Source organism: Paenibacillus sp. YIM B09110 (genome assembly GCF_037167145.1).
In the GTDB taxonomy this organism is placed as follows: Bacteria; Bacillota; Bacilli; order Paenibacillales; family Paenibacillaceae; genus Pristimantibacillus.
Genome location: NZ_JBANSP010000020.1, coordinates 1 through 57,671, shown reverse-complemented (window position 1 = coordinate 57,671; position 57,671 = coordinate 1). Strand labels below are relative to the sequence as shown.

Below are 57,671 nucleotides of genomic sequence, written 5' to 3'. Positions count from 1 at the left end.
GCTGGCATTGCTAATGGCGATAGCGGCGAGATTGTCGAATAAATTTCTGTCATTGTGATGTACTAACCCTTTGAATGGATTTCTTACAATCTAAAGGCTAAGTAAGAGACGATTACAGAGTTTGCTTGGATTTTATGCAGTCAAATGGACTGTGGAAGGCTGCTTAAGGCTAAAATGCTGGATTTGACAGTATGTTTTCCAATCAAACGTCACTTAATAGGCGATTTGGCTTCATTAGCCTGTATGTAATACAGGCAAAACATAATACAAGTAAGAGATGTTGCTGTAGCAGCCGTACCTTACCTATGCTATAAGAAAAGAAGCTGCTTTCCGCACGAGCGGAGAACAGCTTCTTTTCTTATGAACAGTATTTAGTAGCTTTAGTGGCCCATCATCATCGTTACATCTGGTTTATCACTTGGATTCTCGCCCGCTTGCAGCTTCGGCTTGCGAAGCAGGATGGAGAATAGAATGCCAAGAATGCCGATGCAGCCTAAGACGAGGAATGTATCCGCATAAGCGGAGTAGAATACATCCGGTCCCGGATTCGAAGCCAAATGATGCTCAGCGCGGCTCGCAAGCAGTGTGGAAAGTCCGGCCACAGCGAATGAAGTCATAACTTGTTGAGCAGCAGCCGTCAGCGACGTAACGCGGCTGACAAGCTCCTTCGGAGCGGATTGGATGATATGCGTATTAAGCGGCATCATCGACAAGCCCATACCAGCACCGATCAAAGCAAGCGGAATCATCAGTGTGATAAGAGTCGTGTCAGCCGATAATTGCGTGAGTAGAAATGTTGCGACCGTTATGAGAATCAAGCCGGAAAAAACGACTGGTCGTGCGCCGAGTTTGTCGTAGAGCTTACCGCCGATTGGCATGAATAAGCCCGCTGCGAGCGCCTGTGGAAGCAGAATAAGGCCGGTCGTGAAGGCGGAATATTCTTTGACCACTTGCAGATAGACCGGAATAAGGAAGATCGTACCGAATAAAGCAATCTGTACAATCCATTGAAGCACAACTCCACGTGTGAAGTTGCTTGATTTGAATACCCTCAGCTCAAGCAGCGGTTCGCTGCGTCTAAGCTCTACGGTAATGAAAATAATAAGTGCAATGACGCCTACGATAATGCCGATAAGCGCCTCAGGCGAGGTCCAGCCGTTGCCAGCGCCGCCTTCTCCTCCGCCAGCCGAGCTAACGCCGTATGCAAGAGAGGCGAAGGCGAGCGGCGCGAAGATCATGCCTAAGTAGTCAAGTGCCGGAACTTTCTGACGTTCAATGCGAGGCAATGTACGAAGTCCGATAATGACAGCGATGATACCGATCGGCAGATTAATCAGGAAGATCCAATGCCATGTAGCATAATCAACGAGCCAGCCTGCAACGACCGGACCAAGAGCAGGAGCGAGCAGCATCGGGATACCGATCATACCCATAACAGCGCCTTGCTTGCCCGGAGGGCTAAGTCTGTAAGTAAAGGCCATTGCGATTGGTGCTACCATACCGCCGCCGAGACCTTGAATAATGCGGAACACGATAAGCTGCTCTGCCGTTGTAGCAAGTGCGCATAAAGCGGAACCGAGCGTGAACATGATGATTGACAGCAGGAAAATCTGTTTCGCGCCGAAGCGGTCAGACAGCCAGCCTGCCAGTGGGATAACGGCTGATTGGGCAAGCGCGTATCCGGTAATGGTCCATTGAACGAGCGTCATGGAGCTTTGGAAGTCGTCCATAAGCCCTTTCAGAGCAACGTTCATTGCCGTGCCGTCCAATATAACCATGAACATGCCGACAATAATTGCGAGCAGGGGAGCGATAATACTCTTCATCGAGAATTCAGCGCTATCCTGCTGCGGCTTGATTGAAGCAGAAGCCATTATTATTTCCTCCTATCCTTCTATTGCGTTATGCCGCTTCTCCATGCGTTGACCTGCAACCATGTACAGGATACAATGAGAACGACTACTGCATTTATATAGCGGACAATTGTCCGCACTATAGAATCATAATGAGGATAGTATTAATTGTCAATCCTTTAACGGTAAAATAATTGAAGGAGAAATGTGCAATGACGGCAGCAGACAGCGGCAGAACAAAACAAGAGTTGAGCGCAGCAATTCTGCAGACAGCCAATCACTTGTTTAACGTGCACGGAGTTGAATGCGTCAGCATGCATCAAATCGCCAAATCAGCAGGAATCGGACAAGGCACGCTTTATCGGCGTTATGCCAACAAGGGCGACTTGTGCATGGATGTGATGAAGGACAGCTTCGAGCGTTTCAGCGAAGATATTGAACAACAATTGAAAGCAATGGCAGATCGTACCGTGCAGGATCGAATATATACTGTCGTGTGCAACGTTATTCAGTTCCTGGAAACGAAATCACGGTTTCTTGGCGTTATGCACGCTTCTCAATTAAACGACGTGCAAAAAACCGATTTTTTCGAGTCGCCGCCCTATCATTTTATCCATGGCGCTATTTGCAGCCTCCTGAAGGAAGCAGCCGAGGGTGAACTCGCGTATTCCATTGATCCAAGTTATGTGGCGCATTCCTACATATCGGTAATGTCGCCGCACACTCACATGCATCTGCGAACGAGATGCGGATATTCGCTGGACGAAGTGCAAGAGCAATTTCGACTTACGCATATAGCTCCATTGTTCAAATAGAGCTTCTTAGCGCTATAATCCATCGGCAAGGCATGGATATATGTACCGCAAACTGGTATAATACTGAATTGGACTATATGTGCCGGAAACCATTTATGCATCTATAAGGAAGTGAGAAGGCCTTGGCTGCCGATCGTACTCAAGAGGACAAGAACAAGAGTAATGTCCAAACGAAGGACTACTCCAAGTATTTTGATTTCAGTGATGCGAAATTGATCGATCAAGATGATAGCGGGGCTACTTACCGGATCAAAGGTAGAATCATAAACATAAATTCGGCGCCAAGCCACAAGGACGAGAAGAAGCGCGGCAAAGAGGACATCGAGGTTCATTACGATTTCTCCATTCCTGAAGAGCTGCAGACGCTTGGCTTAGGCAAGCATTATTTGATTCAGACGTACGGTTGCCAAATGAACGAACATGACACCGAGGTTATGAAGGGCATGTTCGAGCAAATGGGTTACACGGCAACGGAGGATCGACAGCTGGCTGATGTCATACTGCTCAATACTTGTGCGATCCGCGAAAATGCGGAGGATAAAGTGTTCGGCGAGCTAGGACACTTGAAGACGTTGAAGCTGGAGAAGCCTGATCTGCTGCTCGGCGTATGCGGATGCATGTCGCAGGAGGAGTCGGTCGTCGGTCGAATTTTGCAAAAGCATGCGTTTGTCGATATGATATTCGGAACGCATAATATCCATCGATTGCCGCATTTGCTGCAAAACGCATATTTCAGTAAAGAAATGGTCGTCGAGGTATGGTCCAAAGAAGGCGACATTATAGAGAATATGCCGAAGAAGCGGGAAGGCATGCGCGCTTGGGTTAATATTATGTACGGCTGCGACAAGTTCTGTACGTATTGCATTGTTCCTTACACGCGCGGCAAGGAACGCAGCAGAAGGCCAGAGGATGTTATTGCCGAGATGCGCGAGCTTGCTAGGCAAGGCTTCAAGGAGATTACGCTGCTTGGCCAAAATGTGAATGCATACGGCAAAGACTTCGAAGACATCAACTATCGCTTTGGCGATCTGATGCAGGATATGTCCAAGATTGACATTCCGCGTATTCGGTTCATGACAAGCCATCCTCGCGACTTCGACGATCATCTGATCGAGGTGCTTGCGGGGCGCGGCAACCTAGTCGAGCATATCCATTTGCCTGTTCAGTCTGGCAGTACGGAGACGTTGAAGCGAATGAGCCGCAAGTACACGCGTGAGGCTTACTTGGAGCTGGTCGCCAAGATTAAGCGGGCGATACCGGACGTTTCACTGACGACCGATATTATAGTCGGATTCCCAGGCGAGACGGACGAGCAGTTCGATGATACATTATCGCTAGTGGAAGAGGTAGGCTTCGACTCCGCTTACACATTCCTTTATTCACCGCGTGAAGGGACACCTGCCGCCGTGATGGAGGACAATGTTCCTCTTGCCGTCAAAAAGGAGCGATTGCAGCGGCTGAATGCGCTTCTCGGAGCGATATTCCGAGAGAAGAACGAGCAGCTTCTCGGACAGATCGTAGAAGTGCTGGTCGAAGGCGAGAGCAAAAATAATGCAAACGTTCTATCAGGACGCACCCGCACGAATAAGCTCGTTCACTTGGAAGGACCGAAGGAATGGATCGGACAGTTCATTCACGCGAAAGTAACGGATGCGCAAACCTGGTATATTAAGGCTGAAGCGCTTGAAACACATACACAAGAAGCAGTTAGTTAATGACGATACAGGAGAGATGTTAAATGGCAAACCAACAGACAGCGGCAAACAAAACGGATCAGCACGGTCACGATCATCATCATGAGCACGGCGAGTTCTGCAGCAATCATGAGATTCCGTCGTTCAATACTCGCGACCTCATCGTGAAAGAAGATATTATGGCCAAAGCGAAAGAACTCGCAAGCGTCATCTACGGCTCGGAGGAAGTGCAGCATTACCGTCGCGCCGAGAAGCAAATTAATAATAATGAGCGCGTTCAAGTGCTCATTAATCAGATCAAGAAGAAGCAGAAGGAAGTTGTCGCGTTCGAGACGACGTTCAAAAACGCCGATATGGTAAAGAAGATCGAAGCCGAAATGGAGACGTTGCAGGACGAACTGGACGGCATTCCAATCGTAACCGAGTTCCAACAAAGCCAAACGGACATCAACTACTTGCTGCAGCTCGTCGTATCGATTATCCGCGATACCGTTTCGGAGAAAATCAATGTAGAGGATGCTTCACCGTCTGAAGATCCAGAGGAATGCATGTAAGACTAGTTGTGAATCTGTGAAACCCTCGCGTAATTGCGTTGGGTTTCTTTTTCGTTTAGCGACTAGCCGTTTTGGGCAGGGTTGAATATCGAAAAATAGGGGCGTATACTGGGAGGTATCAGATCGGGAAGGGAGAGATGGGATATGACGGTTGGTAAAATGCTGCGTAATGTTTTTTTTGGTCTTATATTTGGTGTGTTAGCAATTGGACTTATGCCTTTATTGCTCGTTTTCAATTGGGCGGAAATGCTCAATCTAGCCGAAATCGAAACCTCGCCGCTCCTTATGCTTTTGGGTCGTTTTATCGGGCCAGCCAAGCGTAGCGTCGATTCAGACGATCTTAAGCAACGATCCGATCAATAACCGATTTCGTTTTGTCTGTTCATTATTTCATACATGACCCGGAGAAGCAGCCTTAAGGAAGGCTCTTCTGCCGGATCTTTTTTTATGCATTCATTACATTAAGAAGTTCGAATGATCAATTCTCGTATGGACTTGAACTTCAAAATCGGCCGATCCGTAACGATGCTCCATCCAGTCGGCTTTCATTGCTTTCCACTGCTTCGGATGACTGCGGTGAATTCGTTCGCCGATGCCCAATAAGTCGACTTTTTGTTTCTGTGTGTATTGAATGAATTTCTGGATGTCTTGCTCGATAATGGTATTAAGCTGGCCTTCCCACACATGGATCGTATCCGGCGTGATATCCATTCCTTTGCAGGTTAGATTGGTGATGGTCAAATCGGCATTAATCGTTATCGTTATGCGTGATTCCAAACTTGTATTAATGTAAACGTTCGTTTTTGCTTTGCTCAATATATTTTCTAACGTGACATGCCCGCCGTCATCGCATGAAATGCTTTCGATTGTGCCTTCCATCAGATTGCTAGCTCGAAGATAGGCTTTCGTTAAGGACGGCGACAGCTTGCCAGATAATCGATCGCCATGAAACGCATACATGCCGGATGCTTTCAAAATAGATTTATCTTCATTAGCTGCCTGATTAACCGGATAAAGTAAAGGAATCGCTAAATCCTTGAATTCGTTCATATAATCCCGATAAACCATTAGAAGCGTTGTTTTCGAAGTCTGACCGGTAGACTTGCCGCCTTCGACCAGCCCCTGAAATACTTGCGAATTAATAGTCGCGCTTGGCGAGGACATTTGCAAAATTTCGAATGCGTTCCCTTCCGTAATAAACAACAAGGCCGTATTGCGGAATTGGCGCAAGCGGCGAATGGCTTCAACCTGGGGCATAATGCCTTGCTCGGCGACCGCCTTGCTAAACAAAATGCTGGATGCATGTCCCCATAGAAGCATCCGGTCCGATTTATTTCTCATTTGGCGTGCTGCTTCGAACAGGCTTTCCCCTTCTTGCGACAAATAGAATTTATCATTTTGCATGCCTTTTGGCTGTTGTCCGCTAGGCGTTATTTTCGAAATTTCGGCGGTCAGCTTTATGTTATGTTTGTCCCCCTTGTCAATCGCGACGGAATGCACGATATGGATTTCGTTCAGCTCCGCGCTACCCACGCAGCCGGTAGTTGACAGAGTGATCGCGACAAGAATAATGAACGCGCAGACTCTGCTCATTTTTTTGCTCCGTTTCGATAACGAAGACGACGTAAGGGGTGAAATAGGGAAGGACGTTTATTGTTGAACGTACTCGGTCTTCGGATCGCGATATCTCCGAGCAATTCGAAATCGAAAGGAGCCGCCGGCGACAAGTAAGGCACGCCGAACGAGCGCAAAGAAGACAAATACGTCATGAGCATAATAACCCCGGCTACGATGCCGACATAACCCATTAATGAAGCCAGCAGCGTGATCCCGAATTGAATCATACGGATGACATAGTTGATTGCAGTGGACGGAAGCGTGAACGTGGCAATGCCGGTAAGCGCAGCGACAATAACCATAATAGGGGACACGATACCCGCTTGCACAGCGGCTTGGCCAAGGATTAAAGCGCCGACGATGCTGACAGCTTGGCCTACCTGCTTAGGCATCCGAACGCCTGCTTCGCGCATGATTTCGAAGGCGATCATCATTGAGAAACTCTCGACAACGGCAGGAAAAGGAACCGGTTCCTTCGCGGAGGCGATGCTCTGGAGAAGCGGCGTCGGCACAAGCTCATGGTGAAACGTTACAGTAGCAACATAAAAACCAGGCAGCAGCATGCCAATGACTGCACACAGCAGCCGCATGATGCGGATGCTTGAACCGATGTAGTAATTCCATGCATAATCTTCGCTTACCTGGAACGCTTGCAGGAAAACAAACGGCATCATCATCACAAAAGGAGAACCCTGCACAACAATCGCGATCCGCCCTTCAAGCAAGCCTCCGACGACTCTATCCGGTCTTTCGGTTGACTCAATCAACGGCAGCAATGTTCCTTGATTATCGACGATCCACTCTTCGATTGTATTGTCTCCCGGGACGAGGTCTCCCGGAATCTCATCCAGCCGCCGATGTACCTCCTTCAGCAGCGAAGGGTTCGTCACGCCTCCTATGGATACGACGGCCAAACCTAATTTCGTAATGATCCCGGTAGAGCGGTATTCGACCATCAGATCGGGAGAAGGGCAATGATAGCGAATTAAGGCGAGGTTGTTGCGAAATGATTCGGTAAAGCCGCTGCGCGACCCTTTGACGGAAGCTTCACTAACGGGCTCTTCCACATTGCGCAGTTGTACATCAAGCGTGTCATAGGCAATGCCGATCTGTTGGTTGTGAAACAAGAGCACGGTCCTCCCCAGAGCCAATTCCGTTGCTGCCTCCGCAATTTTATGCAGCTTCCCTTTGCTTGACAACATCCGTTGCAGCGATGAAGAGGTGCGGTCGCATATGGACAGCTCAAGTTCACGAAGCTTCGTTTCGTCGGCAAGCCCCCTCAAATAACAGACGGTAATGTCCTCTTGTTCTTCTTTGGCGGCTAGAAAGTCAATAATAATCAAGTCTTCCGTATGACGCATTCTCTCCGTCAGCCTTTTTTTGTTTAAATCAGGGGACGAAGACAACAATTGATCATCCGCTTCCATATGTTTTATCCTCCGATGACGTTTGGTGTTTAATTGCCGCGCCGACGAGCAGCAGTACAGGGAGCACGAGCTGGAAAAGAACAAAATACCATGCTTGCTTGTCGTAAAAGTTGCTCATTTCGATCAAGCCCCACACTTTGTACTTCGAGCTGATAACGATACCTATCGCCATCGGTATAATGAACAGCTTTGGGTTGCTGAGTCTGAAGCATTCGGTCAACGCTTGTATGGATGACCAAAAATAAACGGTTATTTTCACGAACGAACTCATGACCCAAATGGCGATCAAAATGGCGTCAAGTCGTTCAATATTCCGGAACAATTGAATGTTCTGAATCAGGCTGATGATGGGATATGTAAAGCTGCTCGTCGCCTTCCCCCCGAATACAACGCTGCAGCCAACGACTGCCATCAAGAGAAAGATTCCGGATATGACGACTCCGGCTACCGTGTAGGGAACGGTCTTTTTTGAACGTTTCACGTGATTCAAAACCATGGATATAAACATAAGATCGCCAAACCAAGAGACGACGACGATTGTACCTTTCAGCGGCCCGGTAAACCCGTTCTCCAGCACGGGGAGCAAATATTCAAAGTGGTATTCTTTGATCAACAGCAAATAAATGATTAGAAAGGTTATAATCGTGATCAAAAAAATCATAAACGCGACTCGCGAAATGACCTCCAACCCATGAAAGACGGCATAGGCACACATGATTATTCCAATGAGGAGATACCAATTTTGCGGAATCATCGGGTTCAAGGCAATGACGAAAAACTGGGCGAACTCTCGAAGCACCCAAGACGACACATCCATAAAGTAAAGGATGAAAATGACCGCCAATAGTCCGCCTCCCCAACGTCCGAGCAGATGTTTGCAAATGGCTATTAGGTTTTTGTCCGGGTACAACTTATTCAATTGCAGGAAAACCAGCAGGTTCAATGCTCCGCCCAAAATGCCGATGAGGACTAAAAACCATGCATCCCGACCCGCGTAATGCGATAAGGAAGACGGCGCATAAAGGCTGGAAGTGCCTACGGTCGAAATGACGATTAATGCCATTAATTGTTGATTCGATATCATTATGCGACGCATCATAGTTAATAATTTCCTCTCTTTAATAAACTAAGTCTGTCCTTGAAGCCGTAAATTATTCGGATGCCGATCGGCACTAAAGGGGCATAATGGAAAGACGAAGGAGGGAACTTGAATGAAAGGATATTGGATAGCGATGATTCTCACCGCTGTTTGGTTTATTGCGCTGCTCCACTATTTGCCCGGCAATGAAAAGTACATAAGCGAAGCCAGATTTCCATGGACCTTCGCCTATATTGACGCGCTTACTTTTATCCCTCCGATGGTTTTGTTAGTAGTGGCAGACGTTCTACACCGGCGAAAACAGAAACAAAATCATGTAGGTTCGAGTGAGAATAGGGATTGAAACAACCGCATCTTGAAGATAGCGGTTGTTTTTTGCGTTCTAAGTGTAACTTTTTGGGAGCAGATACGTGTATAGGATGTCAGCGGTGGAAGGGAGGCGGCGAAACCGAACAATCAACTGGACGAACTTTACAAGCAATATATGCAAGATGTTCATCGTTACTTGTTATATCTCACAGGCGACCATTACGCGGCGGAGGACTTGCTGCAAGAGACGTTCTACCGCGCTTACCTATATCTAGAAAGCTACGATGGTGAAAAGGTGAAGCCCTGGCTGCTGCGAGTTGCTCACAACGCTTTCGTTGATTACAAGCGTAAGGAAAGGCGAAGCAAGCCATTTGCATCTATCTTCTTCCGGAACATACGTGCGCCGGCAAAACACTCGCCGGAGTCTGTTCTGCTGAGAATCGAAGAGCTTGGCGAGCTTGGTCTAGCCGTCGCAAGCTTACCAGAGAATCAGAGACAAGCGGTGCTGCTCTATGATTACCAAGGATTGAGCTATCAGGAAGCAGCGGACATTATGGATATAGGATTAGCTTATTTCAAAGTGCTGCTCTTCAGAGCGAGGCAGCAGCTTCGCAAGCTGCGCGAGAGGGGAGAAGACGATGAGCGATGATTTTAAACAGCAATTGAAAGCGTATAGACAAGGGAAATTGAGCCAGGAGGAGCGGGAAGAGCTTGAAGCGGAGTTAACGAAGTTGGAGCTTTATCAATCGCATCTAGATGAGCTGCTCGAAGAGGAACAGCCGGATACGATAAGAGAAGCAGGTTCGGTGCAGTTAAATCCGAAACGGGCGACAGAACTTATGCGTCGAGGCAAATGGCGTGCAAGGTCTTGGAGCATTGGCGGCGTAATCGGGATAGTGCTTGCAGCTATGATCGTTAATTCGATTCTGACTTCGATTTATTACGGTTTAGGGAAACCGGAAAAGCGTAACTTGTATGCCGATGTTATTGAATCGGCGATTGCAGTGACGAGTCCTAATATGAGCATAAGTCTAAACAGCAATCCCTCTTCTGTGCTAGGCATTAAGTATTTTGGCGACTTGGTGAAGCAAGTAGGCGACGAGCGTGTCTACATGGGAGATCTGAGTACAACAATGCTTCTTGGATGGCCGAGATTAATTGATCAAAACGATAACAAAAATTCGTCAAACCATTATACCCCCTTTTATTTGCCAGACGAAAGTAATGAAGGCTATGGTACTCCCGGCTCTTCAAAGCTAAGTTCGTTGCCGGAGGGAACGGTCGCGGAGGTGTATGTTTCTTTTGATCGGATGTACTCGACGGATGAAGCGTTAAAGTTGTTTGAGGGTAAGAATATGGAACCTGTGTGGCTAGCTGTGTATACAGGTGAAGCGGGGGAGGAAGGAACTGCTGCGGTGAGTCATCCCGTTGGTTTCCCAACGATGCCTATGTGGCATGAAGAAGACGGCTACACGACGGTGTATGGAGAGAGAAAAGTGTTATGGTGGACAGTAGGCAGCGGATCGACAACCTCTTATCCTGGTGTAGAAACATACGGAAGCGGTAATGTTCGGAATGAAAATTTCGTTAATACGCTTCGTTTGCTGAGCAATCATAAGACGATTACGAATTATTATACGCACTTCTTTGATGCAGATCAGGCGCTTGATTATGTCGAAGAGAATGGGGTTGCCATTTATGGAGTGGTCGTCACTGGCCCGACGAAGGAGCTGCTCAAGTTGAAGGATGCGCCATTCGTGCGCTATTTGCACGTTGGGGAAGCAAGATTATGGAATTGGGATGAGCGGCAGTAACGTGTTAGCCAATGCATGGTCTTTAATAAGAAAAAGCTGTCTGATCATTTTAAGATCCAATTGGATCTTAAAATGAGCGGACAGCTTGTTTTTTTGGAGCTTGTGATGCCATTTCGTTAAGGCGATACCGTCTTCGTATAAGTATCCCGGGTTGAACCGGTTGACGAGCGAATATAGGCAATGTAAGGTGTTAAGGAGATGGCAAGCACGGCACCCAATGCGGACTTAAGGGCGTCACCGATAATGAACGGGTAGAAACCGCCTGCCATCGCTTTCGCAAAGTTCCAATTGAGCACATGCATAAGCCAAGGAATACCCGGCAAATAGGTTAGCAGCGAGCTGAACAATTCAAATGCAATGAATAAGGCAATGAACAATACGATTTTGTTGCGCTTGAATGTTTCATTGCTTAGCGCCCACCTAACGGCGAGACTGATAAGCAGCGCGCAAAATGGAAATGCAATGATAAAGCCGCCGGTGTGGCCAAGCAAATACGAGATGCCGCCCTTGCCATTAAATAACGGTAAACCGATGGCGGTTAACAAGATGACCGTGGTGATGCTTAAAAAGGCGTTGCGCGGTGTAAGGAACAGTCCGGCTAGCAATACGCCAAGCGTTTGAAGCGTAATCGGAACGGGCGAGAAGCTGAGCCTTATCGATAACGAATTCATAACAATGAATAACGCGGCGAATAAAGCGGTAAATACAAGCGCTCTAATATTATTGGTTTGGACAGGCATAACTTCGGATCGACTCCTTTATGTAGTTGCTTTTATATTGTTAACCAATTATATTTAAAGCACGGTTAACAATTCGGATTGTAGCACAATGATTTGGTTTGGGGAAGAGGTTGGGTGAAAAAAAGTGAATTTAATTTCTGAAGTAGAGTTGTCGGACGTTACAGTTCGTCCGATCGCATTTGTTGAAAGGCAACAACCAATAGAGCCGATATTGAAACAGGTTGATTTACATATACGTTCAGGCGAGTGGATTACATTAGTTGGGCGTAACGGAAGCGGAAAGAGCACGCTTGCCAAGGTCATCGCCGGGGGAAGAGTCGATGGGCTGTCAGGAAACGTTAAGCGGGCTGATCCTAAGAGCCGATTAGTGCCGATCGTCATGCAGCAGCCCGAAGCGGCAATGGTAGGCGCTACGCCATGGGAAGACGTTGTTCTCATGCTGGAGCAGAATGAGGCCGAGGAGCAAGATATAGCGGCTTTAGCCGAACAGGCACTTCAAGCCGTAGGCTTAGGCGATAGGTTGCATCAGCCGATCAGCACCTTGTCGGGCGGACAGAAACAGCTCGTTGCGATTGCGGGCTGTCTCGCTGTCTATTCGCCGCTGCTTGTGCTGGATGAAGCTACTTCGATGCTAGATCCTGAAGCGGCCGCATTCGTATTAGAGCAAGCGAGAGCGATCCATGGCAATGGGACAACCGTCATTTGGATTACGCAGAAGCTTGACGAGCTGGATGAAGGTGATCGTATCATTTCGATGCAGGACGGCCGTATCGCGTTTGATGGAAGTGCATCGAATTGGTATAGAAGAGAAGACGGGCATGAAGGAGAGAGCATATGCGAGCGGCTTGGCTTCGATGCGCCCTATACGGTTCAGCTAGCATGGGAGATGGAGAAGCTTGGACTATCGCTTGATCCATTCCCGATCGTGCCGGCAATGCTTGCGAAGGCGGTGAGCGGATATGGGAGCTGACTGGCATCTTAATGATGTATCGGTCGTTACAGATGTGCCGGAGAGCAAGACGCTGTTGAAACAAGTTAATTTACGGATTGAAGCGGGTAAAATTACGCTGCTCGTCGGACGAAACGGAGCGGGAAAGTCGACGCTGCTGGAGACGCTGGCGGGACTGCGAGAGGCGCGTAGCGGTGAAATTAAGCTTGGTGACGAGCCTTTATGGATCAAGAAGGGGCGTCGAAGGAAATTAAACGCCTCGGTATCGCTGCGTTTCGGCCTGTCGATGCAGCATTCGGAGTCGCAGTGGTTTCTGTCCACGGTGCGCGGCGAGCTGCTCTATACAATGAAGCCGTACAAGGTATCGGCGGAAGAATCGGAGCGAAGGATCGAGCGGGCGATGGCGTCAGCGGGTCTTGACGCAGAGCTGTTAACGCGCGATCCTTGGACGCTCAGCGGCGGACAGCAGCGACGTCTGTCGCTCGCCTGCTTGCTGGCGTGCGAGCCGGAATGGCTGCTGCTGGACGAGCCGACGGCGGGTCTTGACGCCGTCGGCATCCGCAGCCTGTGCGCGGTGCTGGAAGCGCACAGGGCAGCGGGGCGCGGAGCGGTCGTGGTGACACACGACCTCGATGCGCTGCTGCCGCTCGCGGATGCGGTTGCCGAAGTCGCCCACGGCAACGTCCGCGAAGCGGCTCCCGCTGCGGCGGCGCATGCGCACGCCGCAGCTGCGCCGGAGGCGCTGCGCGCGCTAGCCGCGCTGCGCGAGGCGGCGGCTCTGCCGCCGCAAGAGCCTGCGGCGCCCGCGCGGAGCGGCGGGGCGCCATGGCCGTCGCCGAGCGAAGCAGCCGCGGCGGCTGCAGAGCAGCTGGCACGCCGCATAGGCGGGCGCGCCCTTCAATCGGCAGCGGCGGCACCTGCGCCGCAAGCCGCCAGCTCCGCCGCTGCCGCGGCCACAGCCGCGGACGCCCCTAAGGGGCGAGCGCCGCGCGCGGATACATTCGATCCGCGCGCGCTCGTCGCGGCGTATCTGCTGCTCGCCGCGAGCCTGCTCGCCCAACAAAGCTTGGCCGCACTTGCGCTTGCGGCCTGCGTGACGGCGCTGCTGCTCATTCCATTCCGGCAGCTGATCTACCGCTGGGCGGGCGTTATTCGCGCTTATGCGTACTTTATCGTCATTATCGGCGTCATAAGCGGCATCCAATTCCGCCCGCTTGCCTTTTTATGGAGCAGTTCGGAGCCGACCGTGCTTAGACTATGCCAATTGCTCGTCGTAATGATGCTTGGCATGCCGATGCTGCAATTAGTAACGCCGCTGCGTCTGCAACGATCCATTCAGCAGACGTTCGGATGGATGTCGCGCCTGCGTATCCCGATCCATTCCTTCGCATTGCTCGTTACGTTGATTTTCAGATTCATACCGCTGCTGGCAGGGGAGTGGGAAAGGTTTGCGAAGCTCGCTCATGCGAGAGGGAAGGCGGTAACGCCGCTGCGCAGCGTTCCGATTAAAATGCTTTACTCCGTCATCATTCCATACATTCGATCGATCGTACGACTAGCGGAGCAGATGGCCGATGCATTAGAAGCACGCGGCTTTGGTCTTGTTAAAAAGAAGCCGACGTACGGATTTCGGCTGCGATTCGCCAAGCCCGATTACGGGCTGCTTGCCGCAGCGCTTGCCGCTAGCGCTATACAACTAATAATCGCCGCCTCCTTATAGGAGAGCGGCGATTTTGTTGATCCATTGTCCATCTTGATCGGCAAGCAATGTCTGCCAGCCATGCTGCTCCGCCTGCCTAAGATTAGCGGGATGATCGTCTACGAATAGAATGGGGACGTCCGGCCCCAGCAGTCCATGAACATGGACGAAGATGTTGTCGCTTGGCTTCTTCATGCCGACATCGCTTGAGACCGTAACCGTGGAGAAGTGATGGCGAACAGGCTCAAGAATCGGGTTCACCCACTCCGCAACATGATTGCTTAGGATGTGGAGGTCGGCCTTATCGCTCCAAACTGCAATCTTATCCATAGCAGGAAGCGCAGTCAGGCTTTCCGCCAAATACTGTTTGGCCTCTTCGGTATCAATGGAAGGGAGCTGCTTCTGCAGCCACTCCCAGAAATCCGTCTCTGCAAGCTGCCCCGTCCATAGCCGCTTCGATATTTGCTGTTTGTAAACTGCATATAAACGGTCAACCGCCAGCTCGGAGGCTTCGGCGAGCATATGCCAAAACGTTGGCGATAGATTCGTAGCCAGCACGCCGCCAATATCGAGCACTAGCTGTGTTCGCTTCTCGCTAACCGCATCTGTCATAAGCTGATACCCCCAGAAGACGAAGGCTTTGCTTTACGTGCGCTTGCGCGTTCCATTGATGACCAAAGCCATACGAGCAGAGCTGCCGCAGCGCCCAACATCGCTCCGAATACGAAGCCGCTGTCGAGTCCCCAGCTCTCGTTAAGCCATCCGGCAAGGAACGGTCCGGAGAACATGCCGATCGCATACAGCGCTTGATACAAGCCCATTGCCGTTGCGCGCCCAGGCAGCTCGACATCCCGTATAGATAGAGCGAGCAGCAGCGGCAGATGAAGCCCTTGGGCAAAGCCGTTAAACGCTTGCGTAATGACGAGCATCTCATACGATTGGAAAAAGGCCATCGAAGCGGTGCATAACGAGCTAACGGTGAAGCCAAGCCCAATTGTTCCCCAATAGCCGAATCGTTTAACGAACCAGGAAGCCGTCAGCGAAGAAGCTATCGCATGAGGAAGCATGAAGGCGAAGACGAGCAGCGTCAGCAGCGAGCCGTTCGCGCCGAGCTGTTCTGCCTTAAGCGGCGTAAAGCCGAACATCGTGATGAACAGCACGCCATGCGCCAAAATCGAAAGTACCGATACCTGAAGGAGCAGCTTCGTGCGTATGACATTTTTGACCATAGCGAACGACATCGCAGGTCGGCTGTCTGCAGCAAGCTTTGGTTCCTTAAGCGAGAACGCAAGCGCAAGACCAATTGCGGATAATATGGCGCCTGTAATGAAAGGGGCATTGTCGCCAAGGCCATCGTTCAACCAGCCGCTCAGTACCATGCCGAGCATCTGTCCGGATACGATCATGACGCTTATATTGCCCATCGCGCGGCCTGTCTGGCCTGCTCCGAAATAGCTTGCGTATAAGACGGTGAAAGCAACCCAGGTCGAAGCGCAGACTCCTGCCATCATGCGGCCCGCAAGCGGCCATGCCCATATTCCTGGAACAATGAAGAGCAGACAGCTGATGCAGGAGGTAATCATGCCGAGCAAGACGAATGGTTTGCGCTTGCCCCACTTGTCTGACATAATTCCCAGCGGGAAGCGGCCAAGCATCTGGACGAAGCCATAGCTGCCAAGTACGATGCCGATCATTTGGAGCGACAGCCCGCGTCCGCTTAAGTAAGGGGTAAGAATGGGCACGTAGGTGTACATAGATGTCCAATACAGAATGGTGACAATGGTAAACAACAGTTTTTGTGAGCGATCATTTGCTGACATAGGGCTATAAAAACTCCTTTCCCTAACACTTTAGCGCATGAACCTCGAAATTGTCACTTGCTATTTTGGAAGGGATCGTGGAAACTTTATCCATGGATAAGCGTATAAATCTTAGTGATAAATGATAAAGAGGTGAGCGTCAATTGAACGAGGAAACAACGAAGAAGAGCAAATGGAAGAAGGAATTAAGGGATTGGCTCATGTCTCTTGCAATTGCTATTATTGTTGCGATGTTATTCCAAAATTACGTTTATGCCCAATCTCAAGTTCATAACGTCTCGATGCAAAATACGCTTGTAGCCGGACAACGATTAATCGAGGATAAATGGTCCTATCGCTTCCATAACCCTGAGCGCGGCGATATTGTCATTATTAACGGACCGGAGAGCGAGCTTCGACTCGTGAAGCGGGTCATTGGTTTACCGGGTGATGTCATTGACATTCGTGATGGAGAAGTATACATAAACGGCGAGAGGCTTTACGAGGACTATACGAAAGGGAAGACGTTCGCAGGCATGTACGAGGTTCCGTTCACTGTCGAGCCTGGTTTTTTATTCGTTATGGGCGACAATCGCGAGCATAGCATGGACAGCCGTGAGCTGGGCCCGATTAAGTTATCTAGTATTGAAGGCAAAGCGGTATTCCGTATATGGCCTATTAACAAATTCGGCGGATTGTATGACCGCTAGAAGCGGAGATTAAGCAATGCCTTTCACCTTGTCACATCCTTTATACGCAGCACCGCTCCGCAAGCTTATGCCTTCGCTAAGTCTAACAGGACTCGTGCTCGGAAGTATGGCACCCGACATGGAATATTTTGTGGCCATGCAGCCTTATCGTTCGATTGGCCATTCCTTTATCGGTTTCCTGACCCTTGGACTTCCTCTATGCTTAGCGATTGCATGTGCTTATCATTGGATTATTGCGCCCAGGCTGCATTTGTTCATGCCGTCGATCGGCGGGATTGATAACTTTGTCCATCAGCAATTGTTGCCAAGGCGACTGGCACATCGGGCTGATTGGACTTTTTTTGATGCGTTAGCCATTCTTGTTTGGTTGTTATCTGCCGGGATCGGATTTATGTCGCATGTGTTTGTCGACAACTTTACGCATAGCGGCGGTTGGTTCGTGCTGCGGATGCCGGCGCTTCAAATGATGATTGCAGGGGAATATGCACATCACTGGCTGCAGCATTCGCTATCCGCGCTTGGGCTAGCCGTGCCGTTCTTCGTTCTATGGCAGCGCTGGCGCAAATGGCACAAAACGATATTCTTCAATCGGTCAGCAACTCCGCGGCCAAACCTTCCATTCCTTATAGGTTTGCCGTGGAAAAAAACGCTGTTGCTTGCTGCATTCGCTGCGCCTTTTCTGATGGGGAAGCTGCTGATAACGGATCAATGGTTATCCATTAGCATATGGGCCGTTGCGCCAATAACGAGTTTCCTTATAAGCTTATATTTCGTTTCGATTTTACTTGGGACAGGCTATCGGTGGAGGAAGGCTGCGGCGATATGTTTGCCTTCGATAGTCATTCTTGTCTACACCCTGCTCGATTGGAATGCGGAACGGCCGCTTTCTGGATGGATCGTGTTCATTTGGCTGCTTTCTGCCTCCATTATGGCTGGGTCGAAATTATGCTTCCAAAACAGCGTTAATATTCGTCATTAAACATTAATTGCATTAACTATAAATCACATAAATAATGAAATCCTGCTACGCTAAACGTAATAATTTTGTAAGAAATGGTTACTAGTTCGTTTAGAAATAGCCCTTATGATAAAAGATAGATTGACGCGTTAATAAATCTAATAAAGCAGTGTGAATAAGCAATAGGCAGGGCGTGTATCGATTGTCCATTCGAGTGAAGCTGTATATGTCGTACCTGGCAATGACCATTGTTCCGTTTATTCTAATGATCGCTTTCATGATGTTCGTATTTTATGCGGGAGGCATGCAGGACATCAGGCAATACATCGAGATCGAAAAGTCTGAGAAGATGAGCCAAATGCTCATCTACGGCGAGCTCTCTTATGTGATCGAGAACGATGCGGACAAGCTGAACCAGGAGAACTACCTGAGCGATCTGCAGGCGAGGTTAGGCGAGCAATGGGCGGGACTTCTCATTGCCAAGGATGGGAAGGTTATGTCGGTTCCTGCTTTCCTGCTCGAGCTGTCGCCGGAACAAGATTGGCAAGCATTATTCGATAATCCTCCCGATAAAGCGTCTCTTGGCTTATTCCGGTTCGAGACTGACGTATTCGGCTTCCAGTATCCGGACGGTAGCGAAGGAGAGATCCTGCTGCTTCGCCGTTATGATGTCGTTCCGCTCTTCTGGCGACCAGTAGGCGCAGCGATCGGCCTTGCGTTCGTCGCCCTGACCGGCTTGCTGCTGACGTACTTTGTGTCGCGAAGTATTATTAGGCCGATACATCAGCTTAAGACGGCAGCGCTGCAGATCAAAGACGGAGACTTGTCGCAGCGTCTTGTGAAGACGGGCAAAGGAGAGATCGGACAGCTGAGCACCGCTTTCGAAGCGATGCGAATACGTCTGAAGCAATCGATTGATCAAAGCTTACAGTACGAGGAGAATCGGAAGCAGCTGCTGTCTCATATCTCGCATGATCTGAAGACGCCGATCTCGGCGATCAAAGGTTATGTCGAAGGGATAATGGACGGTATAGCCAATACAGACGAGAAGCGGGAGCGGTACATGCAGACGATCTACCGCAAAGCAAGCGATATGGATCAACTGATCGACGAGCTGTTCCTGTTCTCCAAGCTGGACCTGCAGACGGTTGCTTTCGATTTCAAGGTGCTGGATATTAAGCGATATTTGGAGCATTTCCTCGAAGAGCAGCGTTTTGATTTAGAAAAGTCTGGCGTTAAGCTCACATACTCCGCGTTAGCCAAGCAATCGATTATGATAGCGGCTGATCCCGATAAGCTTAGCCGGGTGCTCACGAATATTTTGAACAATTGCGTGAAGTATATGGGGCAAGAGGGAGAAGACGGCGAGAAGAGAATCGAAGTGACCATTCAACAAGAAGAACGGTATGCGGTTATCGAGCTGGAGGACTCCGGTCCGGGAATAGATGAGGAGGATCTTCCTTATATATTCGATCGATTCTACCGTGCCGAACAGTCGCGCAATTCGGAGACGGGCGGCAGCGGTCTCGGGCTTGCCATAGTCAAACAAATAATTGAAGGGCATGGCGGCGTCGTATGGGCTGAAAATGCGATAAATGGCGGAGCTCGCTTCATCCTGAAGCTGCCGCTTGCGACAACGCCTAAAGCGGTGACTGAACATGAAGAACATACTGATCATTGAAGACGAGAAAGCTATTGCCGAGCTGGAACGCGATTACTTAGAGAGTTACGGCTACAGCGTACAGATTGAAGGCCGAGGAGACATCGGCTTGGAGAAGGCGCTGGTCGGAGAGTTCGATCTCATTATACTGGATGTTATGTTGCCGAAGCTGGACGGTTTCGAAATATGCAGACAGATCAGGCAATCACATAATATTCCCATCCTTATGGTCACTTCAAAGAAAGAAGATATCGATAAGATTAGAGGCTTGGGACTAGGAGCGGACGATTATATGACCAAGCCCTTTAGTCCGAGCGAGCTTGTAGCAAGAGTCAAAGCCCATCTTGCAAGGTACGAACGATTGACTGGTGAACGCTCGGGCGGCGAACGAGGCGAGCAAATTCGAATACGCGGTCTGATGATTGATAAGCCTTCCAGAAGAGTGACGATTCACGATAACGAATCGAGCCTGACATCGAAGGAATACGAGCTGCTGCTGCTGCTCGCTTCGCATCCGAACCGCGTATTCGAGAAGGAAGAGCTGTTCGAAAGAATTTGGGGGCTTGATTCGAACGGCGACGCAGCTACGGTTACGGTACACATTCGGAGGCTGCGCGAAAAAATTGAGCATGACCCGTCGAATCCGCAATATATCGAGACGATATGGGGCGTCGGTTATCGCTTTAAAGTGTAAATAGACAAAAAAGACTGAGGAGTGAGACGTTTTGAAGAGCATTATACGATTTTCTTTGAACAACAAGTTTGCTTTATGGATCTTGACCGCGCTAGTTATGTTCGCCGGCCTATATTCCGCATTGAACATGAAGATGGAGACGATGCCGGATATTACGATACCGATCGTAAGTGTTACAACGGTCCTACCCGGTGCAGCTCCAGAAGAAATTATGGACAAGATTACGAAGCCAATCGAGCAACGGACGAGAAACTTGAATGGAGTCGACGTCGTTAGCTCGACCTCCTATGAGAATGCGTCATCCGTTATTATTCAATACACGTTTGATACGGATATGGAGAAAGCGGAGTCGGAAGTGAAAAGTCTGCTTTCGGACTTGAACTTGCCTGAAGGTACGCAAGATCCGCAAGTATCCAGACTAAGCTTTAACGCATTCCCAGTCGTATCGCTTAGCTTGTCGGATGATAATCTGACGCTTGAACAATTGACGAAACTGGTTCAAACGAGCATTTTGCCTGAGCTGCAAGGTATCGAAGGTGTAGCCAGCACACAAATGTCCGGTCAAAACGTCTTGGAAGGCGTGCTTGCCTTCAAGCCGGAAGCACTAGCCCAATATGGTCTAACCGAAGATATGGTTAAAGGTATGATTCAGGGTTCGGCTATTAAAGCGCCGCTTGGCATATTTGAGTTCGGCGATTCGGAGAAAGCAGTAGTCGTTGACGGCAATATTGTAACGGAGGATGATCTAAAGAACCTTATCCTCATGCCTAACGTGAAGCTCAGCGATGTAGCAGACTTGAAAGTCGAAGGCAAAGCTGAATCGGTCTCTCGTACGAATGGCCAAGACGCGATCGGCATTAACATTGTGAAGGCAGCCGATTCGAATACGGTCGATGTCGTGAATAATGTGAAAGACGCAATCAAGGAGATGGAGAAGGATAATAACGGTCTTTCCATCGTAATCACCCTTGACCAAGGGAAACCGATTGAAGATTCCGTCGAAACGATGATTAGTAAGGCGCTTATTGGCGCAATCTTCGCTGTCATTATTATTCTGATCTTCCTGCGCGATATTCGCTCAACGATTATTGCTGTCGTGTCGATACCGCTGTCGATCTTGATTGCTTTGCTCATCTTGAGCCAAATGGATGTTACGCTTAACATTATGACGCTTGGCGCAATGACGGTCGCGATTGGCCGGGTTATTGACGATTCGATTGTCGTTATCGAGAACGTCTATAGAAGAATGTCATTGAAAGGCGAGAAGCTTAAAGGCAAAGAGCTGATTCTAGATGCGACGAAGGAAATGTTCGTTCCCATCTTGTCCTCCACGCTTGTTACGATTGCGGTATTCCTGCCGCTCGCTCTCGTATCCGGTGTGATCGGTGAACTCTTCATGCCGTTCGCGCTTTCCATCGTATTCGCACTGCTTGCATCCTTGCTTGTAGCGATTACAGTTGTTCCAATGCTGGCGCATATGATGTTCCGCAACGGCATTAAGCCAGGCAAAGAACATCATGAAAAACCGAGCCGCTTGGCAGAATGGTACAAAAAAATTCTAAGCATTTCCTTGAACCACAAAGCTATTACATCGGTTATTGCCATTGTTATGCTCGTAGGCAGCTTGTTCCTCGTACCTGTAATCGGCGTCAGCTTTATTGCCGGCGACGAGCAGAAGACTGCCATGATCACTTATAATCCAGCACCGGGCGAGACGCTTGAGCAAGTGACAGCGATGGCCCTTGAAGCGGAGAAGCTGTTGCTCGCTCGTGAGGAGCAAGGTCTCGAGATCGTTCAATATGCGGTAGGCGGATCCAATCCAATGAATCCTGGCGCATCGAAGCAAGCGTTGTTCAACTTGGCTTACAACGAAGATACGAAGGGATTCGTAGAAGAGAAAGAGAAGCTCGTACCGCTCTTGCAAGAGCTAGGCGGCAAAGGTGAATGGAAGCAACAGGACTTCGCCTCAGGCGGTCTTGGCGGCTCCGGATTGTCCTTGCAAGTGTACGGTCCAGACATGGAAACGATCACTCCAGTTGTTGAACAGTTGACGGCGAAGATGAAAGAAAACTCGGAATTGAAAAAAATCGACTCCAGCTTATCTGAAACTTACGAGCAATATCGGATCGTTGCCGATCAATCGAAGCTAAGCCAATATGGCTTAACTGCTGGTCAGATTGCGATGGCGCTAAGCCCTGCACGTCAGGCGCCAGTTGTTACGACGATTGAGAAAGACGGAGAAGCGGTAAACGTATATGTCAAGGTCGAACAGAAAAATTACAAAGTGAAAGCTGACCTTGAGAATGTAATGTTGAAATCGCCAATGGGTACGGAAGTTGCCCTGAAGGATGTCGTTACGATCGAAGAAGGCGTATCGCCAAATACGATTACAAGCCTCGACGACCGTATTTATGCGGAAGTTTCTGCAGAAGCGACAGGCTCGGATATTGCTGCAGCTTCGACAGAATTGCAGACGATAATTGATGAAATGGAGCTGCCTGCCGGAGTTAACGTTGAGATGGGCGGCGTAACGGAGCAAATCACCGAGTCGTTCACACAGCTCGGAATAGCGATTGTTGCAGCGATTGCTGTTGTTTATCTCATACTTGTCATTACGTTCGGCGGTGCATTAACGCCATTCGCAATCTTGTTCTCATTGCCGTTCACCATTATCGGCGCGCTTGTTGGCTTGTTCTTGGCCGGCGAAACATTGAGTGTTACATCACTAATCGGCGCATTGATGCTGATCGGTATCGTCGTCACGAACGCGATCGTACTCATCGACCGCGTTATCCATAAGCAGAAAGAAGGCTTGTCCGTCCGCGAAGCGTTGCTTGAAGCAGCGGGAACGAGACTTCGTCCGATTCTGATGACGGCAATTGCTACAATCGGCGCTTTGCTGCCGCTCGCGCTCGGATTCGAATCCGGCGGCATGATTTCCAAAGGCATGGCGGTTACAGTAATCGGCGGCTTGACTAGTTCAACGCTGCTCACGCTGATCTTCGTACCGATGGTATACGAATTGGTGAACCGTAAGAAGAAAAAACAAGTTCAAGCGTAATGGAAAGACATCGCTTGTAGCATGATCGACAAAAAAAGCTGATCCTAGCCTTTGCGGCTGTCGGATCAGCTTTTTTTGTTTGTATATGACGGCTAGGAAACCGTTAATTTTCCTACCATATCCGCGTGTCCGGAGCCGCATTGAATGGAGCAGTGGAAGTCGTAAGAGCCCGCTTTGTCGACCGTAAAGGTAGCGCTCTCGCCGTTTTTCAAGTTAACGTTGAAATCCGGAATTTCCAAGCCATGGTTGCCGGTGTCGTTCTTGAGCGTAATCGTTACTTTATCGCCTGCGTTCAACTTGACGTCCGGCGGGTCAAATTCAAAGTTGGTTGCGTTAACGGTAATCGCTTTTGCTTCGCCGCCGGCATTTCCTGCGGGAGGCGTTGTGCTGCCGTTATTATTGTTGGCGTTGTTGTTGCCGCAGCCGCTTAATGCCATTACCGCGGCTAATGCAGTGACCGTGAATGTCAATGCGAGCTTCTTCTTCATGCTGTAATCCTCCTCGAATGGTGCTGATGCTTTGGCTGATTAGCCAATTCTGTCTCCCATTAACGTTCCCAACGATACCTGCTTTTAAACGTGAAACCTCTATTAATAAGGGACTTATCATGCAACAATTTTCATAGCGCACTCGTTCGATATTACAACAAGCTGTATGGAATCCGAATCGATAAGGGGGAAGTTGTATAATGATTGAAGCATCGATGCTTCACCGCCCGATTAAGCGATCGAAGGCTAGATTATTAGCCGGAAAATGGTGGTTCACAATCAAACGATATGCGACTTGGATGTCGCCAAAGGTGAAAATGGCAAGAATTCGCTCTGAAAGCGATCTTGTCTACAATATCTTTTCTCATCGGACGCCATTATTCCGACAGCTTAAGGAAGTTGATCGATGGCTGCATACCAATAAGGCGATTAACTTAAAGCTGGCTGCGAACAAGCTCGACGGTTTAACGCTTAAGCCGGGTGAGACGTTTTCCTATTGGCGGACGATCGGCAAGCCTACACGGAGCAAAGGGTATGTGGAGGGGATGGTACTGTTTTATGGCGGTTTTAAGACAGGTGTTGGTGGCGGACTATGTCAAATGTCAAATTTGATTTACTGGATGACGCTGCATACGCCGCTGACCGTAACGGAGAGGCACCGTCACAGCTACGACGTTTTTCCCGATGTCAATCGTACACAGCCGTTCGGGAGCGGAGCAACATGCGCGTATAATTATCTAGATCTGCAAATTAAAAATACGACTGAAGCAATGTACCAATTACGGGTATGGGTAAGCGAAAACGAGCTTTTTGGCGAGTGGCGATCTGATTTGCCACATTATAATCGATACGAAGTATACGAAAAAGAACATATCATGGCATCGCAGCCATGGGGCGGTTATATTCGAAGCAATGTCATTCATCGCAAAATATATAATCGTGAGCAACAGTTGCTTAATGATGAATATATCTCATCCAACAACGCCTTAATGATGTATGCGCCGCTGCTGGATCAGCCGGTCCGTTAACGTATAGAATATGGACGGAGAGGTGAACCTATTTCTATTGTTATGGATTTTAGACAAAGGAAATAGGAAGGTGTTGTCGTACATATGCTCCGTCATATCGTTATGAAGGCGGTATTCGTACTCTTAAGCTTTACCAATTCGGATGTTATGTCCGGAGATGAAGCATCAGCGCTACATGCGGAACCCAGCTATGCGAAGTGGGGAAAGCTAGCCATGGAGGAGACCGCCAAGGCGTATCATGACGCTTCTATCATCGATTACAAATATGAAGGCAGGCACGCGATGGGCCGAGGCGAAGCCGAGGAAAGTTTCCTGCTATGGCTTAAGCAAGGCGGCCGAGAATTCGGCGTCCGCGTAACGATAAGGGTGGAAGCTGCCGCTGATAAGCTTAGAGGTGTCAGTTTGGTGGAAGTAAAGTAAAATAATTGAAACAGAATCGAACGTTTGAACGTATTAGCGATTAACAGACGACATTGCCGCAGGCGTCTATTACAAGGAAGACGAGAGGAGCAGCTTAATGTTAATCACAACAACACCGACCATAGAAGGACGTCCGATATTGGATTATACAGGTGTAGTGACCGGAGAGGCGATTATGGGAGCCAACGTCGTACGCGACTTCTTCGCATCGATAACCGATATTGTCGGCGGCCGTTCAGGGGCCTATGAGAGCAAGCTGAAGGAGGCGCGTGATGTTGCCTTCGAAGAGATGAAGATGCAAGCCTCGAGGATTGGCGCGAATGCGATTGTTGGTATCGACATCGATTATGAGGTCATTCGGGACGGCATGCTGATGGTAGCGGTCAGCGGAACGGCTGTTCGAATCTAATTGGATCAGTCATTTCATTCGTCATATAATTACAAAGAAAGCGACAATGCTGCGACCCTCGTAGAGTAGTTGTTGCTTTCTTTTTTGTGTGTTTTAGGACAGTACTTAGCCGTCTTTAGCAGAATCTATCATTTGCAACTAAATGATTCGCTTATTCGTTATGATAGAGATGTGCTGCTTAAGATGAGGGGCTTATACAAAGAGAGGAGTCAGAATGTGAACCTATTGAACAAAAGATTGATGCGATTCACGATGTTTGTTGTCGTATGCGGCTTGCTTGCCGCAATGGCTTTGCAGACAGGAAGTACAGCAATTGCTGCGCCTCAGACTGAGGGAATAGCGATTCAGACAAGTGTTGGTTATCAAGGAACGGTGAATCAAAACGAATGGTATCCGGTACGATTCAAGTTGATCAACCAGACGGGAGAGGACGTAAAGGGCGAGCTCGTCCTGACCGCGGTATCGTCGATGAGCAATACGTCTGTTGACTATGTAGCGTCAGCTGAACTTCCTATGAATACGGAGGTAGAGCTGACGATACCCGTTCCGGGTGATTCGCTTTCGAAAAATACGAGCAAAATTCGGTTTTTCAATAACTCAATAAAAGATGGTAAAACCATTCCGATAATCGGTAACGATTACATAGAAACAAGAGTAAGTTCAAGCTATACGATCGGTGTCATTTCGCGTGATCCCGATACGCTTAATTTCATGCCTTCGCTCAATCAGCGCGGCTACGATATTACCGTCATTCCGATCGTGGAGGACGAGTTGCCGCGGGAAGGTATTTTGCTAGAGACCTTAAATACGATCGTTATTAATGATATGGCAACAAGCAATTGGAAGCCGGAACAAGTGAACGCTATTAAAGACTGGGTCATTCAAGGCGGCACACTCGTATTGTCCGGCGGTGCCGGCTACAGCAAAACATCGCAAGCGTTCCAGGAGATTGCACCGGTTACTGCCGGCGGTACAACCGAACTAACGAGTACAACAGCGTTAACCTCGTATAGCGGAACAGCACTCGAGAACGCCGATTCGATTACGGTTTCTACGGGACAATTAAACGAGGCGCAGTCACTGCTTGAAGAGAACGGCACAGAGCTTGCTGCATCTCGCAAGGTCGGACTAGGCACAGTCATCTATGTGGCCTTTGATCCTTCGCTTGCCCCGCTTGCGACATGGGCGGGAAGCGCATCTCTATGGTCGAAGCTGCTGCAAGGTTCGTTATCGCCGCTTACGCAAGGGATGGTCAACGTATCCGATAATATGTTCTGGGAGTACAGCAATCTAATCGATCAGTTTCCTTCCGTTAAAGCGCCTGAGTTCCTATTATTGCTCGTCATGTTCGTTATTTATATGATTATCGTTGCACCGGTACTTTATATCATCTTAGCGAAGTCGGACCGCAGAGAATGGGCATGGTGGCTCATTCCTTCCGTATCCATAGTCACAGGCGTCATCATCTTCTATTTCGGCGCTGCCGATAAGCGGGAGATGAATGCTCATACGATTGAGATTGTAGAGCTGACCGGTCAAGGCGATGCGGTCAAGTCGGGAGCGACGGGGATTTTTGTGCCGAACGGCGGTAATATGAAGCTTGCCTACGACGAGGAACGGCATATGATCCCATATCCTTCAGACAATCAAACCAGTATGGGCGGCAATCTTGCATTGAACAACAATACTCAGCTTCAGATTGCGGAAGGTTCGTCATCTGTTCTGTGGCGCTCTGTTCCCTATTGGTCGACGCGCAAAACGTTGCTTGATAAGCAGACGATTCGAAACGAAGCCGGGCAGCTGGAGCTTGCTTATTCCAATACGAACGGAAGAGTTGAAGTCAAAGTTACTAACAAAACGGCTTCGGATCTGACGAGCGTCTCTTTAATAATGAATGGCAGCGTCCAGCGGATTGGAGACTTGAAAATTGGCGAGAGCGGTACCGTTGCACTGCCTAGTACAGCGAATAGCCAGCTCGGCTATTATCCATACGGCGATATGGTATTCCCTGTCACATCCGGTTATAATGGCACCGACATCGAGTATTCCCGCGAGCGCGAGCTCGTCAATATGTACATGAATCGCAACAATAGCGGACTTGCGATGGGTTCGCCGCTAATTGTAGGCTTCAGTATCGACCATGATCCGCACTATAAGGTGAATGGCGATAAAGTGAAGGCCGATAATTTGACCATGTGGGTGCAGCAGCTTGGCGAGGTGACGCTTGCGGGCAACCGGATCCAAGTGCCTGTTGGTATTATTCAGCCTATCATTACCGATAATGGCTTGCAGCGTATGGATCACTATGGCAACGGAATGATAGGTGTCGGAAGCGGCGAGCTCCAATTCGAATACACCGTTCCCAATGCAAAAGGGGTTAAATACGATAAGCTCGAAATTAGTTACAACTCGCAATACGCATCTGCTAATGGTGTATGGAGCATATGGAATGAAGTCAGCCAGCAATGGGAGGATGCTACAATGCTTGCTTCCGATGTAGCTGAATACATGGTAAACGAGCAGTCGATTCGTATGAAGCTGACCGTCACATCGGACATGGAGACGGCACTGCCGCAAATCGCATTGGAAGGAGTGACGATTTCCAAATGACTACGAGTAATAGAGTAGATAACCATGCAATCGACGATAACGCGGCTGCTGTTCCGATGATAGAAATTAAGCAGCTGGCTAAGCATTTCGGAAATTTTCATGCCCTTAAAGGAATAGATCTAACGATTGCCAAAGGAACCGTATTCGGGTTCGTGGGGCCGAATGGCGCAGGCAAGTCAACGACGATGTCGATCTTAGCTACGCTAATGGCTCCGACGTCGGGATATGCGAAGGTTGACGGCATCGACGTGACGAAGCACCCGCACGAGGTGCGTAAGCGCATCGGCTATATGCCGGATTTCTTCGGCGTATACGATCAATTCAAGACCGTAGAATATTTGCATTTCTACGGCGCGAGTTACGGCATTCCGAAGGCGGAGCGGGAGCAATTGATTCCGCAACTGCTGGAGCTTGTTAATCTAAGCGATAAGAAGGATGCCTACGTCGATACGCTGTCACGCGGCATGAAGCAGCGTCTCTGCCTGGCGCGCTGCCTTGTTCATGATCCGGAGCTGCTCATTCTTGACGAGCCGGCATCGGGGCTTGATCCGCGTGCCCGCATCGAGATGCGCGAAATACTGCGAGAGCTCAAGTCAATGGGGAAAACGATCATTATTTCTTCGCATATATTGCCGGAGCTAGCGGAAATGGTCGATGAGATCGGCGTTATCGAGCATGGGCAGATGATCGCGCAAGGCAATGTCGCCGACATTCAAAATCGGCTGCGCGTCAAACGGTTTCTTCATATCCGGTTGCTTGAACGCGAGGACGAAGCGGAAGCTTTCCTGCGCGATCGTCCGCATGTGAACCGATTGCTGCGCGATGAACGGGGCATACAGGTGCATTTCGGCGGACAGGACGAGGAGCAGTCGGGTCTTCTGCATGATTTAGTTCATGCTGGATTTAAGCTTGTCTCCTATAGTGAAGCACAGACAAATTTGGAGGATGTGTTTCTCGAAATTACGAAAGGAGGCGACGGCGACCAATGAGAGAGCAAACGGCAGGAAAAAGCGGATTAAGCTGGCGGGCTAAACTCATTAATCCGGTGCTGAACAAGGAGTTCCGGCTTCGGATGCGAACGCCGCGTTCGATGTGGACGTTGTTTTTCTATTTGTTCGCGATCGGCTTAATGGCGCTTAGCGCGATCTATTTGACGCAGGTCATATCGGGCAGCGGGCGCTCGTTCGACCCTGAAGCGAGCAAAGTTTTGTTCTACTTCTTAAGTATGGCGCAGCTTGGACTTATAGCATTCATGGCGCCGGGCCTGACAGCAGGTGTCGTTAGCGGAGAACGGGAGAAGCAGACGCTTAATCTGCTGCTGACGACGCAGCAAAGCTCGACGACGATTATTTTGAGCAAGCTCGTGTCGTCGCTAAGCTTCATGGTGCTCATCGTTATAAGCACGATACCGATATACAGCATGGTTTTCCTATATGGCGGCATATCGCCGAAGCAATTGCTGCTTGTGTTTTTGTTTTATATTTTCATGATGCTTGTACTGGGCTCGTTCGGCATTATGTTCTCGACGCTATTCAAGCGAACGATGATTTCGGTCATTGTGACGTACGGCATAACGTTGTTTATGTTCGCGGGCACGGCGTTGTTGTTCTTCGTCATGGTAGGAGTGACGGAAGGATTCTCTCAGAACGGTTCCCAAACTTGGGTCGGACATATTATAGCCTGGAATCCTGCAGCTGCGCTGTACAGCATATTGGATCCGGAAATATCGCAGCAGGTATACAACTACGGAAGCTACAGCGGTGTAGCGCCTAAGAAACCATGGCTCACACTATGGCAGGAGTTTATCCTTATTTATTCGATTCTGTCCGCTCTAGCGTTATGGACAGCGATTGGGAAACTTCGGCCGAGATTGAAACGCTAATCATGATCGATAGATATGGAATCCTAGAAGGTATTTAACTACATTAATGATGAACAATAACTTGAAAATAGGAGGGGCGGATATGAAGGGAAATGTGCTGTTAGAGCTGTTAAGGCCGGTTAGGCGAAGGCTGACGACATTCATCGTTATCCGCTACTCGCTGCTTGGCTTATTAAACGGTAGCTTCGCAGGTTTACTGTTCCTGATTGCAAGCCGAATTTGGCCAATTCTTCATGTGCGCGCCTATGTTGTCGCTGCAGTTGGGCTTGGCCTATGCGTTGGCTTAGTTATCGGCTTGTGGAAGCGCGCTTCCACAAGAGAGGCGGCGCGTACGATGGATAAGTCGGGCACAGAGGACGCGATTCGTACGGCGCTCGATGGACTCGAGCGCCCGGAAGGTGAAGTGCAGCCGATTGTGCGGCTGCAGAGGGAAGAGGCAACCGCAGCGGCGCAGCGTTATGTCGGCGAGCTGCATACGCGGTTGCCTTGGCCTTCTTGGAGCAGATGGCGCAAGCCGGTGTATGGGGTGGCAGCCGTCTGGTTCGTGACGGCTGCTTTGCTATTATGGCCCAATCCGCAGGATGATCGGGCACAGGCGCTGGCGCAAGCGAGAGATCAGCTTGCGCAATTGGAGCGCGAGGCGGAGAAGCTCGCCGCGCAGGCCGAGGAAGCTTCGCTGCCTGAGGCGGCGAAGCAGGAGCTGTTGCAGCCGCTCGAGCAGTTGCGAAGCAAGCTGGACGCGTTAAGCGGCGATCCGCTTGCGGCGCTCGAGCAGCTCGAGGCTGCGATGCGCGAGCTGCAAAAAGCCGCCGACCTTGCGAAGCAGGCGGCTTCGCTGCTGGAGGCTGCCGCGAGCGAGATGAGCGGCGACAGCAACTTGCGGCAATTGGCTGAAGCGATGCAGGACCGCGATGCGGAGGGCGTGAGCAAGGCGATCGACAGCTTGCGTTCGGAGATGCAGAGGTTAACGGATGAGCAGCGTGAAGCAATCGCGCAACTGATGGAGAAGCTCGCTGCCGAGCAGCCGAATAAGGAGGGCGAAGGCAGCGAGGGTCTGGCATCGGCGCTGAAGAAAGCGGCGGAGCAGGCACGCGAAGGCGGCGAGTCAGCAGGTGAGAAGGATGGATTAAGCGAACTTGAACAAGCGCTTAAGGAACAATTGTCACAGGAGCAGTTGGAGCAATTGGCAAGATCAATGGCGGAGCAGCTTGGGCAAGAGGGCGAAGCGCTGGCCAGCCAAGCAGCTGCCGCTGGAGCTAATGTGCCTTCCGCATGGGCGGGGGGAGCGGCAGGCGGCGGCGGCGCTTCCGGCGAGCAAAGTCCATCAGGCGGAGTTTCTGGCGGACCATCGTCAGGCCAAGGCAACGGGTCGAATCCAAGCGGCGGCTCTAGCGCTTCACCGAGCTCGGGACAAGGAGAAGGATCAGGAGCCGGGTCCGGGCAAGGAAACGGCTCGGGGGCTGGTTCTGGGCAAGGAAGCGGGTCAGGCTCCGGATCCGGAACGGGTCAAGGAAACGGCTCGGGTTCGGGTCAAGGCTCTGGTTCCGGCTCCGGTCAAGGAAACGGGGCAGGTGTCGGAACGGGTGGACGAACGCTCATCACGACGCCGCGCAATATGGCCGGCTCTGGCAATACGCAGCAGGACGGGGGACCGTCTACAGGCGGTCAGACGGAAACCGGCGGCAAGTCGCCGATGATTGACGGAATGACGCGTCCTTACGAGGAAGTGTACAACGAATACGCAGCAGAGGCGAAGGAGTCGCTAGGCAGATCGCAGCTTCCGGCGAGCATGCAGGATAAGGTGAAGCAATATTTTGAACAAATTCAACCGAACCGATAATAGGAGGCTTATATGATAGAGTCGAAATCGCAATTGGATGAGGCAGCCTCGCGAATCTCCCAGCTGAGAGAAGAGATTGGAAGAGTGATCGTCGGCCAGCAAAATGTAGTCGAGCAGCTGCTTTGGTGCTTGCTGGCAGGCGGACATGCGCTGCTTGAAGGCATTCCAGGACTCGGTAAGACGATGCTAGTAAGAACGGTAGCTGACTGCGTATCGCTGCAGTTTTCGCGAATCCAGTTCACGCCCGATCTGATGCCCTCGGATATTACAGGAACGACATTAATCGATTTCTCTGCGCAAGGAGCAGCTGTACAGCGGTTTCAGCCGGGGCCATTGTTCGGCAATCTGGTGCTGGCCGATGAGATCAATCGCGCAACGCCGAAGACGCAGAGCGCGCTGCTCGAAGCGATGCAGGAGGGAACGGTGACGGCCGGCGGCGAAACTCATGTGCTGCCTAAACCGTTTTTCGTGCTTGCAACGCAAAATCCGATCGAGCAGGAAGGCACCTATCCGTTGCCGGAAGCGCAGCTTGACCGCTTTCTGCTGAAGATCGGCGTGGACTATCCGAGCAGGGAAGAATTGAAGCAGATTGTGCTGCGCACGTCATCAGTGGAGCAGCCTAAGGCGTCCGTCGTCATGGACGGTGGATCGTTGTCTGCCATTCAGCTTATGGCGAAGCAAATATTGCTTGCAGACGAGCTGCTCGATGCAGCCGTGAAGATGATTATGATGACACATCCGGGCGAGGCGGATGCGCCTGACGATGTTAAACGGTATGTCCGTTTCGGAGCCGGACCGCGGGCGCTTCAAGCGATCGTAGGGGTAAGCAAGGTCCGGGCATTATGCGCCGGGCGATTGCATGTTAGCTGGAACGATATCCGCGAAACGGCATTTCCTGTTCTAAGACATCGCATTGTGCTTGGCTACGAAGCGCAGGCAATGGGGCTTTCCAGCGATCGCATGACCGAGGCGATCTTACAATCGATCGAGGCAGAGCGATGAGTGAAGCTCACAATCATTCACCGATACAAAAGCTAAACGCTGAAGAAGCTTTGAGGCTGCTATTCCCGGATATGTCGTTGCTAGGGCGTATTGAGCAACTGCGGATTGCTTCCCGAAGCAAAGTGAAGGGGACGTTGGCAGGCAAGCAAAGATCGGTTTCCTTAGGCGGGTCTCAGGAGTTCGCCGACTATCGGCCCTATGCGCCAGGTGATGATATTAGACGAATCGATTGGAGTGTCTATGGCAGGACAAGGCGAGCGTATGTCCGTCAATATTGGGACGAGCAAGAATTAATCGTCCATATGTATGTCGATGTTTCGCGTTCGATGTCGTTCGGCGCGCAGGAAACGAACAAGCTGCAGTACGCTTTAAGGCTCGCGGCGAGCGTAGGTTATGCCGCGCTATGCGGCGATGATCGAGTAGCTATGAAGCTGTTCGCTGACCGCATCGTGCAGGAGCTTCCGCCCGTGCACGGCAGAGCCTCATCGCCAAAATGGTTCCAGTTCATTGCGGACGCAACGCGTAGCATCGATTACGGGCAATCATCCGAGAGCGATTTGTCTGCTCTTGATCTTTCTGCGGTGTTTCAGGCGCCTGGAGTACTTCCACGCCGAAGCGGCGTATCCTGGCTATTGACCGATGCGATGTTCGAAGAAGGAATCGAAGCGGCGATCGTATCGCTTCAAGCGGCGAAGCAGCAGGTTGTTCTATGCCATCTGTTATCGCCTGCCGAGCTGGACCCGGAGCTAAGCGGAGAGCTTAAGCTCATAGACAGCGAGCTCAAGACAGGCAAAGATATAGCGGTCGGTCACAGGCTTCTCTCCGACTATCGCAAAGCTGTATCGGAATACATAGAGCAATTGAAGTACCTTTGCGCCGAACGGGGAGTAATCTATGTATTCGTAAATACAGGTATTTCACTCAATGACACGATCCATCATATTTTGCTGCCTGAACAGACACTAGCGGGCAAGTCTTAATTAATCTTAAGCCCGTGCAACGGCTTCGGAGAGGAGGTCCAATATGCAGTTTTTGTCGCTTCCGTCGGCATGGTTTGCGATTCTGTTGCCGTTGATTGCGGCTATGTATATTTTGAAGAGAACGTACTTAGAGCAGGAAATCGCAAGTCATATGCTGTGGCGCAGAGTGCTGAACGAACAGGAAGCGAACAGGCCTTGGCAAAAGCTGAGGAGCAGACTGCTGCTGCTCCTGCAATTGTTGGCAGCGCTGCTGCTCATTGTTGCGCTTATGCAGCCGGTTATTATGAGACCATCTACAGCTAGCGGGCATGCAGTCATCGTCATCGATCGATCAGCGTCCATGACGGCCCGCTCGGCTGACAATGGAGACGGGAACGGAACCAAGCTGGAACAGGCCGTATCCGAAGCGGAGCAATGGCTGTCGGGCCAGCCTGCCAATCGGCCGATTACGTTGGTTGTGACGGGACAACAGCCGGAAGTGCTGCTGTCGCGTACGCAAGATCACGGAGCATTGAAGGAGAAGCTCCAGTCGATTGGGCCTGTCTATGGCAGGACTGACAATTCAGCTGCATTGTCGCTAGCACATTCCTTGCTGCTGGATGAGCGGGACGGTGAGATGGCCATCTTCACTGACGGATTATGGCCAGACGCGGCGGAGGCAAATGCGATACAGCTGGATCATGCGGTGTCGATGAACATTACTGGAAATCCAGAGCAGCGTAATAATCAAGCGATTTTATATTTCGGGATCAAGGCTGATGCGAACAATGATGGGAGTTATTCAGCGGTCGTCACGATCAATAATGACAGTCAGACTGCACGGAAAGCACAGCTCGACATTTGGGCTCAGGATGCTCAAGGCAAGTTGACGCTTGCCGCCGAGAGATCCGTCGATATAGCTGCGGGTGAATGGGAGAGCGTACAGTTGTCAGGTTTGCCGGCAGCCTCTTATTATAAAGCCGAGCTTCGTCATTCGACGGACGCTATATCGATCGATAATAGCGCCTATCAATTCCCTGATACGCCGCGTGTAAAGGAAGCGCTTCTCGTAACGGATGGCAATCTATTTCTGGAGAAGGCGCTGCAGCTGGCAGGCATTCAGACGGTTAGAGTCAGTCCTGATAGCGTTGTTCCGAGCGGAGAAATCTCCCGAAATATAGATTGGATCGTACTTGATGGCAACGATCCGCGTCTATATGACGAGCCTGGCTGGGCATCGCTGCTGGAAGCGAAGCCGCTTTGGTTAATTGACCATCCAAAGGAGGAGGATGGGCAGAGCGCAGTCCCTTCAAACGCACAAACGGTCGTTCAAGAGCATCCGGTAACCTCCTACATAACGTTCGCTGACACGCATATTGGAAGGCTTTTTAAGCCGCCGGCAGAGGAGCTTGGCTGGGGGAAGCCGGTATTGACCTATGGCGGCATACCAGCAATCTATGCTGGAGATGCGGGAGGTAAGCCGAAGCTGAGGTTCACCTTTAACCTTCAAGATACCGATCTGCCGCTCAGATCCGAGTTTCCAGTGCTGATCGTTCAAGCGGCCGAGTGGATGAGCGGAGGCTCGCAGCTTGAGCTTGGCATAACCTCGGCTGATCAGCTTATGGAACTATCTCTTCATTCGAATGCAAGCATTGCGCAATGGGAAACCATGGAACTGCTGGACAACAGCCTGAAGGCTGAGCAATCGGCTGGAAACAGTCCTGTCAAGCTACAACGACAGGCTAAGGACATCTATGAAGCGCCTTCCGTGCCAGGCCTCTATCGGCTGGTTGAAGTCGATGCCGAAGGAGAGATAGTCGGGAGCCGTATGCTTGCCGTTTATGCGGATGCCGCAGAACTCGCGTCTTCACCTGAATCATCGCCTGAGCTCCGACTCACCCAAACGAACCAAGCGAATGAACCTAATCAAGCTGTCGCGCACCAGACGAATGAAACGGCTCTATCTCTTGTTGTGTGGGCTGCAGCGCTGTTGCTGTTCTTGATGGCTGCGGAATGGGAGGTGTACCGACGTGGGCATTCAAGCTGAAACGCCTTGGGCACTTCTGCTGCTCCTGCCTTGGCTGCTGTATATGATCTGGATTATACGTTCCACGATTCGATTGAAGGGCGGTCGCAAGGCAGCGGCGATTACAATAAGAGGTATGATTACGCTGTTGCTCATTGCCGTCATAGCACAAGTACAACCTTACGTTATTAATCAGCAGCGAAGCGTTGTCTTCGTGTCCGACCGTTCTGCCAGTATGCAGGCCGATGAGCGTATCGGTGAATGGATCACAGGCGCATGGGCTGCCAGAAACGAGGACGATAAGGCAGGCGTCGTATCGGTGGGACTGAATGCAGCTGTCGAAAGGACGATATCGGACGAGCTCCTCGATGATTCTGCTGACTTCGCCTTCCGAACAACGGTTAATAATCGGTTCACCGATCTTTCCGGGGGCTTGCAGCTAGCTGCCGCAATGCTCCAGAAGGAAGGTGGAGGGAGAGTGGTTCTGCTCTCCGATGGGGCGGAAAATGCAGGCGATGTGAGGCGTCAAGCGAGATTGCTTGCAGGCGCGGGGATTGCCGTTGATGTTGTTGAGATCAATACAGAGTCTATTAATGACGCTGCAATCGAATCGCTTGATGTGCCTGCCACGCTTACCCAAGGGGAAACCTTCCCGTTCGAGATTTCGGTATCGAGTACGGCATCTCAGCAAGCTGAGCTGCGCTTATTCGCTGACAACGAGGAAATATCGGTCACGCAGGTGCAACTGGAGAAAGGCGATAATCGTTTCGTACTGAACAGTATTGCAGTTGAACCAGGCTATCACCGCTTCAGAGCCGAATTGTATACGACTAGTGATGAGCAGGCTGCAAATAATACGGCATACGCCTTCAGCCGGGTTGCGGGACCGCCGCATGTATTGATTGTAGAAGGACAGCCGCAATCGTCGGCCAATGTAGAAGCCGCGCTGTCTGCTTCATTCATCGGACATACGACGATTATGCCGGAGCAGCTTTCTGTTGAGCTGGCAGAGTATGCAAGCTACGACAGTATTATTTTGAACAATGTGCCAGCTACTCGAATTGCGGAGAAGCCGATGGAATGGCTGGGGAAAGCCGTCAGCGATTACGGTGTCGGTCTCGTCATGCTCGGCGGAGAAGACAGCTTCGGCTTAGGCGGTTATTTCAAGACGCCGGTCGAGCGGGCGCTGCCCGTTTATATGGATTTGCAAGGCAAACGCCAGATACCTTCTCTAGGTCTCGTGCTCGTGATCGACCGCTCCGGAAGTATGTCGGACGGCAAGCTGGAGCTGGCGAAGGAAGCGGCAATCAGGACGATCGAGCTGATGAGAGACGTAGATACGGTAGGGGTTATTGCATTCGATTCCGCACCATGGTGGGTGGTGGAGCCTGAGAAGCTGTCGAACCGCGATTCGATTATTGAACGTATTCAAGGGATTCAATCCGAAGGAGGCACCGAAATCTATAATGCGCTCCAAGCCGGCTATAAAGGGCTTCTGGAAGTGGATGCGCAGCGCAAGCATATGATTTTGCTCACGGACGGTCAGTCGGCGACGAATCCTGGTTATGAGGCGTTAACCGATGCTATTGTAGAGGACCAAATGACGCTCTCTACGGTCGCAGTAGGCGATGGAGCAGATCAAGCGTTGCTGGAACGGTTGGCGAAGGCCGCCAAAGGGCGGTTTTACTTCACCAAAGACCAAAGCACGCTTCCTGCCATCTTCAGTCGCGAGACGGTAATGATGTCTCGTACTTATATTGTGGAGCAGTCGTTTACGCCAGCAGTCGCTAGGGCTGCTGATTGGGGGAAGCTGTGGAACGGCGGCGTGCCAAAGATTAACGCTTATATCGCCGCAACAGCGAAAGAAGCGGCGGAAGTCGCTCTATTGACGCCGGATGGCGATCCACTGCTAGCCCGCTGGCAATATGGTTCTGGACGTTCTGTCGCATGGACAAGCGACGTTACGGGCAAGTGGGCACGCGAATGGGTGCAGTGGCCTGCATTTCCAACCGTGCTTACCGAATGGGTGAAGTGGACGTTCCCTCAGTTTGTGAACAATCCGTATTCGATAACGACCGAGCAAGACGGCGGCCAAGCAACTTTGAAGGTACGCTCAGAAGCTGATGCGGGCTCATTCGACAATGCGCTGTCCGCGGGGATTGAGGACGAATCAGGCCGCTATTCCGTTCGCCGCTTAATGCCGATCGGGCCGGGAGAGTATGAAACGACCTTGCCTGCGACAGAACCTGGCGTTTATTTGGCTCAAATCGGACAGAAGTCGAACGGAAACGCAATTGAAGGCGGTACGACATCGGCTTTCGTCATTCCTTATTCGCCTGAATACCGATTATCGAACACGGACGGTCCTGAGACGATGGCTCAGATCGCCGCCACGACCGGCGGGCGCAAATTGCTGTTGGACGATCCTCAATCGGTATTTGATTTCAAACCGCTGGAGGCTCGCAAGCCGATCGAGTTGACGAATAAACTGCTCGTCGCCGCTTTGCTCCTTTGGTTGCTGGACATCGCTCTGCGAAGGCTGTCATTGCCTTACGGACGGATGCTCGAATGGACGGGAATTTTGTTAAGGCAACGCAATGGACGTAATAGCAGTCATACGAATGAAGTTTTAGAGTCAACCAATGCGGTATCAAGGCTAAAGAGAAGGACTGCCGAAGCAAGCCGCTTCTACGGCGGCGTGTCTGGAATAGCTCCATCCAAAGAGAGCGACAATCGAACAAAGCCGAGTGAATGGTCACCTTCAGCGAATGCGGCTGCATCTGTGACGAACACGAATCAACCCGGCCCGAGCGCTGCCCGGATAGAGCAGGATAATGCAACGGACGGAACGATCAACCGTCTGCTTGCTGCCAAAAACAAAAAGAGGAGATAGCCGCAGATATGGCTTCCGATAGCAAACCGTTCTCCTTCATATGGACACGAGCGATAGGACGCGATACAATTCATATCAACGACTATAATAAGCAGCTACGCTTGAAGGAGATGTCTATATGGCTCAAGAACTGACGACGCAGGAACTGGAACAAAAAATTAAAAACGGCGAGTCTATCAATTTGATTGACGTTCGCGAAGTCGATGAATGGGAAGCCGGTCATATTAAAGAGGCACGCAACATTCCGTTATCGGAAATCGTTCAGCGAGTAGACGAGTTCCCACAGGAAGAGATGGAGATCGTCATCATCTGCCGCAGCGGCGGACGAAGCGGCAAAGCATGCGACTATTTGGGCGCGCTGGGCCACACCGTTATTAACGTGTCGGGCGGTATGCTTGCTTGGAACGGCGAAGTTGTAACCGGCGAATAATCGCATAATGAGGAATATGGCGGCACTAGGCTTCTTAGCTTAGTGCCGCTATTTGTTATCCCCCCTTGACAATGCTGAGCGGCATCGTGTATAAATACGTTTAAGATATATTCAGAATTTTCACAAATCTAACATTAACGAACGGGACAGTAATCTTAGGACGGATAGTCGCAGCGAGCCGGGACAGTGGAAGCCGGTACGGATGTCTAAGATGAAGCGGGCCCGGGAAATGGTTTGTCGAAACGATTCCGCGCAGTCAATGTCAATGCAAAGGCGGCTATTGGAGTAGACAAATCCGGTCAATGACCGTTATCAAATCGAGTGATTGAACCTCATTGCAGGTTCGATACTTAGAGTGGTACCGCGGGAATCAGCAAGCTCTCGTCTCTTTATTATAGGAGACGAGGGCTTTTTTGGCGTTCGGACTCGATTTGGCGATAACTAGGAGGAGGAATATAAAGTGTTGAAAGAACAACTATTAACCGCATTAACTAATGCCGTAAATCAGATCGCAACGGAAGAAGTGTTGGCGCTTCAGGATAAAGTCAATATCGTAGTGGAACATCCGGCTAATGAGGCAAACGGCGAGTTCAGCAGCGGCATAGCTATGCAACTGGCGAAGCATCTGAAGCGTGCTCCGCTCATTATTGCAGCCCAGGTTAAAGAAAAGCTGCAAGCTAATAACGGTATTCATCAGCTGTTCGCGACCATCGATATCGCTCCGCCAGGCTTTATCAATTTTTATGTCAATTGGGAGCAGTGGGCGAAGCAAGATGAGGATGGAGAAGAAGCAATAAAAGCTAAGAAGCAGCAAAAGCTTAAGCACAAGGTACTCATCGAACATACGTCGATTAACCCGAACAAGTCTGCCCATATCGGACATTTAAGAAATTCCTGTATCGGGGATACACTGGCAAGACTGCTGAAGCAAGCCGGTCATGCTGTAGAGGTGCATAATTACATCGACGATCTTGGCAATCAATTAGCGGATACGGTCGTAGGCATTCTGAACACATCAACTACTCAGTCGCATACGAGATTCGGCGATTTTTGTTGGGAGACATATGCGAAGGTAAATCAAGCGTATAAAGAACAGCCCGAATTGCTGCTAGAGCGATCACGCGTACTTGCTCACTTGGAAGAAGGGGGCAACAACATCGCTTGGATGGGGCTGCTTATCGCAGAGCGCATCGTTGGCGAACATGTCGAGGAGATGAAGCGGTTCGGGATCGATTACGATGTGCTCGTATGGGAAAGCAGTATCGTTAGCGGAGGTTTCTGGGAGCGCACCTTCGAGCTGCTGCAGCAGACGAACGTCTTCCGACAGGAGCAGCAGGGGAAGCTTGCGGGCTGTTGGGTGCTTGGAAGCGGGCAGCCGGCACATGAATCTGACAACCTCTCGGAGCCTTTAGAAGCCGAACAATCCGAGCAGCAGCAAGGCGAACATCAAGCAGATAAGGTGCTTGTTCGCTCGAATGGAATTTTGACGTATACGGCTAAGGATATCGCTTATCATCTGTGGAAGTTCGGCTTGCTGGACAAAGATTTTCGTTATCGCAAGTTCGGCAGCCGTCTATGGTCTACGCAAGCAGGAGGCGTGAGGAAGAAGATCGGCAAGGCAGATGCCGTTATTAATGTGATCGACCAGAGGCAGCAGTATCCGCAGGCCATGGTGAAGCAAGCGCTGTTAGCGTTAGGTTATACAAGTCAAGCCGAGCAGCTTAAGCATGTCAGCTATGGGGTCGTATCATTAAGCCCTTCTACAGCTGCCGGACTAGGCGTAGACACCACAGCTGGCAAACATGCCTATCCGATGTCCGGCCGCCAAGGAATCGGGATTAAAGTATCGGAACTGCTCGACAGAATGGAGGGCATTATCGATGCCAAGCGTTCAAGAAAGCAAGGTCTTACGAGCCGAACAATAGCGGCTGCTTCCATTCGTTACTACTTGCTTCGCTTCCATCTGCAGACAGAGATTGTGTTCGATCTGGAGCAGGCGACGGAAATATCGGGCAATACAGGCGTGTATTTGCTTTATGCCTACGCTCGGGCGTGCAGCATTATGGCGAAAGCCGAGCAAACAGGCATTCATGTGTCGGAGGTCCAGTTCGAGCATTCGCTTGAAAAGCAGGAGCATGCCGTTCTCAGGCAGCTATGCTACTGGCCCGAGGTATTGCAGGCGGCGGAGCTCGAGCTTGCGCCGAACATCATCTGCAATTACACCTATGAGCTGGCAACGTTGTTTAATCATTTTTATGCGGCATGTCCAATATTGAAGGCGCCGCCTGCTCAGCGCCAGCTGCGCTTATGGCTTACGCAACGTTACAAGCAGACGCTTGGCGAGGCGCTCGACATTCTCGGCTTGCCTGCTCCCGAAAGCATGTAACCTCACATTCCATTCATGCAATCGACTGGTCCCACATATAAATGAACCCAGATGGGTACAGGCATCGGTCGTTTAATGCGGAATGGAAGGAGGCGGGTTCAATGAATTCGCGGGATAACGGAATGATGATCGATTTTGCCGTGCAGGGAATGAGCTGCTCCGCTTGCGCGGCACGAATAGAGAAGTCGGTAGGGAAGATGGAAGGCGTCCATGAAGCGGCTGTAAGCTTCCCGCTGCGCACCGCTTGGGTGCAATTCTCGCCAGAGCGGGTAAGTCCCGAGCAAATCGCTGAGCGCGTAAGTCAGCTTGGCTTCACGGCTTCATTAAGCGAGCATGGCGATACAGGCTTGCGCAAGGAGCATGCGATATTAAAGCTTCGGTTAATCGTCTCGCTCCTGCTGACACTGCCTCTGCTGCTTACTATGGTTCACCATCTGCCAATCTTATCGCCGCTTGCCGCTTATATCCCTGCATGGCTGACATTGCCATGGCTGCAGCTAGTGCTAGCGACGGTGCTTCAATTCGTAATTGGCATGCCCTTCTACTTCGGCGCTTATTATGCGCTTAGGCAGAAGAGCGCCAATATGGACGTGCTCGTTGCAGTAGGTACGACCGCAGCTTATCTGTACAGCCATTACATCGTGTTCCAACAGGATCTGTTAAACGGTTCGGGTTTTGGGGCAGAGATGCCGGCGCTCTATTTCGAGACGTCTGCTGTTGTCATTACCGCTGTATTGCTTGGCAAATATATCGAGGCTTCCGCTTCGTTAAAAGCGAACCTCAATACAGCCGGCTATGCCACCCTTCAAAGCCAGTCGGCTGCCGTTGAGCGTGCCGGTCAAGTGACGCAGCTTCGCACGGAGTTCGTGCGTGCGGGCGATACGGTTATCGTCGAGGCTGGCGAGCTTGTGCCGGTTGACGGTACGGTTATCTCGGGAGACTCATCAGCCGATGAAGCGCTGTTGACAGGGGAGAGTTCACCCGTTGTGAAACGTGAGGGCGATTCTATCTGGGCAGGCACGCGCAATGTCGGCGGAAAGCTCCGCATATGGACGAAGGCTGCTGGCCATGATACGCTGCTGAGCCGAATCGGCGAGCTTGTCAGGCAAGCACAGCGGTCCAAGTCGTCGATCCAACGCAATGTGGATGCGGCCGCAGGCTGGTTCGTACCGCTAATGCTGCTGCTAGCTGCACTTACCTTCATCCTATGGAGCGCTGTGCTAGATCCAGGCAATTGGAGCCGGGCGTTCGTCAGCTCCATCGCCGTTATGCTGGCTGCTTGTCCGTGTGCGCTCGGGCTGGCTGCTCCGATCTCGCTCGTGCTGGCCTCGGGCCGTCTGGCGAAGCAAGGCATCGTCGCCAAGGAAGCAGGAGCTCTAGAGCGTCTTGCGTTAATCGATACCGTCATATTCGACAAGACGGGTACATTGACCGAAGGCAAGCCGAGAGTAAGCGCGCTCCAACCTCTCAAGGGCAGCCGCACTTCGGCGCTCCGTCTTGCAGCAGCCGCGGAATCGGCATCTTCGCACCCGCTCGCGGCTGCAATCCGGCAAGAAGCGGCGAAGACAGGTCTTGTCATACCTATGCCCGAGAGCCAAGTGTATACGCCCGGCGGCGGAGTTGTTGCCATGGTCAACAAGCAGCAGGTCGGCGTCGGCAATGCGGGCTTTGCGAAGTCGCGGGGCTGGCTGGTCAGCGAAGAGGGCGAGAAGTTCGCGAAGAGCAAGGAAGCCGAGGGGGAAACGGTGCTGTTCATCGCTATTAATAATGAATGCGTAGCGATGATTGCCCTTATTGATTCGGTGAAATCCGATGCCAGATCGGTCGTAAGGGACTTACGATCGCTTGGCGTATCGATTCTGCTCGCGACGGGAGATCGGGAAGCGCCTGCCCGGGCTGCGGCAAAGGCAGCAGGGATCACGGAGGTGCACGCGTCCATGCTGCCCGAAGCTAAGCAGTCGCTTGTCGAGCGGCTGAAAGATCGGGGCAAGCGAGTTGCTATGGCCGGAGACGGCTGGAATGACGCACCGGCGCTCGCATCCTCCGATGTCGGCATCGCGATGGGCAACGGCACGGATGCGGCGCTCGCAGCCGGACATCTGTCGCTGCTTAATTCAAGATTGCTTGCCATTCCAGGAGCCATTCGAATCAGCAGATTAACGCTTCGCAACGTGCGGCAAAATCTCGCTTTCGCCTTCCTCTATAACGGCATTATCATTCCGTTCGCGGCGCTCGGCATGCTTAAGCCATGGATGGCCGGAACGGCGATGGCGCTGAGCTCCGTATCGGTCGTCGGCAACGCGCTTCGGCTAGGCGGCCAAATTAAGCGCGAGGAACGAAGACGTCGATGACGCTCACGTGGAATCTGATCGGCTTAATCGTGCTGACAGGCTTGTTCAGCGCACCGCATTGCATCGGCATGTGCGGAGGCATCGTGTCGACCGTATCGCTTCAATCGACAGTGTCAGCCAGACGTTCGATGCTGCTGTATAACGCAGGTCGCATTACGTCTTATACGGTGCTTGGCGCTGTTATGGGCGCAGTTGGCTCATTCGTCGATCTCGCCGGCAAGCTTGCGGGCATTCAAGGCATTGCTTCAATCGTAGGCGGCTGCTTCGTCTTGTTGTGGCTATGGCGCAGATTCCAACTGCCGCTTATGGGCAAGCTGTCTGCTATGCTGCATAAGCGGTTGGTCGGCAGAACAGGGCAGTCACCTGCCAGCGAAACTACGCATTTGCTTGCGACGGGCATTGCTTTCGGCTTCCTGCCTTGCGGCTTGACCTATGCGATGCAGATGAACGCTGCGGCCAGCGGCTCGCCATTGGAAGGCGCGGCCATTATGGCTATCTTCGGACTTTCTACGTTCCCGGCCTTAGCCGCTGCGGCTTCTATCGCTGCTTTTGCCGGCAGACGCTGGCGAAGATTCATGCGCAAGGCAGGCGTAATAACGGCAATTGCTGTAGGGCTATTGTCCATTATGCGGGGCTTGGCCGTGAACGGCGTCATTCCGAGCATTTCGCCGTGGTTATGGTAACGATTATCAGTGGACGGCAGAGAGCCGCCTTGCAAGGAGATAGCTGCCATCCGCCGTATCCAGCGTCAACGTCGCTTTCCACGTTCCAGCCATCAACGGCATGCCTTCGCCCTCGTAGACGCCGGGAGCGGTCTCGGTTAACTTGAAGCTGTAATTGCCGCAGTTCATTCCGATCATATCTAACACGATGGATAACTTAGCGTTCCGTAATGGCGCTCCCTCGGAATTTCTAAGACTGAGGCGAAAATCATTCAGATCGAGCACTTTGGCCGGATAGCGGCCGATCTCCCACGTCAATGAGCCTTCTTCGAAGGAATGCTCCGTGACGGCAGGAGGGGCAGCTTCCGTCGTTTGCAGCCACGCGAACGCAGCGGTGATGATGACGGCAGCGGCAAGCACGGATAGCGTCCACTTAAGAAGCGGCGATCGTGCTCGGGTCGTTAGTATCGATTCCTCAGAGTTCATATTAAGCGCACCTTTCTGTATCTTTTTTTGTAAGCACCAAACCAATTAAACAGCGTCTTTAGTTACCTATGCTCCGCAAGGGGATGAAAGAACGCAGGCGCATTCAACAATAGTCTGACTTTGGCTATAGGGATAGACAAAAGAATAGAAGATGTGTATAGTTACATCTGACAATTTCATAGAAAATAACTAGGTGTCGAGACGGTCTATATGTGCAGCGCGAATGCTGCTCGAACAACCGCTCCGACTTAATAGGGAAGCCGGTGAGAATCCGGCGCGGACCCGCCACTGTAAGGAATGGCCGGAGAGCGACTGCTCTCGTTGCATGGCCGATGCCGCGGCATACTGTCACTGAGCTTAGACGCTCGGGAAGACGCCGATTGGCATATATTCCAAGTCAGGAGACCTGCCTGCTTATTAACGCTGAATCCTACGAGGAACTAGGAGGTGTTGCACACGAGTAGTAGCTACTTGCCGCTTTGGAAACGGTATTCGCGCAGCATTTCTGACAAGACGTCGGAAATGCTTTTTTTGATTAGAAAAACAGCTGTAACGAGTTAGGACGATTTGCTAGATAAATAGAACGTATAGGAGTGTGTTAATTAATGAATAAGATGAACAAAGCTTGGATTGGGCTGCTGCTGGCGATGATGCTCGTCATCATGACTGCTTGCGGAGCGAACACTAATAATGAGGGGCAAGCATCGAATCAGCCATCGAATGCTGCAACGGAAGCACCGACGAACGCGCCTGACAACGAACAGGAAAGCGCAGCAACTACGGAATATCCGCTTACGGTGAAGGACGATACGGGAACGGAAATTACATTCGCGCAAGCACCGACGAAGATCGTTTCGCTGGCGCCAAGCGAGACGGAAACGATTTATGCGATCGGATCCGGTGAGCAGGTCGTTGGCGTGGACAGTTACAGCAACTATCCGGAAGCGGCAGTAGCTAAGCAGCTGGTAGGCGATATGACGACGAATATAGAGGTAGTTACGGGTCTCAATCCGGATCTGGTCGTTGCTTCATCCTCGATGAACGCGGATGCGATTAAGCAGCTTCGCGAGCTTAATATCCCTGTATATGCAACGGATCCGCTAACTTATGATGCAGTAGTTGCCAAAATCGATACTTTAGGTAAAATTATGAATAGACAAGCGGAAGCTGCCGCAGTTGCTGACCATATGATTCAAGTGAAGCAGCAAGTAACGGACGCAGTGAAAGACGCGGAGAAGAAAAATGTGTATTTGGAATTCTCGCCAGGCTGGACGGTGGGCTCTGGCACTTTCCTCGATGAGCTTCTGACGCTAGCTGGCGGAACGAATGTGGCAGCCGGAAGTCAAGGGTGGTTCGAGGTGAACGCGGAAGAGGTCGTTGCCAAAAATCCGCAACTGATTGTGTATCCAGCGTGGAAGGAGGAGCCGAATCCGATTGTAGCCGGCATTGAGAGCCGTCCTGGTTGGGAAGTTATCGATGCAGTAAAGAACAAGCAAATGTTCGCCGTGACGGAAGACCCGCTCGTACGTGTAGGTCCGCGTCTCGCCGATGGCTTGCTTGAGCTTGCGAAGGTTATTCACCCGGATCTCGTCAAATAAGCGATGAAACATAAAGGTATCATTTATGGAGGAGCAGCTTTGCTCCTTCTTGCCGTTTCTATGATCATAAGTCTTTCTATTGGTACGTCGGGTCTCACGGTGAGCAAGGTATGGGGCATTCTTATTCATGAGCTTCCGTGGGTGAAGGGCGGCGAAGATCTCTACACCAAAGGCGAGGTAGCCATTGTTACGCAGGTAAGGCTGTCCCGCGTTCTGCTTGCCGTCCTCGTAGGCGCTTGCCTGGCGCTTGCCGGCACAGGTTTCCAAGGCGTGCTGCGCAATCCGCTTGCCGATCCGTATACGTTAGGCGTCGCCTCGGGAAGCTCGGTAGGCGCTGCCTTTATTATTTTATTCGGACTCCAGATGGCGCTAGGCATGTGGACGATTCCTCTCGTGGCCTTCCTGACGGGAAGCATCACGTTGTTTGGCGTATTCTGGCTATCGCGAAGCAAAGGGGCGATGCATATTGAAACGCTTATTTTATCCGGTGTCATCATTCAAGCCTTTTTGGGCGCTTTCGTATCGTTTATGGTGTCGCTGTCTGAAGGGGTCGTCAATCAAATTCTGTTCTGGCTAATGGGTTCGCTTGCGATGCGCAACTGGGACAATGTATATATGCTCATTCCGTTTCTTGTCATCGGATTCCCCATTCTGATTCTTTATAGCCAATCGCTTAATTTATTCGTTCTAGGCGAACGCCACGCAGCCCATGCCGGCGTTCGCGTGGAGCGAACGAAGCTGATCGTGCTGATCGCATCTACGCTGCTTACGGCAGCTGCCGTATCCGTATCAGGCGTTATCGGCTTCGTCGGGCTCGTAGTACCCCACTTGATCCGCTTGCTCGTGGGGCCGGATTATAGGCTGATTACGCCGCTTGCGGCCATTGGAGGCGGCATATTCGTCTTGTGGGCGGATACGCTCGCGCGGAATGCGCTTAGCCCTCGGGAAATTCCGCTAGGCGTCGTGACGGCGCTGATAGGCGCGCCGTTCTTTGCCTATCTGCTCCATCGGCGCAAGATGAATGGAGGCGGTCAGCTATAGCTATCTTGGAGGCAAAAGGAATTGTACAGACGATTCAAGGCCGAACGGTGCTACATGAGCTCGACTGCTCATTCACGGAAGGCAAGATCTATGGCATTATAGGGCCTAACGGGGTTGGCAAGTCAACGCTGCTTCATCTGCTGTCCGGCGTTGATAAGGCAGCGAAAGGCGAAGTGCTGCTGGCAGGCGAGCCAATCGTATCGTTGCCGCGCAAAACATTGGCGCGTAAGATGGCCGTATTGCAGCAGGGCGGATTGCCCCCGGTCGGGTTTACGGTACGCGAGGTCGTTGGCATGGGGCGTTATCCGTATCAGAGTTGGCTTGGCAATGAAGAGAGTGATCCGGCGGAGATCATCGATGAGGCGCTCAAGGCTATGGGTCTGACTGAACTGCAGGAACGCAGGATGGACCAACTAAGCGGCGGAGAACGGCAACGTGTTGCGCTTGCGAAGCTGATGGTGCAAGAACCGTCGATCATATTGCTTGATGAGCCGACAACTTATTTGGATATCGGGTATCAAGTGCAATTGCTGGATACCGTAAGGTCTTGGCAGCGGGAGCGGGGTTTAACCGTCATTGCCGTATTGCATGATCTTAACTTGGCTTCGTTATATTGCGATGAGCTAGTCGTCCTGCATGAAGGTAAGATTGCTGCCCTCGGAACGCCTAAGGAAGTGCTGACAACGTTGTTAATTGAAAAGGTATATGAAACAACAACAGCTATCGTGCCGCATCCGGTAACGGGCATGCCGCAAATTATGCTGCAGCCTAGTGCAACGTTGTAACGATATGTATTCGGATTTCGGAAATTAAGAGGGGAGCAAGAACATGAATAACAAATGGCAGGATACGCTGGAATCAGCGGTCTCCCGCATACGGGACTTCGATCATAAAGCTGCAGAGCAGGCACAGCAACATTCGGACAGCTTGACGAAACCTCCCGGCAGTCTTGGCAAGCTGGAGGCCATTGCTTGTCAGCTTGCTGGTATTTCGGGTCAGCTATGGCCGGATATGACCCGCAAGACGGTCATTGTTATGGCGGGCGATCACGGTGTATGCGAGGAAGGTGTTAGCGCATTTCCTCCAGCAGTGACTCCGCAGATGGTGCTCAACTTTCTGAATGGCGGCGCTGCCGTTAATGTGCTCGCACGGCAAGCCGGCGCGGATGTGATCTGCGTCGATATAGGCGTCAACGCCGATCTGGAACATCCGAAGCTCGTTAGCCGCAAAGTCGTTCGTGGAACGGCTAATATGGCGAAGGGGCCGGCAATGACGAGAGAGCAAGCTCTTCAAGCGATAGCAGCAGGTATCGAGCTCGTCGATGAGCAGGCAGCGGCAGGTGTTCGGGTGTTCGCAACGGGCGAGATGGGCATCGGCAATACAACGGCTAGCTCGGCAATCGCGAGCGTGCTGACGGGTCTCTCGCCGGAGCAGTCTGTAGGAAGAGGAACAGGCATTAACGATGAGGCGAGAGCACGCAAGATTGATGTTGTAAAACGTTCGATCGCGGTTAATAACCCGGATCCTACCGACCCGATTGATGTGCTTGCCAAAGTCGGAGGCGCTGAAATAGCCGGCTTGGTTGGCGTAATTATCGGAGCTGCGGCTAACGGCTGTCCTGTCGTGATCGACGGCTTCATCTCTTCTGCAGCTGCGCTTGTAGCTTCACGGATCACGGAGAAGACGAAGCCGTATATGCTTTCATCGCATCTTTCCCACGAGCAAGGACATATAAAGCTGTTGGCAGCTATCGGTTTGTCGCCGATGATTCAGCTGGAGATGCGTCTTGGCGAAGGAACAGGCGCCGTATTAAGCTTTCATTTCATAGACGCTGCGCTGAAGCTGATGCAAGAGATGGCGACATTCGAGAGTGCCGGCGTGTCCAAAGGTTAGGTGAATGAAGTGTCTATACTTGTAACGGGCGGCGCTCGCAGCGGCAAAAGCAGCTTCGCCGAGCAATATGCAATGAGAACCGGCAACCATGGTGTCTATATTGCGACCTGCCAATCGTATGACGAAGAGATGAATATTCGTATCGCGAGGCATCAGCAAGACCGTGAAGGCACGGGCTACGCATGGAGAACGCTCGAAGAACCGTATGAAGCGGCGGAGCTTATCGATAAGCTACGGATCGAATTCGGGGAATACGAGCAGAATGCTACACAGACCGTTCCTGCGCTGCTGCTGGATTGTTTGACGCTTTGGCTGACGAATTGGATGCTTCGCGTCGATTACGAAAAGCTCGGCGATCAACGATTGGAGCAGGAGATAACGAAGCTCGTTGCTGCAATCGAGCGGTATCCTTATCCGCTCATCATTGTGACGAATGAGGTCGGTGACGGTATCGTGCCGGAATATCCGCTGGGCAGAGCGTTTCGGGACGAAGCCGGACGGATGAACCAGCGTATTGCCGCAGTGTGCGAGCGCGTCTTTCTCGTAACTGCAGGCATTCCGGTTGATTTGAAAGCGATAGCGTTCAGATGGGAGCAGCTATGAGCTTCTATTCCATGCCGGAGCTGCTTGCTCTGGTTGCTGCGGCGATAGTGATCGATTGGATCGTCGGCGATCCGAAATGGCCGACGCACCCCGTTATATGGATCGGCCGTCTTATTCGGCTGCTGGAGCGATGGCTTGCGCCTGAGCGGTACTCCAATCGGCCAACTAGGGTCAAGATGCTCGGTATCGTGTTAACCGTTGCCGTTCTTGCCGCAAGTTGGCTGATCATGGCGATCATTGTACAGGTAGCCGATGCGATCCATCCTTGGCTCGGCTATGGAGTTAGCGCATGGTTCATCTCGACAACGATTGCAGTAAAGGGGCTCAAGGAAGCGGCTATGCTTGTCTATAAGCCGTTAGTCGCCGGTAGATTGGATGAAGCTCGGAAATATGTCGGTTATATCGTTGGGCGGGATACGACACAGTTGGATGAAGGCGAAGCGTCCAGGGCCGCTATTGAGACGGTAGCCGAAAATACGGTCGATGCTCTAGTGTCGCCTCTCGTATTTGCCTTGTTGGGAGGCGCACCGCTAGCTATGCTTTATCGCGCAGCGAATACGCTCGATTCCATGGTCGGCTATCGCAACGATAAATACCGGCATTTCGGCTGGTGCTCGGCTCGTACTGACGATGTGTTGAATTATATACCTGCTCGGCTCACGGGAGTTTTGATGGCGTTATCGGCGCTGCTCTTGCCTAAGCTGAAGGCAATTAGGGCCGTGAAGGCGATGCTCGTCTTCGCTCGCCGGCACCCGAGTCCGAACAGCGGCATTCCGGAGTCTGCTGCAGCCGGAGCAATAGGCGTCGAGCTCGGCGGGACGAATGTCTACTTCGGGGTTACCAGCGAACGCGCGCGAATGGGCTGGCCGCTGCGTCCATTGAAGCCAGGCGATATTGTGCTGACGATACGCTTGCTGTACGGTGTCAGCGTTATTATATTGGCAGGAGTGATGACAGCATGGCTGCTCATAAGCTGAAGCTGCACGGGCAGGCGCTTGTTGCGGCTTTTCAATTTCTGACACGGTTTCCTATCCCCATACAAGTGCCCTTTATCCCCCCGGTGTTGACGAGAAGTGTCCTCTACTTTCCGATTGCGGGAGCTTTTATTGGAATCATTGTTGCGGCAGTTGCGTGGCTTCTGCAGCTCTTTCTGCCTCCTTGGCCGTCAGCGGTACTGCTGCTGGCACTATGGACGGCGCTTAGCGGTGGTCTTCATATGGACGGATGGATGGATACAGCCGATGGCGTGCTCAGCCACCGCTCGCGCGAGCGAATGCTGGAAATTATGAAGGATAGCCGCGTTGGTGCGATGGGAGTGCTAGCTGCTGTATTGCTGCTGTTGCTCAAAGCATCGCTGCTGGCGGAACTGCTAGGGGATGATGATCGATTTGAGCTTGTGCTTCCGCTCATTGCTGCTTCGCCGATATGGGGACGCGCATGGATGGCCATTGCGATAGCAGGTTGGCCGAATGCGCGGCAAGGCGAAGGAATCGGAGCGCTCTTCGCAGGGGTAAAAAAGTCGGCGGCTGGCTTATCGTTGTTTATAGGCGGTCTCATTACCTTTCTCATCGTTGTTGCGTGTCAGAATTCGTTTGAGACGTCCATCCTCATCACGTTAGCCTGCTTATTGTCTACGTTGGTTGCAGGTGGCGCATTGGCTATTTGGCTAGCAAATAAGCTTGGAGGATTAACGGGAGATACATATGGTGCAATGAATGAAGCGGTAGAGGCTGCAACTTTATTAATGGCAGTAATTATATTAGGCTCGACTTATTTATTTTCATGAGAAAACTCTTATCGGAGTACTTCGAGGATGAGCGACCTACAAGTTTGCGTAGCAAACTCCCTTCGGAAGCAAAGAAGTTTTTATCGCCAATCTGAATGATTTCCTTTTATCGTTGTAAAGCACTTTAACATTCTGATGTGGTAGGAAAGGGGGCAAAAGGGATGCTGGAGAGATACGGCCATGGCGGTGACCTGCATACAGCGGAGGAAGCGTTCGGCAGAGCAGCGGAATCATTTCTTGATTACAGTTCCAATATGAATCCGTTAGGACCGCCGCCTTCGGTCAAGAGGGTGCTTGCCCAATACGCGGAGCTGATCGATCGTTATCCCGATCCGGCTGTTCGCGGCCTGCGGAAGAAGCTGTCGCAGCTGCACGGAATAGATGAGCAGAGCATCGTAATCGGGAACGGAGCGGCGGAGCTTATCGATCTCGTCGTTCGATCACTTCATCCGCAGGTAACGGCTCTCGCTATTCCATGCTTCGACGAATATGGGGATGCAGTCCGCAAGATAGGCGGATCGATCTATGAAATCGCGTTGTCCGGCGACAATCAATTCAGGCTCGATTCGGAAGCTGTCGGCAATGCGATCGATGCCAGCAACGCTTCCTTGTATATGTTAGGATCGCCGAATAATCCGACAGGTCAATTAGTGGATCCAAAGCTCATTAAGGCATTGCTTGACAGCGGCGCTTACGTCGTTGTTGACGAAGCGTTCATGGATTTTGTCCCTGAGGAGGAGCAGTTCAGCCTTGTGCGGGAAGCGGCCGTGAATGAACGTCTGTTCGTCATCCGGTCGATGACGAAGTTTTATTCCATACCGGGCATTCGGCTCGGCTATATCGTCGGCATTCCGAAATCGCTTAGCGCATTGAAGCGCCTGCAAGTGCCCTGGAGCGTCAATTCACTTGCACAGCTGATCGGTGAAGCGGTTCTAGAAGAGCGGGAGTTCGCCAAGCAAACGCATAACTGGCTTGCAGAAGAGCGTCCATGGCTAGTTCAGCAATTGCAGCAGCTTGGCTTCGAAGTGAATGATGGCGTAACGAATTATTTGCTGCTTCGAATCCCGCAGCAGCTGCGAATAAGTGCCAGCATGCTGCAGCTTGCCATGGGCAAGGAAGGTGTTCTCATTAGAGATGCTTCGCGATTCCCTGGGCTAGATCATACGTATGTACGAGTAGCCGTCAAACGAAGATTCCAAAATGAAGCGCTCGTGGCAGCTTTCAAACACTGTTTAGCGCAGGTGAGGTCATGAGTCAGCCGTTTCGCAGCGACTCCACCGTCTACGACTCTTTCATCTGGAGCGGATTGCGTTTGGAGCTGCTGGACGATCGAATCGTAGCGAGACTTCAAGAACCGGTTCAGGCGCTAAGCAGCGCCATTCACCCAGGCGGTTTCTCCTGGGCCGATCATATCGTGAACTGGAAGGTGCCGCTTGATTATCGGTGTGACGATCCGATCGCGGACTTTGTTCACCGTTGCGAAGGTTGGGGAAGCAAGGCTGAGCATACGATCGGCATGCTGACTGCAGCGAAGCTGACCCATGCGTCTGTGAAGGAGCTGGAAGGCGATCGGTTTAAGCTGCTATGCATCACGACGTCGGGCACGCGCAACGCAGCACGGGCCGGGTTGCCGCGCCAAACCTTCTCGGCATATGAGCCTGGTACGATTAATACTGTACTGCTCATTGACGGACAGATGACCGAGTCGGCAATGGTCAACGCGGTTATTACGGCAACCGAAGCAAAAGCGGCGGCACTGCATGAGCTTGGTATTGTGGAGACGGCGAATGGCCAGCTTGCGACGGGCACGACGACCGATGCGATTGCCATTGGCGTCAGCCAACGAGCTAGTTGGCAAGCGATTCATGCCTATGCTGGAGTAGCGACGACGATCGGTTGCGCAATTGGCGAAGCGGTATACGAGACCGTGTTAGAAGCTACCCGGACGCAGCATGAGGAATAAAGGTAAGGGAAAAATGAAATCCGCGGTTGCGCGGATTTTTTTCATTTCTAAAGCAGGTTCAATCGAACCGTTATGGAAGGAAATGTGAGCTGTAATCAAGAATTTAATTCTAATCACAATAAAGGACGGTGGAATAAATGAAGGCGCTATTAGTCATTGACGTGCAAAACGGGATCGTTGAATTAGGTGATTTCACAAACGAGTTGTTACGGATGGAGAATATCATTAAGGATTTCAAAGCTAGCGGCAATCCCGTCATCTTCATGAGGCATATTGATGCTTCTGAGGAAAGTCCTTTATGTAGGAGCTCCGTTGGTTCCGAACTGCATCCTTCGTTAAAGGACTATGCGGATGTGGTTATCGAGAAATCGACACCGAGCTCGTTTTATCAAACAGAGCTGTCCCGGACGCTAGATCAATTAGGTGTAAAGCAGCTGTTTCTAGTTGGTTTCGAGACGGAGTTTTGTTGTATGTTCACGGCGATAGCTGCTTTTGACAGAGGTTATGAAGTAACCCTAATCATGGATGCGGTTGGCACAACGAATACGGAACGGTCGTACGATATGCCCGGCTTGAGGATAAACGATTTTGTAAGCAAAGTGCTTGGATGGTCAAGTGTAATCGAAGTAATAAACCACGTTAAATATGTAGAGGCATACAAAACACAAGGACTGTAGTCGGTTAGTTGGAATGTCGGATTTCCACGTTAACTTTTAAATCAGGAAGAAACCTCCAATTTTATGGTGCGTATAGGTAATATGGTGTTGATACTGCGCATTTCCGTGAAGAGGAGGAGTTCTTATGAATCGATATACGTTTCATATTGCTAGCGCGATTTTTTTTATTGTTATGCCGATTGTCGTTTTATGGTATGGCTATTGGGATGCCGCACAGCCGAAGGTAGGGCCTGTCGGCAACGGGATCAAGCCGCCTACTTTTCAACAAACGCTCCCTTTCTATGGCATAATGCTGATGGGAATCGTGAGTTTCTTGAACGCAATCTTGCGTTATCGGGAGTATAAGAAATCGCAACAGAAGTCTAACAATGAAGAGATAGATTAATGTTCTCAGCAGGCGCAATTGCCGGAAAGGGGAATAACGTAACGATGGGATTTTTAGTTGAAGGACTTTTCGAATTGATTTTGGAGTTGTTTTTCAATGATCGGTTCGAGAAGAGAGGAAGTTATCGTCAGAGACGATATCTACTGAAGCTCAAGCGATATGCGAGAGAGTCTGAATGGTTCGAGCATCTCTATCGAAATCCGCAATATACGGGGATCATTGAAAATAACGACGAATTCATTATTTTGCTGAGGAAGAGAGCGGCATTCCGGTCTATCGAGCGAAGTATGGAGGAGCGGCAACGATTCGAGCAACGGTTGGCAAGCAAGTACTATTCGCTTACGGAAAGAGTCTGAAACGACGTCAGGTTATCTATATGATATTGTTAATCAGAATGATCTGTTACGTACGGATGTGGTAGAATAATACGAGCTTATAGATTATAGGTAAGTTTGAGTTTGATCTTGTTCGGCAGGAGGTTTCAAGTTGATTCGCATTGTAGGCTTTTCGAAAGATAAAAAATGGTGTACGGATCTAACGTTGGAGGAAGTAAGCGAGTCGACCGAGCTTGCCTGGTACTGGGTCGATTTCGATCAGCCGAGTGAAGAGGAAAGCAAGCTGCTGAGCACGCATTTCAAATTTCATCCACTTGCGATTGAGGATTGCTACCACTTGTTGCAGCGTCCGAAAATGGATCATTTTGACGATATCCATTTCCTTATTCTGCATGCGTTCAACGGTTCGAAGACGATGGTGGATGAAGTGAATATGTTCATCGGACCCCGTTTTCTAGTAACGTACCATCAAGGGCAATCGCAAGAGATCGAGTCGGCTAGATTGAAGCTGATGCATAATCCGAAGCCAGGCCAATACGGTCACATTTGTGCGGCGTACCATGTTATTGACAAGCTGGTGGATGAATATTTCCCAGCCGTTCAGGAGCTCGAAGAGCTGCTCATCGATATGGATCTCAGCAGCGGTACGGTTGCCGGCGATGGAGCAATTGCAGACATATTCAGCATTCGGTCACGTTTATTGCGACTGCGCAAGACGATAATACCGATGAGGGATTTGCTCTACCGTTTGGTTAATAGTGATCGAATCGAGGGTCTAAACCACCACCTGGCCTTCTATCGCGACATCTACGATCATTTGTTAAAGCTGTCGGAGATGCTTGATAATTGCCGCGAAATGACGGCCGATCTGCGCGATAGCTATATCTCGTACAATTCCAATCGAATGAATTCGATTATGAAGACGTTAACGGTCATTACGACAATATTTATGCCATTAACTTTCTTGGCTGGCATTTATGGCATGAATTTTAATAGGATGCCGGAGTTAGATTGGCGCTGGGGGTATTTTGGGCTGCTCGGCTTTATGCTGCTGATCGCTTTATCGATGTTTGCATGGTTTAATAAGAAAGGCTGGTTCAAATAATGGCATGCAAGGAGATTAAGACATGGTAACAAATAAGGCTTCAGAAGAAGTTGGGGGAAAAAAAAGGACATTAGCGGTAGTCGGCATCATGCTGGCGATATTGATAGTCCTCGGTGTTTTATTTGCTTTAATGATCTACGCGCTGCGTGCGGACAAGCCTTCTGCTGAAGTAGGTAAGAATGAAGCTTCGCAATATGCTTATGAGATGGCCGAAGCCGCGAATGGAATGAAGATTCATTATTTGGCTACAAAGCCATCGAACGTTCGACCTGAGCTCATACATAACAATGTGACTTTAACCGAATATACGGGCATTAACGGCGGATTCTTCTATGGCGAGCAATTGCTTAGCATAGCTGTTGTCGACTCCTTGCCAGTTGGAAGATCGCATGGGAAATACGGCGACGGGTCGGAAAATGTCAGGTATGCACGCGGCACGCTCGTCTGGAACGGAGCGCTTGATGAACTTAATATACAAATCGTAAGCAAAGCCTCTGAGCTGAAAGTCAAGGATAATACGCGCTTCTGGGCGCAGGGCGGCATTAGCATGAGCATCGGAGACGATGCGGGTTGGGAAGAGCGGGCAATCACCGAGAATGCGCCTTTTCCGAATGATGACCGTCTGCGTTCGGCGGTTGTATACGATTCGCAAGGCAGACTGTACTTAATTGTCAGTGAGACGAAAGGGACGCTTGCAGCGTTTCGTGAAGCGATCATCGAGAAGGTCGGAGATGGCAAGCTTGCAGGAGGCATTTTCCTCGATGGAGATGGATCATCGCAGCTTCGCAGCAGCGAAGCTATGCTTGCAGGCGATAATCGACCTGTGGTACAGATGCTCCGCGTATTGAAATAAAGGTGTTTGCTGAGCAAACACTAAGCCTAATCTTACGAGGTGTGTTTGCTACGCAAACACTAAGCCTAATCTTACGAGGTGTGTTTGCTACGCAAACACTAAGCCTAA

53 protein-coding genes, 1 riboswitch and 1 other annotated feature (1 of these 55 running past the window's edge) are annotated in these 57,671 nt (G+C 50.9%); of the genes, 44 read left to right on the top strand and 9 right to left on the bottom strand.

Annotated features, from left to right (window positions below):
* Nucleotides 1–42, top strand: partial view of a phosphate propanoyltransferase gene (pduL, locus tag V8F51_RS23735; RefSeq protein ID WP_337103028.1) — the 3' end only. Its footprint begins 531 nt before the window's first position; 42 of the gene's 573 nt are visible here — the last part of the coding sequence; the start codon falls outside the window, past its left edge; it ends in the stop codon at nt 40–42.
* 338 nt (nt 43–380) lie between these two features.
* On the opposite strand, the gene V8F51_RS23730 is transcribed toward pduL, so the two are convergent.
* A complete protein-coding gene (locus V8F51_RS23730; RefSeq protein WP_337102986.1) occupies nt 381–1,874 on the bottom strand; it encodes an MDR family MFS transporter in 1,494 nt (497 codons plus the stop codon).
* Nucleotides 1,875–2,065: 191 nt separating this feature from the next.
* Between V8F51_RS23730 and V8F51_RS23725 the strand changes: the two genes are divergently transcribed.
* From V8F51_RS23725 to V8F51_RS23710, 4 genes are all read left to right on the top strand, one after another.
* Nucleotides 2,066–2,668 carry a TetR/AcrR family transcriptional regulator gene (locus V8F51_RS23725; protein ID WP_337102985.1) on the top strand — a complete coding sequence of 201 codons (603 nt, stop codon included), beginning with the start codon at nt 2,066–2,068 and terminating at the stop codon, nt 2,666–2,668.
* Between the two features lie 122 nt (nt 2,669–2,790).
* Nucleotides 2,791–4,383: a tRNA (N6-isopentenyl adenosine(37)-C2)-methylthiotransferase MiaB gene (gene miaB, locus V8F51_RS23720; protein ID WP_337102984.1), complete on the top strand. Its 1,593-nt coding sequence runs from the start codon at nt 2,791–2,793 to the stop codon at nt 4,381–4,383.
* 23 nt (nt 4,384–4,406) lie between these two features.
* The gene (locus V8F51_RS23715) at nt 4,407–4,916 is read left to right on the top strand and encodes a RicAFT regulatory complex protein RicA family protein (protein ID WP_337102983.1); all 510 of its coding nucleotides are present in this window, start codon (nt 4,407–4,409) and stop codon (nt 4,914–4,916) included.
* Nucleotides 4,917–5,060: 144 nt separating this feature from the next.
* Nucleotides 5,061–5,279 carry a hypothetical protein gene (locus V8F51_RS23710; RefSeq protein ID WP_337102982.1) on the top strand — a complete coding sequence of 73 codons (219 nt, stop codon included), beginning with the start codon at nt 5,061–5,063 and terminating at the stop codon, nt 5,277–5,279.
* A 93-nt stretch (nt 5,280–5,372) separates the two neighbouring features.
* Here V8F51_RS23710 and V8F51_RS23705 read toward each other — a convergent pair whose 3' ends face one another.
* From V8F51_RS23705 to V8F51_RS23695, 3 genes are read right to left on the bottom strand one after another with little or no spacing between them, the layout of a single operon-like run.
* Nucleotides 5,373–6,509 (bottom strand): Ger(x)C family spore germination protein, encoded by a 1,137-nt coding sequence (locus V8F51_RS23705; protein WP_337102981.1) that lies wholly within the window; start codon nt 6,507–6,509, stop codon nt 5,373–5,375.
* A complete protein-coding gene (locus V8F51_RS23700) occupies nt 6,506–7,960 on the bottom strand; it encodes a spore germination protein (protein ID WP_337102980.1) in 1,455 nt (484 codons plus the stop codon). Before V8F51_RS23700 ends, V8F51_RS23705 begins: the two co-directional genes overlap by 4 nt.
* Nucleotides 7,947–9,044 (bottom strand): GerAB/ArcD/ProY family transporter, encoded by a 1,098-nt coding sequence (locus V8F51_RS23695; RefSeq protein ID WP_337102979.1) that lies wholly within the window; start codon nt 9,042–9,044, stop codon nt 7,947–7,949. The genes V8F51_RS23700 and V8F51_RS23695 overlap by 14 nt, the downstream gene beginning before the upstream one ends.
* Before the next feature lie 127 nt (nt 9,045–9,171).
* Between V8F51_RS23695 and V8F51_RS23690 the strand changes: the two genes are divergently transcribed.
* From V8F51_RS23690 to V8F51_RS23680, 3 genes are all read left to right on the top strand, one after another.
* The gene (locus V8F51_RS23690; RefSeq protein WP_337102978.1) at nt 9,172–9,402 is read left to right on the top strand and encodes a hypothetical protein; all 231 of its coding nucleotides are present in this window, start codon (nt 9,172–9,174) and stop codon (nt 9,400–9,402) included.
* Between the two features lie 117 nt (nt 9,403–9,519).
* Nucleotides 9,520–10,017, top strand: a complete 498-nt coding sequence (locus V8F51_RS23685; RefSeq protein ID WP_337103027.1) for a sigma-70 family RNA polymerase sigma factor — start codon at nt 9,520–9,522, stop codon at nt 10,015–10,017.
* Nucleotides 10,007–11,182 (top strand): anti-sigma factor, encoded by a 1,176-nt coding sequence (locus tag V8F51_RS23680; protein WP_337102977.1) that lies wholly within the window; start codon nt 10,007–10,009, stop codon nt 11,180–11,182. The genes V8F51_RS23685 and V8F51_RS23680 overlap by 11 nt, the downstream gene beginning before the upstream one ends.
* A gap of 116 nt (nt 11,183–11,298) precedes the next feature.
* Here the strand turns inward: V8F51_RS23680 and V8F51_RS23675 are convergent, their stop codons facing one another.
* Nucleotides 11,299–11,922 (bottom strand): biotin transporter BioY, encoded by a 624-nt coding sequence (locus V8F51_RS23675; RefSeq protein WP_337102976.1) that lies wholly within the window; start codon nt 11,920–11,922, stop codon nt 11,299–11,301.
* A 211-nt stretch (nt 11,923–12,133) separates the two neighbouring features.
* Between V8F51_RS23675 and V8F51_RS23670 the strand changes: the two genes are divergently transcribed.
* Nucleotides 12,134–12,892: an ABC transporter ATP-binding protein gene (locus tag V8F51_RS23670; RefSeq protein ID WP_337102975.1), complete on the top strand. Its 759-nt coding sequence runs from the start codon at nt 12,134–12,136 to the stop codon at nt 12,890–12,892.
* Nucleotides 12,882–14,591 (top strand): ATP-binding cassette domain-containing protein, encoded by a 1,710-nt coding sequence (locus V8F51_RS23665; protein ID WP_337102974.1) that lies wholly within the window; start codon nt 12,882–12,884, stop codon nt 14,589–14,591. The genes V8F51_RS23670 and V8F51_RS23665 overlap by 11 nt, the downstream gene beginning before the upstream one ends.
* On the opposite strand, the gene V8F51_RS23660 is transcribed toward V8F51_RS23665, so the two are convergent.
* Entirely contained in the window at nt 14,586–15,182 is a 597-nt protein-coding gene (locus V8F51_RS23660) for an HAD family hydrolase (RefSeq protein ID WP_337102973.1), read from the bottom strand. The genes V8F51_RS23665 and V8F51_RS23660 overlap by 6 nt on opposite strands.
* Nucleotides 15,179–16,390 carry an MFS transporter gene (locus tag V8F51_RS23655; protein ID WP_337102972.1) on the bottom strand — a complete coding sequence of 404 codons (1,212 nt, stop codon included), beginning with the start codon at nt 16,388–16,390 and terminating at the stop codon, nt 15,179–15,181. Before V8F51_RS23655 ends, V8F51_RS23660 begins: the two co-directional genes overlap by 4 nt.
* A 143-nt stretch (nt 16,391–16,533) precedes the next feature.
* On the opposite strand from V8F51_RS23655, the gene lepB reads away from it, so the two are divergent.
* From lepB to V8F51_RS23630, 5 genes are all read left to right on the top strand, one after another.
* Nucleotides 16,534–17,079 carry a signal peptidase I gene (lepB, locus tag V8F51_RS23650; RefSeq protein ID WP_337102971.1) on the top strand — a complete coding sequence of 182 codons (546 nt, stop codon included), beginning with the start codon at nt 16,534–16,536 and terminating at the stop codon, nt 17,077–17,079.
* Between the two features lie 16 nt (nt 17,080–17,095).
* The gene (locus V8F51_RS23645) at nt 17,096–18,058 is read left to right on the top strand and encodes a DUF4184 family protein (protein WP_337102970.1); all 963 of its coding nucleotides are present in this window, start codon (nt 17,096–17,098) and stop codon (nt 18,056–18,058) included.
* 220 nt (nt 18,059–18,278) lie between these two features.
* Entirely contained in the window at nt 18,279–19,718 is a 1,440-nt protein-coding gene (locus tag V8F51_RS23640; RefSeq protein ID WP_337102969.1) for a sensor histidine kinase, read from the top strand.
* Nucleotides 19,696–20,391 (top strand): response regulator transcription factor, encoded by a 696-nt coding sequence (locus tag V8F51_RS23635; protein ID WP_337102968.1) that lies wholly within the window; start codon nt 19,696–19,698, stop codon nt 20,389–20,391. Before V8F51_RS23640 ends, V8F51_RS23635 begins: the two co-directional genes overlap by 23 nt.
* A 31-nt stretch (nt 20,392–20,422) precedes the next feature.
* Nucleotides 20,423–23,452: an efflux RND transporter permease subunit gene (locus V8F51_RS23630; protein ID WP_337102967.1), complete on the top strand. Its 3,030-nt coding sequence runs from the start codon at nt 20,423–20,425 to the stop codon at nt 23,450–23,452.
* A gap of 92 nt (nt 23,453–23,544) precedes the next feature.
* On the opposite strand, the gene V8F51_RS23625 is transcribed toward V8F51_RS23630, so the two are convergent.
* A complete protein-coding gene (locus tag V8F51_RS23625; RefSeq protein WP_337102966.1) occupies nt 23,545–23,940 on the bottom strand; it encodes a cupredoxin domain-containing protein in 396 nt (131 codons plus the stop codon).
* A 200-nt stretch (nt 23,941–24,140) separates the two neighbouring features.
* Between V8F51_RS23625 and V8F51_RS23620 the strand changes: the two genes are divergently transcribed.
* From V8F51_RS23620 to V8F51_RS23550, 15 genes are all read left to right on the top strand, one after another.
* On the top strand, nt 24,141–24,968 hold the full coding sequence (locus tag V8F51_RS23620; RefSeq protein WP_337102965.1) for a VanW family protein: 828 nt from the start codon (nt 24,141–24,143) through the stop codon (nt 24,966–24,968).
* 84 nt (nt 24,969–25,052) lie between these two features.
* The gene (locus V8F51_RS23615) at nt 25,053–25,388 is read left to right on the top strand and encodes a DUF3889 domain-containing protein (RefSeq protein WP_337102964.1); all 336 of its coding nucleotides are present in this window, start codon (nt 25,053–25,055) and stop codon (nt 25,386–25,388) included.
* A 97-nt stretch (nt 25,389–25,485) separates the two neighbouring features.
* Nucleotides 25,486–25,797 (top strand): heavy metal-binding domain-containing protein, encoded by a 312-nt coding sequence (locus tag V8F51_RS23610; protein WP_337102963.1) that lies wholly within the window; start codon nt 25,486–25,488, stop codon nt 25,795–25,797.
* Between the two features lie 132 nt (nt 25,798–25,929).
* Nucleotides 25,930–28,407 (top strand): DUF4350 domain-containing protein, encoded by a 2,478-nt coding sequence (locus V8F51_RS23605; RefSeq protein WP_337102962.1) that lies wholly within the window; start codon nt 25,930–25,932, stop codon nt 28,405–28,407.
* A gap of 56 nt (nt 28,408–28,463) precedes the next feature.
* Nucleotides 28,464–29,396, top strand: a complete 933-nt coding sequence (locus V8F51_RS23600) for an ABC transporter ATP-binding protein (RefSeq protein WP_337103026.1) — start codon at nt 28,464–28,466, stop codon at nt 29,394–29,396.
* Nucleotides 29,393–30,289: an ABC transporter permease gene (locus V8F51_RS23595; RefSeq protein WP_337102961.1), complete on the top strand. Its 897-nt coding sequence runs from the start codon at nt 29,393–29,395 to the stop codon at nt 30,287–30,289. Before V8F51_RS23600 ends, V8F51_RS23595 begins: the two co-directional genes overlap by 4 nt.
* Before the next feature lie 82 nt (nt 30,290–30,371).
* On the top strand, nt 30,372–32,129 hold the full coding sequence (locus V8F51_RS23590; RefSeq protein WP_337102960.1) for a hypothetical protein: 1,758 nt from the start codon (nt 30,372–30,374) through the stop codon (nt 32,127–32,129).
* Nucleotides 32,130–32,141: 12 nt separating this feature from the next.
* Nucleotides 32,142–33,131 carry an AAA family ATPase gene (locus tag V8F51_RS23585; RefSeq protein ID WP_337102959.1) on the top strand — a complete coding sequence of 330 codons (990 nt, stop codon included), beginning with the start codon at nt 32,142–32,144 and terminating at the stop codon, nt 33,129–33,131.
* Nucleotides 33,128–34,111, top strand: a complete 984-nt coding sequence (locus tag V8F51_RS23580) for a DUF58 domain-containing protein (RefSeq protein ID WP_337102958.1) — start codon at nt 33,128–33,130, stop codon at nt 34,109–34,111. The genes V8F51_RS23585 and V8F51_RS23580 overlap by 4 nt, the downstream gene beginning before the upstream one ends.
* Nucleotides 34,112–34,154: 43 nt before the next feature.
* Nucleotides 34,155–36,137 carry a VWA domain-containing protein gene (locus tag V8F51_RS23575; RefSeq protein WP_337102957.1) on the top strand — a complete coding sequence of 661 codons (1,983 nt, stop codon included), beginning with the start codon at nt 34,155–34,157 and terminating at the stop codon, nt 36,135–36,137.
* Entirely contained in the window at nt 36,121–39,009 is a 2,889-nt protein-coding gene (locus tag V8F51_RS23570; RefSeq protein ID WP_337102956.1) for a VWA domain-containing protein, read from the top strand. Before V8F51_RS23575 ends, V8F51_RS23570 begins: the two co-directional genes overlap by 17 nt.
* A 118-nt stretch (nt 39,010–39,127) precedes the next feature.
* Nucleotides 39,128–39,439 carry a rhodanese-like domain-containing protein gene (locus tag V8F51_RS23565; protein WP_337102955.1) on the top strand — a complete coding sequence of 104 codons (312 nt, stop codon included), beginning with the start codon at nt 39,128–39,130 and terminating at the stop codon, nt 39,437–39,439.
* Nucleotides 39,440–39,567: 128 nt separating this feature from the next.
* Nucleotides 39,568–39,831, top strand: a binding site (T-box leader).
* A gap of 68 nt (nt 39,832–39,899) precedes the next feature.
* Nucleotides 39,900–41,825: an arginine--tRNA ligase gene (locus tag V8F51_RS23560; RefSeq protein ID WP_337102954.1), complete on the top strand. Its 1,926-nt coding sequence runs from the start codon at nt 39,900–39,902 to the stop codon at nt 41,823–41,825.
* A 101-nt stretch (nt 41,826–41,926) separates the two neighbouring features.
* Nucleotides 41,927–44,176, top strand: a complete 2,250-nt coding sequence (locus tag V8F51_RS23555; RefSeq protein ID WP_337102953.1) for a heavy metal translocating P-type ATPase — start codon at nt 41,927–41,929, stop codon at nt 44,174–44,176.
* The gene (locus V8F51_RS23550; protein WP_337102952.1) at nt 44,173–44,859 is read left to right on the top strand and encodes a sulfite exporter TauE/SafE family protein; all 687 of its coding nucleotides are present in this window, start codon (nt 44,173–44,175) and stop codon (nt 44,857–44,859) included. Before V8F51_RS23555 ends, V8F51_RS23550 begins: the two co-directional genes overlap by 4 nt.
* A gap of 6 nt (nt 44,860–44,865) precedes the next feature.
* Here V8F51_RS23550 and V8F51_RS23545 read toward each other — a convergent pair whose 3' ends face one another.
* Nucleotides 44,866–45,324: a FixH family protein gene (locus tag V8F51_RS23545; RefSeq protein WP_337102951.1), complete on the bottom strand. Its 459-nt coding sequence runs from the start codon at nt 45,322–45,324 to the stop codon at nt 44,866–44,868.
* Nucleotides 45,325–45,509: 185 nt separating this feature from the next.
* Nucleotides 45,510–45,752, top strand: a riboswitch (cobalamin riboswitch).
* Between the two features lie 177 nt (nt 45,753–45,929).
* Here V8F51_RS23545 and V8F51_RS23540 point away from each other — a divergent pair.
* The 14 genes from V8F51_RS23540 to V8F51_RS23475 all read left to right on the top strand — a co-directional run bounded on the left by V8F51_RS23540 (nt 45,930) and on the right by V8F51_RS23475 (nt 57,563).
* A complete protein-coding gene (locus V8F51_RS23540) occupies nt 45,930–46,922 on the top strand; it encodes an ABC transporter substrate-binding protein (protein ID WP_337102949.1) in 993 nt (330 codons plus the stop codon).
* 3 nt (nt 46,923–46,925) lie between these two features.
* Nucleotides 46,926–47,963, top strand: a complete 1,038-nt coding sequence (locus tag V8F51_RS23535; RefSeq protein ID WP_337102948.1) for a FecCD family ABC transporter permease — start codon at nt 46,926–46,928, stop codon at nt 47,961–47,963.
* 2 nt (nt 47,964–47,965) lie between these two features.
* The gene (locus V8F51_RS23530) at nt 47,966–48,748 is read left to right on the top strand and encodes an ABC transporter ATP-binding protein (RefSeq protein ID WP_337103025.1); all 783 of its coding nucleotides are present in this window, start codon (nt 47,966–47,968) and stop codon (nt 48,746–48,748) included.
* A gap of 43 nt (nt 48,749–48,791) precedes the next feature.
* On the top strand, nt 48,792–49,856 hold the full coding sequence (gene cobT, locus V8F51_RS23525; RefSeq protein ID WP_337102947.1) for a nicotinate-nucleotide--dimethylbenzimidazole phosphoribosyltransferase: 1,065 nt from the start codon (nt 48,792–48,794) through the stop codon (nt 49,854–49,856).
* A gap of 9 nt (nt 49,857–49,865) precedes the next feature.
* Nucleotides 49,866–50,459 (top strand): bifunctional adenosylcobinamide kinase/adenosylcobinamide-phosphate guanylyltransferase, encoded by a 594-nt coding sequence (gene cobU, locus V8F51_RS23520; protein WP_337103024.1) that lies wholly within the window; start codon nt 49,866–49,868, stop codon nt 50,457–50,459.
* Nucleotides 50,456–51,436 carry an adenosylcobinamide-phosphate synthase CbiB gene (gene cbiB, locus V8F51_RS23515; RefSeq protein ID WP_337103023.1) on the top strand — a complete coding sequence of 327 codons (981 nt, stop codon included), beginning with the start codon at nt 50,456–50,458 and terminating at the stop codon, nt 51,434–51,436. The genes cobU and cbiB overlap by 4 nt, the downstream gene beginning before the upstream one ends.
* On the top strand, nt 51,418–52,245 hold the full coding sequence (gene cobS, locus V8F51_RS23510; RefSeq protein WP_337102946.1) for an adenosylcobinamide-GDP ribazoletransferase: 828 nt from the start codon (nt 51,418–51,420) through the stop codon (nt 52,243–52,245). The genes cbiB and cobS overlap by 19 nt, the downstream gene beginning before the upstream one ends.
* A gap of 161 nt (nt 52,246–52,406) precedes the next feature.
* Complete coding sequence (cobD, locus tag V8F51_RS23505) at nt 52,407–53,498, top strand: threonine-phosphate decarboxylase CobD (RefSeq protein WP_337102945.1); 1,092 nt, start codon at nt 52,407–52,409, stop codon at nt 53,496–53,498.
* Nucleotides 53,495–54,208: an adenosylcobinamide amidohydrolase gene (locus tag V8F51_RS23500; RefSeq protein ID WP_337102944.1), complete on the top strand. Its 714-nt coding sequence runs from the start codon at nt 53,495–53,497 to the stop codon at nt 54,206–54,208. Before cobD ends, V8F51_RS23500 begins: the two co-directional genes overlap by 4 nt.
* Before the next feature lie 137 nt (nt 54,209–54,345).
* Nucleotides 54,346–54,885 (top strand): isochorismatase family protein, encoded by a 540-nt coding sequence (locus V8F51_RS23495; protein WP_337102943.1) that lies wholly within the window; start codon nt 54,346–54,348, stop codon nt 54,883–54,885.
* A 124-nt stretch (nt 54,886–55,009) separates the two neighbouring features.
* Nucleotides 55,010–55,270, top strand: coding sequence for a hypothetical protein (locus tag V8F51_RS23490; RefSeq protein ID WP_337102942.1), 261 nt, complete (start codon nt 55,010–55,012; stop codon nt 55,268–55,270).
* Nucleotides 55,271–55,314: 44 nt separating this feature from the next.
* Nucleotides 55,315–55,626 (top strand): hypothetical protein, encoded by a 312-nt coding sequence (locus V8F51_RS23485; protein WP_337102941.1) that lies wholly within the window; start codon nt 55,315–55,317, stop codon nt 55,624–55,626.
* Nucleotides 55,627–55,756: 130 nt separating this feature from the next.
* Nucleotides 55,757–56,710 carry a magnesium/cobalt transporter CorA gene (corA, locus tag V8F51_RS23480; RefSeq protein ID WP_337102940.1) on the top strand — a complete coding sequence of 318 codons (954 nt, stop codon included), beginning with the start codon at nt 55,757–55,759 and terminating at the stop codon, nt 56,708–56,710.
* 22 nt (nt 56,711–56,732) lie between these two features.
* Nucleotides 56,733–57,563, top strand: coding sequence for a hypothetical protein (locus V8F51_RS23475; protein ID WP_337102939.1), 831 nt, complete (start codon nt 56,733–56,735; stop codon nt 57,561–57,563).
* Nucleotides 57,564–57,671: the final 108 nt, after the last annotated feature.

Excerpts from the sequence above, each read along its gene's own strand:
- V8F51_RS23730 (WP_337102986.1), bottom strand. The coding sequence starts at position 1,874 with ATGGCTTCTGCTTCAATCAAGCCGCAGCAGGATAGCGCTGAATTCTCG.
- V8F51_RS23725 (WP_337102985.1), top strand. The coding sequence starts at position 2,066 with ATGACGGCAGCAGACAGCGGCAGAACAAAACAAGAGTTGAGCGCAGCA.
- V8F51_RS23715 (WP_337102983.1), top strand. The coding sequence starts at position 4,407 with ATGGCAAACCAACAGACAGCGGCAAACAAAACGGATCAGCACGGTCAC.
- V8F51_RS23710 (WP_337102982.1), top strand. The coding sequence starts at position 5,061 with ATGACGGTTGGTAAAATGCTGCGTAATGTTTTTTTTGGTCTTATATTT.
- V8F51_RS23705 (WP_337102981.1), bottom strand. The coding sequence starts at position 6,509 with ATGAGCAGAGTCTGCGCGTTCATTATTCTTGTCGCGATCACTCTGTCA.
- V8F51_RS23700 (WP_337102980.1), bottom strand. The coding sequence starts at position 7,960 with ATGGAAGCGGATGATCAATTGTTGTCTTCGTCCCCTGATTTAAACAAA.
- V8F51_RS23695 (WP_337102979.1), bottom strand. The coding sequence starts at position 9,044 with ATGATATCGAATCAACAATTAATGGCATTAATCGTCATTTCGACCGTA.
- V8F51_RS23690 (WP_337102978.1), top strand. The coding sequence starts at position 9,172 with ATGAAAGGATATTGGATAGCGATGATTCTCACCGCTGTTTGGTTTATT.
- V8F51_RS23680 (WP_337102977.1), top strand. The coding sequence starts at position 10,007 with ATGAGCGATGATTTTAAACAGCAATTGAAAGCGTATAGACAAGGGAAA.
- V8F51_RS23675 (WP_337102976.1), bottom strand. The coding sequence starts at position 11,922 with ATGCCTGTCCAAACCAATAATATTAGAGCGCTTGTATTTACCGCTTTA.
- V8F51_RS23665 (WP_337102974.1), top strand. The coding sequence starts at position 12,882 with ATGGGAGCTGACTGGCATCTTAATGATGTATCGGTCGTTACAGATGTG.
- V8F51_RS23660 (WP_337102973.1), bottom strand. The coding sequence starts at position 15,182 with ATGACAGATGCGGTTAGCGAGAAGCGAACACAGCTAGTGCTCGATATT.
- V8F51_RS23655 (WP_337102972.1), bottom strand. The coding sequence starts at position 16,390 with ATGTCAGCAAATGATCGCTCACAAAAACTGTTGTTTACCATTGTCACC.
- V8F51_RS23645 (WP_337102970.1), top strand. The coding sequence starts at position 17,096 with ATGCCTTTCACCTTGTCACATCCTTTATACGCAGCACCGCTCCGCAAG.
- V8F51_RS23640 (WP_337102969.1), top strand. The coding sequence starts at position 18,279 with ATGACCATTGTTCCGTTTATTCTAATGATCGCTTTCATGATGTTCGTA.
- V8F51_RS23635 (WP_337102968.1), top strand. The coding sequence starts at position 19,696 with ATGAAGAACATACTGATCATTGAAGACGAGAAAGCTATTGCCGAGCTG.
- V8F51_RS23625 (WP_337102966.1), bottom strand. The coding sequence starts at position 23,940 with ATGAAGAAGAAGCTCGCATTGACATTCACGGTCACTGCATTAGCCGCG.
- V8F51_RS23620 (WP_337102965.1), top strand. The coding sequence starts at position 24,141 with ATGATTGAAGCATCGATGCTTCACCGCCCGATTAAGCGATCGAAGGCT.
- V8F51_RS23615 (WP_337102964.1), top strand. The coding sequence starts at position 25,053 with ATGCTCCGTCATATCGTTATGAAGGCGGTATTCGTACTCTTAAGCTTT.
- V8F51_RS23610 (WP_337102963.1), top strand. The coding sequence starts at position 25,486 with ATGTTAATCACAACAACACCGACCATAGAAGGACGTCCGATATTGGAT.
- V8F51_RS23600 (WP_337103026.1), top strand. The coding sequence starts at position 28,464 with ATGATAGAAATTAAGCAGCTGGCTAAGCATTTCGGAAATTTTCATGCC.
- V8F51_RS23595 (WP_337102961.1), top strand. The coding sequence starts at position 29,393 with ATGAGAGAGCAAACGGCAGGAAAAAGCGGATTAAGCTGGCGGGCTAAA.
- V8F51_RS23590 (WP_337102960.1), top strand. The coding sequence starts at position 30,372 with ATGAAGGGAAATGTGCTGTTAGAGCTGTTAAGGCCGGTTAGGCGAAGG.
- V8F51_RS23585 (WP_337102959.1), top strand. The coding sequence starts at position 32,142 with ATGATAGAGTCGAAATCGCAATTGGATGAGGCAGCCTCGCGAATCTCC.
- V8F51_RS23580 (WP_337102958.1), top strand. The coding sequence starts at position 33,128 with ATGAGTGAAGCTCACAATCATTCACCGATACAAAAGCTAAACGCTGAA.
- V8F51_RS23575 (WP_337102957.1), top strand. The coding sequence starts at position 34,155 with ATGCAGTTTTTGTCGCTTCCGTCGGCATGGTTTGCGATTCTGTTGCCG.
- V8F51_RS23565 (WP_337102955.1), top strand. The coding sequence starts at position 39,128 with ATGGCTCAAGAACTGACGACGCAGGAACTGGAACAAAAAATTAAAAAC.
- V8F51_RS23555 (WP_337102953.1), top strand. The coding sequence starts at position 41,927 with ATGAATTCGCGGGATAACGGAATGATGATCGATTTTGCCGTGCAGGGA.
- V8F51_RS23550 (WP_337102952.1), top strand. The coding sequence starts at position 44,173 with ATGACGCTCACGTGGAATCTGATCGGCTTAATCGTGCTGACAGGCTTG.
- V8F51_RS23545 (WP_337102951.1), bottom strand. The coding sequence starts at position 45,324 with ATGAACTCTGAGGAATCGATACTAACGACCCGAGCACGATCGCCGCTT.
- V8F51_RS23540 (WP_337102949.1), top strand. The coding sequence starts at position 45,930 with ATGAATAAGATGAACAAAGCTTGGATTGGGCTGCTGCTGGCGATGATG.
- V8F51_RS23535 (WP_337102948.1), top strand. The coding sequence starts at position 46,926 with ATGAAACATAAAGGTATCATTTATGGAGGAGCAGCTTTGCTCCTTCTT.
- cobT (WP_337102947.1), top strand. The coding sequence starts at position 48,792 with ATGAATAACAAATGGCAGGATACGCTGGAATCAGCGGTCTCCCGCATA.
- cbiB (WP_337103023.1), top strand. The coding sequence starts at position 50,456 with ATGAGCTTCTATTCCATGCCGGAGCTGCTTGCTCTGGTTGCTGCGGCG.
- cobS (WP_337102946.1), top strand. The coding sequence starts at position 51,418 with ATGGCTGCTCATAAGCTGAAGCTGCACGGGCAGGCGCTTGTTGCGGCT.
- cobD (WP_337102945.1), top strand. The coding sequence starts at position 52,407 with ATGCTGGAGAGATACGGCCATGGCGGTGACCTGCATACAGCGGAGGAA.
- V8F51_RS23500 (WP_337102944.1), top strand. The coding sequence starts at position 53,495 with ATGAGTCAGCCGTTTCGCAGCGACTCCACCGTCTACGACTCTTTCATC.
- V8F51_RS23495 (WP_337102943.1), top strand. The coding sequence starts at position 54,346 with ATGAAGGCGCTATTAGTCATTGACGTGCAAAACGGGATCGTTGAATTA.
- V8F51_RS23490 (WP_337102942.1), top strand. The coding sequence starts at position 55,010 with ATGAATCGATATACGTTTCATATTGCTAGCGCGATTTTTTTTATTGTT.
- V8F51_RS23485 (WP_337102941.1), top strand. The coding sequence starts at position 55,315 with ATGGGATTTTTAGTTGAAGGACTTTTCGAATTGATTTTGGAGTTGTTT.
- V8F51_RS23475 (WP_337102939.1), top strand. The coding sequence starts at position 56,733 with ATGGTAACAAATAAGGCTTCAGAAGAAGTTGGGGGAAAAAAAAGGACA.